The following is a 53519-nucleotide window of genomic DNA, read 5'->3' as shown; positions in this document are numbered from 1 at the left end:
GCAGTGCGACGAAGCGGCCGAAGAACACCGCCCACATGCCCCACTTCTGGAACGACCGCTCCGCCATACCGATCTGACTCTCGCCGAAGTGCTTGGGAAACTTCCCGCCGAGCCGGGCGAGCAGCGGCCGTCCGCCCTTGCGGCCGATGGCGTATCCGACCGAGTCGCCGATGACCGCGCCCGCCGAGGCGCAGGCCCCGAGGATCCAGGGGTTGATTCCATCGTGCCCGGCGGCCAACAGCGCCGCGCTGACCAGGACGATCTCGCCAGGCAGCGGAATTCCAAGGCTCTCCAGCCCGATGACGACGCCCACCAGGACGTAAACGCTGACCGCGGGGACGGTCTCCAGCCATTCCTGGATGTGCAACGCCGGTTCCTCCCGTACTGATGTCCCGTTGCCCGCCGGCCAACTCCTCGGCGCACGGCGGGAATGCTACCTGTCCCGCCAACTGCCCGAACAGCGCGAAAAGCCGCCACGCCCCCCCCATGGGGTGCGTGGCGGCCCTTCACGGAACCGTCCTGTATCAGGCGTTCGGACGCAGCGTCCAGATGACCGTCATCTCACCGGTCACCGCACCGTCCGCACGCTGGATCTCGATGATCACGGGGAACTCGGGCCGCTCGCCCTCGTCGAGCTCGGCGACGACATCGGCCACCGGGCGACCGAGGGTCGCCGTCGCGGTGACAACACCCATGGCCAGCTTCTTGTAACCGATCTCCGCCTTCACCGCCAGCGGCACGGCACGCGACAGCTGGTCGCCGAAGGCGGCGATGACGATCGCGCCGCTCGCCGATTCCGCGAGCGTGAACATCGCGCCGGCGTGGGGTCCGCCGATGTGGTTGTGGTAGTCGGCCTGGTCCGGCAGACGGACCACCGCACGCTCGGCTGTCGTCTCCAGGAACTCGAGTTTGAGGGTCCGGGCCATCGGAACCGTCGCGGCGAGCATCTCGCCGACGGTCATCTGTTCAGCGCTCATGACGAAATGTTACTCACGAGTAGATCGGTTTGGCCATCCCCGGATCCCCATGCTTCGTCCACTGGCCGCTTCCTTCACCGTCCGCTCACGGGGGCGGGCGTAGCAGACCGGCCACCGCCCCTCTATCGTTACTCGCCATGTGGCCAGGACAGCAGCCGCCCGGGGGCGAGCAAAACCCGCAGGACCAGAATCAGAACCCGTATCAGCAGCCGGGGTACCAACAGCCGAATCCCTATCAGCAGCCGGGATATCAGCAGCAGGGACAGCCCGGACAGCAGCCGGGGTATCAGCAGCAGGGCCAGCAGCCCGGCTACCCGCAGCCGAACCCGTACCAACAGCCGACCGTGTCGCAGTACGCGGTCCCCGGCCCGTCCGGAGGTCCGCAGCCCGACGGCAGCAAGACGAAGACCACCGCCATCGCGATCGTCGCGGCCACCGCCGTCGTCGTGGCTGCCGTGGTCACCGGTGTCGTCGTGATGAACAAGGACGGCAACAAGGGCAAGGACGTCGCCGACGACAAGAACTCGTCGGCGCCCGCCAAGCCGTCCGGTTCCGCGTCCTCACCCGAGGAGAACACGCGCGGCACCGACGGGGACGCCAAACCCCTGATCGCGGGCTGGAAGGTCGTCACCAATCCCAAGTGGGGCACACAGTTCGACGTGCCCGGCGACTGGGAGGTCGGCAGCCCGGGCCATGCCTCGTTCTTCAAGGACGAAAAGAAGGGTGACGGCTCGCCCCTCATCGGCTTCTCCGCGCCGTCGTTCTACCAGAAGAAGTGGTGCGTGAAAGAGCCCGACAAAAACGGCATCGCGGAAGACATAAGCCTCGCCAGTGCCGGTACCAGGGGCGCCCAGGGCGCCACCGACGCCGCCAAGAACGCCCACAGCGAGGCAGGCACCTGGGCGTGGGCCGCGTACGCGCAGCACATGCCGCAGAGCACCATCAAGTTCACGCCGGCCAAGCAGTACACCACCAAGTCGGGCCTGACCGGCCAAGTCGTCACGGCCACCGCTCCCAATGTCACGAAGCGGAAGAAGTGTGACAGCGACGGCAAGACGATCGCCTTCACCTTCAAGAACAAGAAGGGCGACTTCGCGTCCTGGGTCCTGTACGGAGCCGATTCCGTCAAGGACGAGCTGCCGGACACGACGATCCAGCAGATCCTGAGCACCGTGCGGCTGGTGGACGTCGCCCCGTCACCCTGACCGTCCTCACCGCCTCCGGGAAAGCATTTGGCAGGGCGGGGTCGCAGCGGCGATAGTCCCTTGGTGACTGCCGCTTCCGCCCCCGCACCCCTGATGAGCCGCCCCGGCCGCAATTACCGTCTGCTGACCGCCGCCGCGATCATCACGGGCCTGGGCACCCATGGCGCGCTGATCGCGGCGGCGTTCGCGGTTCTGGAGTCGGGCGGTGACGGCGGCGACGTCGGTCTGGTGGCCGCCGCCAGGACCGCACCACTGGTGCTCTTCCTGCTGATCGGCGGGGCGATCGCGGACCGGCTGCCGCGCCACCGGGTGATGGTCGCGGCGAACGCCCTCAACTGCGTCTCGCAGGCCGCCTTCGCCTGGCTGGTCCTGGCCGGCGATCCGAAGCTGTGGCAGATGATGCTGCTCACCGCGTTGTGCGGCACCGGGCAGGCGTTCTTCAACCCGGCGGCCGAGGGCATGCTGATGTCGAGCGTCAGCCGTGAGCAGGCGAGCCGCGCCTTCGCCCTCTTCCGAATGTCCATGCAGGGCGCGGCGATCGGCGGTGCGGCGCTCGGCGGCGCCATGATCGCGGCGATGGACCCGGGCTGGGTGCTGGCCATCGATGCCGCGTCCTTCGCGGTGGCGGGTGCGCTGCGCGCCTTCCTGGACGTCAGCCACATTCCGTCGCGCGCACCGGGCGGCGGCCTGTTCGCCGATCTGCGGGACGGCTGGCAGGAGTTCATCGGCCGCCCCTGGCTGTGGAGCATCGTGGCGCAGTTCTCGGTGGTGGTCGCCGCGGTGGGGGCCGCCGAGTCGGTGTACGGGCCGCTGGTCGCGCGGGACGAGCTCGGTGGCGCCCGCCCCTGGGGCTTCGCGCTCGCCGCGTTCGGGGTCGGCACGCTGGGCGGGGCGCTCTTGATGATGCGCTGGAGGCCCCGCCGGCTGCTGCTGGCCGGAACCCTCTGTGTCTTCCCGCTGGCCCTGCCGTCGGCGGGACTCGCGGTGCCGCTGCCGGTGGCCGGGCTCTGCGTGGTGATGTTCGTCAGCGGGGCCGCCATCGAGGTGTTCGGGGTCTCGTGGATGACGGCCATGCATCAGGAGATCCCGGAGGAGAAGCTGTCGCGCGTCTCGGCGTACGACTGGTTCGGCTCGGTGGCGATGATGCCGCTCGCCACCGCGCTCGCCGGTCCGGTGGAGGCCCTGGTCGGGCGCAGTGAGGCCCTGTGGGGCTGCGCGGGGCTGATCGTACTGGTCACCGGCGCCGTGCTGTTCGTACCCGAGGTACGCAATCTGACCCGTGCCACCGTCACCACCGAGGTGGTGACGGCCAAGGCGCAGGAACCGGCCTCAGCCGATGCTGAAGGCTCCGTCGGGCGGCTCGGGTGAGGCGACCGCCTCGCCGTCCCTGACCGGCCGGGCGGCTTTGACGAGCCGGTCCAGCGCGGGCCCGTGCTCGACCCTGGCGGGGAAGGCGTCGGCGGCACAGCGGCGGGTCAGCGTCGCCGTGTCGATAGGGCTTCGGGACGCGACAAGGACGACGTTGCCGAAGCGCCGGCCGCGCAGCACCGCCGGTTCGGCGATCAGTGCGAGCTCCTCGAAGACGGCCGCGAAGGTGGCCAGTTGGGAGCGGAGGAAGCCGAAGGGTGCGCCGTCCGCGAGGTTGGCGGCGTAGACTCCGCCGTCGCGCAGCGCCCGGCGGGCAGCCTGTGCGTACTCGACTGTGGTGAGGTGGGCGGGCACTCGCGAGCCGCCGAAGACATCCGCGATCAGGACATCGACGGAGCCGGGCGGGGTCTGTTCCAGCCGGCTGCGCGCGTCCGCGCCGTGCACGGTGATCCCGCTGCCGTCGGGGACCGGCAGATGCTCGGCGACCAGGGCGAGGAGCCCGAGGTCGGCCTCGGCGACGTCCTGGCGGGAGCCCGGCCTGGCCGCGGCGACATAGCGGGGCAGGGTGAGCGCACCACCGCCGAGATGGAGTACGTCCAGCGGTACGCCCGGTGCCGCGGCGCAGTCCACGACATGGGCGAGTCGTCGCGCGTACTCGAATTCGAGGTGGTCCGGCGCGTCGAGGTCGACGTACGACTGGGGTGCACCGTCGACGGTGAGCAGCCAGGCCCTGTCCCGGTCCACGTCGGGCAGGAGTCTGGCGGTGCCCTGGTCCACGTCCCGGATGACAGGTATTGACTCGTTCACTCCCCCATTGTGGGGTGCCCGATCAGCTGCTCACGACCGCGGCGACGGCTTCGGTGTGCGCCGCCGACTGGGCGAGCCCGGCACGGGCCGCCGCGGCTCGTCGGCCGGGGTCGAGGGGGTTGCGTCCGAATGCCTTCTTCGCCGCCGCGTCCGGGGTGATGACCTCCACGCGGGCGCCCTTCGCGGCCAGCTCGGCCGCCTGCGAGCGCGGCGAGACGATGACCTTGTTGCCACTGGCCGTCGGAGCGATGACGACGACGCGCCCGTAGCCTGCGGCGAGATGGGCGTTGGCCGGGGAGTGCACCCCGCCGTCGATCCAGGACCGTTCCTGGAAGGTGGCGACGGCCCATACGGCCGGGACGGCGGAGCTCGCGGTGATGGCGTCCACGAGGGGTACTCCGCTGTCCTTGTCGAACGTGTGGAGTTCACCGGTGGCCGCGTCGACCGCGGTGATGCGCAGGGAACACCCGGGCCAGTCGGGCGACAGGAGACGGCCGGCGATCTCCGCACGCCGTTCCTCCGCCGTGATGCCGAGGTGTGCATCCTTCGCGATCCGGGCCAGCTTCCGCCCGTATGCCTCGGGGGTACGTGCGGACAGCACGGCCCCCGCATAGCGCAGGAACGTCAGCGCGCCGAGCTTGCCGCCGGTCATGCCCTGCGGATCGGCGAGCTGGAGTTCGTACAGTTCCGGAAGGCCGAGCAGTCCGGAGGCCAGCTGCGCGCCGACCACCGCACCCGCCGAACTGCCGATGATCAGATCGGCGGTGGACAGGTCCACGTCCGCCTTCGCGAGCCCGTACAGAATTCCGGTCGTCCAGGCGCCGCCCGTGACGCCGCCGGCACCGAGCACCAGTGCTGTGTCTGTCATACCGTCAGTCTTGCTTACGGTACCGGGCCCGCCTCCCGTGGGGTACGGGAAGCGGGCCCCTGGTGCGACACGGCTCAGAGCAGTCCGGTGACGGTGCCCGCGCCGACGGTGCGGCCGCCCTCGCGGATCGCGAAGCCGAGTCCGGTCTCCAGCGGGACGTCGCGGCCCAGCTCGACGGTCAGGTCGACCGTGTCCCCGGGGCGCGCCACCGCCACCGCACCGAGGTCGACGTCGCCCACGACGTCCGCGGTGCGGATGTAGAACTGTGGCCGGTAGCCGGTGGTCACCGGGGTGGTCCGGCCGCCCTCCCGCGCCGACAGGACATACACCTGCGCGGTGAAACGGCGGCTCGGCGTCACACTGCCGGGCGCCGCGACCACATGGCCGCGACGCACTCGGTCACGCTCCACCCCGCGCAGCAGCAGGGCCACGTTGTCGCCGGCCTCCGCGGACTCCATCGGCTTCCCGAAGGTCTCCAGACCGATGACAACCGTCTCGATGTCCGGGCCCAGCACCGACACCCGGTCACCGACCCGCACGGTGCCGCGCTCGACGGCTCCGGTGACGACGGTGCCCCGGCCGGTGATGGTCAGGACGTTCTCCACCGACAGCAGGAACGGCGCGTCGGTGTAGCGGACCGGCATCGGCACATACGTGTCGACGGCGTCCAGCAGCGCCTCGACGGCCGCGGTCCACCGCGGGTCGCCCTCCAGGGCCTTCAGGCCCGACACCCGTACGACAGGGACACCGTCGCCACCGTAGCCGTGCGCGGAGAGCAGCTCGCGGACCTCCAGCTCGACCAGGTCGGTCAGCTCGGGGTCACCCGCGTCCGCCTTGTTGAGGGCGACGACGATGTGGTCGACACCCACCTGACGGGCGAGCAGGACGTGCTCGGCGGTCTGCGGCATGATCCCGTCGAGCGCGGAGACGACGAGGATCGCCCCGTCGAGCTGGGCGGCGCCGGTGACCATGTTCTTGATGTAGTCGGCGTGTCCCGGCATGTCGACATGCGCGTAGTGACGGGTGTCGGTCTCGTACTCGACGTGCGCGATGTTGATGGTGATGCCTCGCCGGGTCTCCTCCGGCGCACGGTCGATCCGGTCGAACGGGACGAACGTGCCGGTTCCGCGGTCACTGAGGACCTTGGTGATGGCGGCGGTCAGGGTGGTCTTGCCGTGGTCGACGTGGCCCATGGTGCCGATGTTGAGGTGCGGCTTGGTGCGCACGTATGCCGTCTTGGGCATGGCTCATTCCTTGGAATTCGAAGCTGAGAGAGAAGACCCCAGGGCCTCGCCGACCCTCCCCTTGCGGGGTCCGCCGGACTGTCGGGGGAGGGTCAGCTTCGTGCGCCGCCGATGGGCGCTGCGGCAGCGGAGAACGCTGCCGCTGCGACAAGTGCCGCTGCGGCGACGGGGTTCACGGCAGCCTTCGGCGCGTCCGCGACTGCGGACTGCGCTGCGAGGAAGGCGTACCGGAACATGGGTCCGATCATGGCCGACCGGCACGGCCACGTCGAATGGTTTTCCGGCGGACACCTCAAGCCGGACACGGGAGTTCGGGTTCCTCCCAGCCGTCGCAGATGCCTGGTCCGCGGGACACCGGCAGCACGCGGGAGCGATATCGGCCGCCTGGCTCGTACCGTGCGCATTACGGCGATCACACCCGGGCGTCGGTTAGTCTCCCCGCATGCTCGACCCCGTCCCCGCCGCCCGGCCCACAGGCGGCCTCGCCGTGCGCTGTACGAGGGCACTGCTCTCGCCCTGGTCCCGGTTCTCGCTGCTCGTCGCCGTGCTGCTGGCCGCCGCGGCGACGATGCTGTTCCTCGAACCCCAACGGTTGCTCGCCACCGGCTGGCCTGCCCAGCTGAGCGGTGGCGCCGCCGCGGTCGTGCTGTTCGGTGTCGCCTACGGCGTGTGCACCGTGGCCTTCGTACCGCGGCCACTGCTCAATCTCGCCGCCGGTGCGCTCTTCGGTTCGCAGGCGGGGCTGGCCGCTGCGCTGGCGGGTACCGTGCTCGGCGCGGGCATCTCGTTCGGGCTGGGCAGGGTGCTCGGGCAGGACGCGCTCCGTACGCTGCTGCGCGGGCGCTGGCTCAAGGCGGCGGACGGTCAGTTGAGCCGGCACGGTTTCCGCTCGATGCTGGCGCTGCGGCTGTTCCCCGGTGTGCCGTTCGCGGCGGCCAACTACTGCGCGGCCGTCTCGCGCATGGGGTATCCGCCGTTCCTGATGGCCACCGGGCTCGGCTCGGTCCCGAACACCGCCGCGTATGTCATCGCGGGCAGCGAGGCCTCGTCACCGACGTCGCCCGCGTTCCTGGCCGCGATGGGCTTCATCGTGCTGACGGGGCTCGGCGCGGCCGTCGTCGCCTGGCGCAAGCGCCACCGCCTCACCGCCGAGTGATCCGGTACGCGTGGGAGCGGACATCGGGGCGGTGGGTGGGGGCGGGGGTACGCGTATCGCTGTTCATCTGAGGGCGATACCCTGCCCGCGACCGACCGAAGATCTCCGGGCCCGGCACGGCCCTGCCCTCATTTGACCGCAATGCGCACGTTGCCGACGGCCTTACTGCCGTCGGTCGATGCACGATCACCTCCGGGATGGCCAAAGCCCCATGAGCTGGTTCGAATCGTTCGTCCTGGGCCTCGTTCAGGGACTGACCGAGTTCCTGCCGATCTCCTCCAGCGCACACCTGCGGCTCACCGCAGCGTTCGCCGGCTGGCACGACCCGGGTGCGGCGTTCACCGCCATCACCCAGATCGGCACGGAGGCGGCAGTCCTCATCTACTTCCGCAAGGACATCGTCCGGATCGTCTCGGCCTGGTTCCGCTCGCTGATGAACCGGTCGATGCGCGGCGACCACGACGCGCAGATGGGCTGGCTGGTCATCGTCGGCTCCATCCCCATCGGTGTGCTCGGCGTGACGTTCAAGGACCAGATCGAGGGGCCCTTCCGCGATCTGCGACTGATCGCCACCACCCTGATCGTCATGGGCATCGTCCTCGGCATCGCCGACCGTCTCGCCGCTCGCGACGAGGCAGGCGGCAGGCACCGGGCCGCCAAGGAACGCAAGACGCTGAAGGAGCTCGGCGTCAAGGACGGCCTGATCTTCGGCTTCTGCCAGGCGATGGCCCTGATCCCGGGTGTCTCCCGCTCCGGCGCCACCATCAGTGGCGGTCTGCTGATGGGGTACACCCGCGAGGCGGCGGCCCGTTACTCCTTCCTGCTCGCGATCCCGGCGGTGCTCGCCTCGGGTGTCTTCGAGCTCAAGGACGCGGGCGAGGGGCATGTGTCGTGGGGTCCGACGATCTTCGCGACGTTCATCGCATTCGGCGTGGGCTATGCCGTTATCGCCTGGTTCATGAAGTTCATCACGACCAAGAGCTTCATGCCGTTCGTCATCTACCGCGTGCTGCTCGGGCTGCTCCTGTTCGCGCTGGTGGCGGCAGGCGTGCTGAGCCCGCACGCGGGCGAGTCGGCGGGCTAGCCGGGGGGCCTGGGTCCTCTTTCGGCGCCCGAGCCACCGACGGAAGCGAGCAGCGCAAGGCCCTCGCCGAGCCGTACACGGAGGAGGGGTGGGTGCCGCGGGCATCCCGCCCGCCCCGACCGGTGCCGACCGGTGCCGACCGGTGCCGACCGCGCCGCATACCTCGCCGCGATCAAGAAGGTGGACCCGCGAATCGTCGAGGACGAAGAGAAGGCCATCGATGCCCGCCGCAACCAGCGCTCCTCGCTCGCGGGTGGAGACGACAAGGTGGATTGGCTTGCGGCGCAGCGATTCGGCAACGACGCCCGGCCGCTCACGGACGCACAGGGCAAGCAGTTGAATGCCGCGCTGCGGGGAACGCTGTGCCCTGCGTGACGTTGCTCCAAGCAAGCCAGGTGGCCCCGCCGACGGGGGACGCAGCGGGGCCACGGCCAGTGTGGCAGGGGTAAGCGAAGCTCGCGGCAGACTCCACAGGAACTAGAATCGAACTCACGTCCGATAATCCGTCGCGCCTGGTCATGCTGCGCTTCGCCCGCCGCATCGCCGTGCAGCAGGTCGAGCAGATCGACCGCTGAATCGCCGACGAGGAACGCCGCGAAGCCGAGTAGCAGCAGGGCGAAGCGCGCCAGCCGCCGCAGCCGGACTGGGTGATGGAACTCGGCATCGGCCTCCGCGCCCGCCCCATCGAGGTCCACGTTGGGCACTGCTACGCCATTGGGAAGCGGCACCGGGCCGTCAGCCGGGAGCAGGCCCTCGCCGCGCTCGCCGAGGGGATCCGGGCCTGCGCTCACCGCCGACCGGACACCGAGCTCGGGGTGCTGTGAGCAGCAGCCCGTCGCACCCTGGAGGGATGAGCGTTCCGATAGTCGTCCACGGCCTATCCCGCTCCGGCAGACGGAGGGTCACCGTCAACGGGCAGATCGTCGGGCTCGCCCACGATGACCGCTCTACCGATCACTTCCCAGTTGACCGGTTCACTCGTCAATAGTGAGATCCGGGTCGATGTGTTCGCTTTTACCGAACATGGAAAGCTCCAACGCCACCGAGGTGTGTGAGGAAGGGCGGCTCGGTAGCGCCGATCAGGACACGGCGACCTATCTCTACGGCAGGAGGACATTGATGTCGCAGGCCATTGCGGGTATCGACCCGACGGTACCGCCCAGCGGAACCGTCTGTGTGGAATGTGAAGCGGCGCAGGGCTGGTGGCTGCATCTGCGCCGCTGCGCCCAGTGCGGACACGTCGGTTGCTGTGACAGCTCCCCGGAGCAGCACGCCTCCCGACACTTCGCCGACACCGGGCATCCGATCATCCAGAGCTTCGAGCCGGGCGAGGACTGGTTCTGGAACTTCCGCACCAAGGAGATGTTCAGCGAGGGCCCGAACCTGGCACCGCCGCACCAGCACCCGCAGACGCAAACGGTGCCCGGCCCACACGAACGGGTGCCTCCCGACTGGCAGAGTCGCACCCACTGAGGCCGGGCCCCACCGGTACGAAGCGGGATGACGGGCGCCTGATCGCCGGACGTCAGCCCAGTTCCACGGGGGCGACCTGGGTGCCGACACCAGGCTCCCCCGCCTCGCGAGCGTAGGCCATGGCGTGGCCGGTGAGCTTGAGTTGCCGGGCCAGAGTGCGGACGCCGGCCACCATGGCACGGTCGTCAGCAGCCACGGTCGCGAGATCGAGGTCTTGCAGGGCTTGGTCGACGACCTGGATGGCCCCGGAGAAGGGGCCGTCGTCGAGGTACATGCGCTGGCTCTGCTGTAAACGTCCGGCGGCTCTGAGCGCCTGCCCGAACACGTCACGGATGCCCTGGTCACCGAGGAGGTCGGCGGTGCGGTCCGGGATGTTGAACATGACTGTTTCCAATCGGCCGGCCCCGCGCCGCCTACAGAGTCTCGCGGCTGCTCGAACGCGGCCACGTCGACATGGTGGAGCTGCAGGCCGGACGCGGGGAGTGGTTCTGCGCGCTGGCGTGGGCGCGGTTGCTGGGTGAGCAGGGCCGGCAGGCCGACGCGTTGGAGGTGCTCGCCCCGTACCTGGCAACCGGCTGGTGGACGGCCGTTGTAGCCGCGGCCGAGCTGCTGGAGGGCTGGGGCCGGGTCGACGAGGCGATCGAGATCACCCGGGTCCGCATGGAGGCCGGGCACCCGATGGCGCTGGAGTCCTACACGCGCCTACTCGCCCGGCACGGTCGCGGCGAGGAGGCGTTCACCTTGCTGCGACCGCACCTCGGCGAGCTATCCCTCTCCGTGGCGCTGGTCGACGTCGCGGCCGCCGCCGGACGCGACGAGGAAGCCGCCGCGCTGCTCGCCGCCCGGACCGAGCACCGGTGTTCCGACTTCCCGTGGTGCTGCCGAGGCCTCGATCGCGACACGGCGATCGGGCTGCTCGCCACGATCCACGAGCGCCAAGGCCGCATTGACGAGGCGATTGACCTGCTGCGCACCCGGGACGCCACCTCGGTCAACGGCCAAGACCAGCTGGCCGATCTGCTGGCCCGGCACGGCCGGACCGGGGAAATGCGCGCCTATGCGGCGACCGAGGAGCTGGGGTACGCCGGGCAGCGCCTCGCGGAACTGCTGGAGGAACGCGGTGACGTGGAGGGCGCGATCGCCGTGTACCGGCAGACCGGCGACTCATCCCTTCGCCGGGGCAACATGACGGTGCAGCTCGCGCGGCTCCTGGCCCGGCACGGCCGGGGGAACGAAGCGATCGACGTGATGCGCGTCCAGACCGACGCCCGCAACGGGGACGACTGGATCCTCCATACTCTGTCCGACCTGTGCCTCGACCAGAGCCGCCCCGAGGACGGCCTGGAGCACCTCGACGCGCTCGCCGCCGCCCGCAGGGGCGAGGAGGAGTGGGACCTGTACCGGATACGGCTGCCGCTGCTCGCCGCCCGCGACGGCGTCGACGAAGCGATCGCACAGGCCCGCTCCCATCCCGAGGGCGCCACCTCGTACGCGGCGCCGCACATCGCCGAGTTGCTCGCCGACGCCGGACGCACCGAGGAGGCCGTCGCCGTCCTCGAACAGCACGCCTCCACAAACAGCCATGACCTGGCCGGCTACCTCATCGACCTCGGCCTCGTCGAGAACGCCCTGGCCGTCCTCCAGCGGCGTACCCCCCGGCCGCCCGAGCTGTCGGACGGCCCCTGGCACGACGATCCCCCGTTCTGAGGCCCTGCCCGGTTTGGGCCTGCTGGGTGGCGGCCCGTCACCGCGCCTCGACCTGGGGCCGGCCGCCGCCGTGCCGCGCCCCCCGTACCTCGGCGGACACCGCCGACCGATCAAGCACGGAGATGCGACGGTCGACGTCTCTTCGAATCAGTCGGCAGCGTCGCATAGCCTGTGGTCGTAGCCGTCGCGATGGGTGAGGACCTCCTCCATGTGGCCCTCCGCCCATTCCTTGATTCCCCGCATGACTTCCTGGAGCGAGCGACCGAGATGGGTCAGCTCATAAGTGACGGTGACGGGCACCGTGGGGGTCACGGTCCTGGTCACCATCCCGTCGCGCTCGAGTGAGCGCAACGTCTGCGTCAGCATCTTCTGGCTCACGCCCGAGATCCGGCGTGACAGCTCGGAGAAGCGCATGGGCCGCGGTTCGTCGCCGGAGGCAGCCCCAGGACGCGGGCCGTCCCCGCCCAGGGCGGCGAGCACAAGGGCGACCCACTTGTCGGAGATTCGCTCCAGGAGTTGGCGGCTGGGACATGCCGCGAGGAATGCGTCGTACTCCGCTTTGGCTACGGCCCGCCGCTGGGACGCGGTGCTGGTCGGCATAACTCATCTCTTCCGTTCGGTGACTTACGCACCTCAAGGTGCCTACTTCCCATTGGGAAGCAGGCACCTTCATGGTGGTGCTGCACCACAGCGATGGCAAGACCACCTCACAAGGCCTCCACGAAGGAGCAGATGGCGATGAATCAGATGACGTCCCGGCGGGCCGTGGTCCGTGTGCCGTCCGGGCCCCAGTCGATCGAGACCGTCGACGTCCCGGTGGCTGAGCCGGGGCCGGCGGAGATCCGGGTCAAGATTGCCGCCGCAGCGATCAACCCGGTCGACCTGGGGGTGGCCGGGGGCGTCTTTCACCAGCTCGGATTGGTCCACCAGCCGGACTACACCGGTCTCGGCTGGGACTTCGCCGGCACTGTCGATGCGGCCGGACCCGGCGTCGAGTTGCAGGTCGGCACCCGTGTTGCCGGGTTCATCGACGGTTTCGACCGCGACCACGGATCCCATGCCGAGCACCTCCTCGTCTCCGCCGCGAATGTCGCCGTCGTTCCGGACGGCATGGACCTGGTCGAGGCGGCGGCGGTGCCGCTCAACGCCACCGCCGCAGCCCAGCTCGTCGACCTCCTCGGTGAGGCGTCGAGCGAGGCTCGGCGCTTGCTGGTGACCGGCGCGGCCGGTGCGGTGGGCGCGCACGTCGCCGTACTCGCCCAGGACCGCGGCTGGCAGGTGACCGGGATGGCTCGAGCGGCCGACGAGCCGTTCGTCCGGGGCCTCGGCGTCGACTTCGCCACCGATCTCGGGCGGGGCTGGGATGCCGTCGCCGACGCCGGAGCCCTGCAGGAGCACGCCCTACGGGCGGTGCGCGACGGTGGCCGTTTCGTCGGCGTGCAGCCGGCCTCGCGGCTTCCCGAGGAGCGCGGCATCGCCGTCGAGGTCGTGTTCGCCCATCCCGACGGTGCGCTTCTCGCCCGATTGCTCGCACGGGTGACGACGGGGGAACTGCCGGCTCGCGTCCACGCCGTCGCGCCGCTCGACGAAGCAGCCGGTGCCTACCAGGCGATGGCCAAGGGCGGCGTCCGCGGCCGGATCGTTCTCGTCCCGTGACAGCGCGGCGTCGTCTCGCGACTCGGGCCGTGACAGCGGGGGCCCCCGGAACCCGATCGATGTCCTTTGGGTCCGGCGGATCGACGATCGATGTGCTCGCCGGCCCTCGAGAGGAGTCCTTCGCCCGGATCGCCGCCGCGGACGAGCGGGACGCCGAGCACCTGCACGAGATCCACGACAACCACTTCGTCAAAAAAGATTCCCTCAACGGACAGGACAGCTGATGCTCACCACCAGTGCCACTGTTCTCGCCGGCCTGCTCGGCGCGGCCCTCATCTTCATGGGCGGGCGCGCCTTCACGACGCCGCAGGCCGCCGTCGGATTCGGCATTCCCGATACACCGGCCGACGACCCCGCCTTCCGGCCCTGGCTGCGCGTGAAGGGTTTGCGCGAGATCGCGTGCGGGGTCTTCGTCTTCGTTCTGATGCTCGTCGCGACGACGTCGCTGCTGGGTTGGTACGTGATGGCGCTCGCTGCGATACCCGCCGGAGATGCGGTGGTCGTGCTGCGCAGCGGTGGGCCGAAGGGCGCCGCCTACGGCATCCACGGCGCAACGGCGGTGGTGATGCTGGCGACCAGCATCGGCCTCCTGGTCTGACTCGCCATCGAGATCCGATCCTGACTACGAGGCTCCGTAGGGCATGTTCCGCCGAGGTTTCCCGCGGAAGGCTCGCCGATATTCTTTCCACCTCGACAACGACCCCGGTTGCGAACGCAACCTGGGTCGTTGAGTATTTCGGATCTACGCTCTGGCGAGAGAAGATCCCTTCTGGTGGATGGCGATCAAGGCGTGGAGCAGTGCAGGGCGGAGGTGGTCGCGAATTCGGGTGCGTGCGGCCGGAGTCATGCCGGCGACGATTCGGGCCGCGTCCTCTTCGGGCAGCTCCGGGAGGCGCGCGGTGAGGCGGACTGCCAGCTCCGCCCACTCCGGCGGCGGGGCTTTGCGGCGGGTCACAGGCCCTCCGGACGCCGAACGCGGACCCGCCTGGCCGGCGGGGCCACGCCCGGCCCGTCGACCTCTCCAGACGCCGTCGGCTTCGCGACCTGCCGACGAACCTCCCGCACCGTGATCAGGTCCGTCGGCGAGCAGTCCAGGATCCCGCACAACGCGGCCAGCGTGTCCATCGAAAGCCGCTGCGGAGGCTGCGTGACCAGCCGGAACACCTGCTCACGTGACAGGTACACCCCGTACTCGGCCAGGTGCGGCACCAGGTCCGTCGTCTGGTACATGTCCCGCTCGGCCATCAGCCGGCGCAGATTCCACTCGAACCCCATCCTCCTCATCACCGCACGCCCACCTCCCTTGCGCCCGTACGTTCCGTTCGGCGCCGCAACGACGCCTCCATCAGCCGGTTGCGGTACTCGTCCGACACCCACGTGTACAACGCCGTTGTCGACGCGTAAGCATGGCCGACCTGCTCCTGGACGAACCTCTCGGGATACCCGAACTCGATCAGGTGCGTGATGTAGGTGTGCCGCAGGCAGTGCAGCTCCAGCTCTTCCGGCAGCCCGGCGTGCGCACGAACGGCTGCGAACACCTCGTCCAAGCGCCGCACTCCGAGTCGTCCGCACCGCTCGGTCATCCACAGCGCCGGATGGCCGCCCGGCGAGAAGCCGGCCCGTACCTCGTCCACCCACGCTTCGGGAACGGGGACGATCCAGTCGACCTCCGGCGCTGTGAGTACCGTGCGTCGCTTGGGCGGGCTGCCGCGCGAGGCCTTGCCAAACCGCACCTCCGGCGCGCCGAACCGCCCGTAGTCCTTCGCCCGACGGTTGTGCCGCAGGTCCTGCAGGTCCAGCATCGATGTCTCACGCCGCCGGGTGCCGTACGCATAGACCTGCTTGAGCATCACCTCGTCCCGCCACGCGGCCAGGACACCCTTGCGGCGGCGCTTGCGCTTCTGCTCGACCAGGTCGTCGGCAGCGTCGAAGAGCGCCTGCAACTCGTCGTAGGTCAGCGCGCGCCGCCCCGGACGGCCCTCGAACTCGTCACGTGGTCGGCGGTGTTCCAGTCGTGGCAGACCTGTGCCGGGACCTGCCCGAACGCCTCCTCGCAGGCGGTGGCCCACCCGTACCGGCCATCGACGATGAAAGCGCAGAACATCTGGAGGTCGCCTTGCTGACCACGCACCGTTGAGTGCGCCAGCGGAGAGTCGCCCGACAACTGGCGTGAGAAGTACGCCTCGACGTCCTCCGGCGTCCACTCCCACGGATACGTCGCCGTGAACACCGCGAACCGGCGCACCAGGCTCAGCCGATCGTCTTCCTCGCCAACAGTCTGCTCTGCTACTGCTGCTTCTCCCACCCCCGCAACATCGCCTCGAACATCGTCGGCGCAGGGTCCAACGCCCGCACATTTCCCGGCACGACCAGCCGAAACGCCCCCGGCACATCCACAGTCCGCACGACCACCCCACGATTGCATCCGATGCAACATCGTGGCGTTGACTTGCCATCAGCCGAGGCCAGACCCCCGACGTCACACGAACGAGTGGCTACCTACGGCACTTCAGCCAGGTCACAACCGTGCCTAACCAGTGCGATATTGATTCAGGCAAGACAACTCCGCCTACTTGCTGTCACACGCCTCAGCTAGCGGGACCATGCGGTCAATATCCAGGCCACTCGGTGCGGTGACGGTGATGCCGTCGTAGTACGAGTACCACTCCCCCGCGGGCACCTTGCAGCCGGCCTCGACGGTCGCAGGGATGCGAGATTCCGAAATGAGCACGTCGGCCCTGGTGTTGCACGAGTCGTGATCGGCGTCCACCCAGTCTGCACGACTCACCGGTCACGGCCTAGCCGTCCCGCACCCACGGCCGCAGCTTCTCCGGATTGCGGACCGCCCAGATCCGGGTGACGCGGCCGTCGGCGACATCGAACGAGGCTACGGTCATGACGGCGCCGGCACGCTGGGCCACCAGGCCCGGCACACCGTTGACCGACCGCTCCAGGAGTTCGAGCCCGGGAGCCTTGTCGGCGATGGCGACCATGTACTGGGCAATGCGCGCACCGCCTTCGATCGGGCGTAGGACGGTACCGACCATGCCGCCACCGTCGGCGGTCATCACGGCGGCCGGGTCGAGGAGGTCGACGAGGGCCGCGATGTCCCTGGTCTCCCATGCCTCTTTGACATGCCGCACCACGTCGGCCTGCCCGGCCGCCGTCACCGGAGCCCGCGCGACGCGCACCCGCCGCCGGGCGGAGGCCGCGAGCTGCTTGCAGGCCGCAGGGGTCCGGCCGAGGATGTCGGCGATCTCGGCGAAGGGGTACCGGAAGACGTCGTGCAGGACGAACGCCACCCGCTCGGCGGGTGTCATCGACTCCAGGACGACGAGGAAGGCCATGGTCACCGATTCGTCCAGGACCATCTGGTCGGCGGGGTCGGTGCCATGACCGTGGTCCCACTCGGCGTGGTCGGGCAGCGGATCGGGCAACCACGCGCCGACATAGCGTTCACGCCGGGCCCGCGCCGAGCCGAGCACGTCCAGGCAGATGCGGCCGGTCACCGTCGTCAGCCAGGCGCCGGGGGATACGATCTCGTCCTGCCGGCCTCGCGGCAGCGCGTACCAACGCGCGTAGGCCTCCTGTACGGCATCCTCGGACTCGGCCAGTGAACCGAGCAACCGGTAGGCGACATTGATCAGTTGGCGCCGCTCACCGGCTATCTCATCGGCGCTCGTCCCAGCCGTCCCCATGCTCCCGACCGCCTCCTCGCCTTACCTTTCGCAGGCCCGCGTCGTCGGGCTGGTGAGACCTTATCGATCTACTGCCCCCGGGCGGAAAAGGGGACCGTGGCATGGCAACCCAGGCGACGACACAGCGCCGCTTCTCGTTTCTGCAGATCGCGATCACCCTGCAGACCCTGACCATCTTCCTTCAAGCGGTCTCCGCCGGACTGCTGCTGACCTCGTCCTACGGAGAGACGCTGCACAGTGCCGGAGCCCGCGTGATGTACGGGGCGTCGATGCTGTATGTGCTCGCGGCGGTGCTGGCGTGGAAGCCGGGCGGGGGCTCGCCCCGGCCCGTCTGGCACGCATCCGGCTTCCTTGTCCTCGCCTCGGTCCAGGTCGTGCTCGGCATCGCGCACATACCGTCGGTCCATCTCCCCCTGGGCGTCCTGATGTTCGGACTGAGCGTGCTGGCGCTGGCGCGGCGCTGAAATCCGATGCGGGCGCATACCGGGATCAGCTGGGGCCCGTCTGGCGGATCGGGCCGCGTCAGGGGACCCGCTCGCCTTTTGTGCTGGTGAGCGGGGGCCGGCGCGACGAGATGCATGCCGAGGAGGGCGACAACGCGGAGCGTAGGCAACCGACGACAACGCCGCAGAAAATGGGGGCTCCCCTGCTCGGGCTGACCCCGGAGTTGCTCAGCCTGGATCCCCAGGCGGACGCGCGCTGACCTCGGTCGGACACCACAAGGGTGGGGCTGCCCGATAGCCGGCCGTCGCGCCCCGAACACTGAACGAGCGGCGGCCCCGGCTCACCCCTGGCCCGCCGCTCGCCGAACTTGGTTCTGTCAGCAATCTCGTCAAGGGCACGGGCCACGCCACCGACTGGCGACCGTCAAGTCTCCCGGTGCCCGGGCGTGTCGACACCCCCGGTCGCTCTCGCAGGCTCGTCGCAGCGCACGCACAGACGGCTGCCGTCGCCCAACGCCTCTTGACAAACCCGCAGACCGGAGACAACGTCTCAGGCGCGGCGGACCCGCCAGAGCCATGCTGCCGTACCGGCCAGCAGGGCGAGCATCACCAGGTTGGCCAGGAGGGCCGGGGCGCCGCCCGCCGGGCCGCCGCTGGACAGGTTCCAGGTGGCGATGATGACACTCGGCAGGACGGCGGCAAGCAGTACGCCGGTGGTCTTCTGGACGGCGGCCCAGTGCACCGAGGTGCAGAGAAGTACCGCGCCAGTGACGCGGAACAGGACGCCGAACAGCGGCCCGGGGAGGTCGGGGAAGACCATCATGAAGGGCAGCGAGAGGGTGAGCATCAGGAGCGGGACCAGGGGGTGCACCTTGCCACGCCGGGCGGGTGCACCGACACCGCCCCGGGCCGGGGCCCCGGCGGCCCCGTTCCCCGCCTCGGCCAGCGCCGTCGCCGCGATCGTGCGGGGGTCCCCCAGCTCCGCCAGGACCTCGCCGATCGCGGCATCGGGGCGTTCGGCGCGCGTCACCTCGATGTGTTCGGCGAGGTCGGCGAGGAGTTCCCGGCGACGGTCGGCGGGGAGCGCGGAGGCCTCGCGCTCGACGGCGGAGAGGTAGTCGCGTACAAGGTCGGTGGCGGTCTTCATGCGAGGTCTCCGGTGGAGGGGCGCGGGGTGGTCAGGAAGGTGTCGACGGCGTTGCGGAAGCCGGGCCAGACGCGGGCGAACTCGTCGAGTGCGGCCCGGCCGCTGTCGGTGAGCGCGTAGTAGCGACGGGGTGGTCCGGAGGCGGACTCCTGCCAGGTGGTGGTGACCAGGTCGTCGCGGCGGAGCCGGGAGAGCAGCGGGTAGACCGTGCCCTGGCTGGTGGCCAGGGCGCCGGAGTCCTCCAAGGCGTGGAGGAGTTCCACGCCGTAGCGGGGCGGTCCCGCATCAGGGCGAGTACGCAGTACTCCAGGACCCCCTTGCGCAGCTGGGCGGCCGCCCGGGCCTGCCTGGCCGAATCACCTGGTTCCCTGCGATGCAAGATACCTGGTGGGGCAAGCAAGCGGGAAGGGGGGCGCGGATTGACCCATCTGTCTGGTGGCGCTGGTGCTTACGGCCTTCTGGGTCGTCACCAGGCTTTGATCAGGCGGGTGACTCCGACAAACCCGCAGATCGGAAACAACTTCTCACTCTGGCGGGACCGACTCGACGAAGGCCGATTGCCGCGGCCGCCGGGATTGGAATGCCCGTTTGATCTCGTTGCGGAGCAACGGCGAGTATCTGCGGGTCAGCAGGTTCCAGATCGCTCCCCAGCCCGGGTCCAGGTTGGACGGCGCGTGTGCGGCAAGGTCCTGGTACTGCCCTCGCAGTTCGGACAAGGGCAGCTTCAGCAGTCGTGTGGTCATGCTCAGCACCGCGGTTGTCGCTGGGGGCGAGTACCAGCCGGTCGTGAATGTCGCCCTCGCAGTACGCAGTGATCAACTGCTCAAGTCCGCAAGAGTTCCGAGCTGATCCTCGGCTTCGTCACTCCGCCCATGGACCAAGAGGAGCACTCACACATCCCCTGCATGGCCGGATAGCCACAGATGTTCGTAACTCAACGTCGAATGAGCACTTGCGCGGAGTACTCGCCAATTCCGGTGAACAACCACCAACAAGGATGAACAGTCACATACGCCCACCGATGGCACTCAAGCGCCCGACATGGACTCGAACACATGTACGACTCACCGTCCGACCTGCCCCGCCTCCGCACCCTGCGGACTTATCGCGACCGCGAGCGCCTCTCCCGCATTACCTGAGCCGTCGCGTCAACCACCCGGATGCGGTACGAAGTCCGGTGTGAACGAACAGAATCAGCCCGCGACCGTTCGCGTGTTCATCGCCCTCGCCCCGCCCGACCACGCGAAAGAAGAACTGGCCCGGGAGCTGCGCCCCGCCTATGACGCACACCCTCGCATGCGGTGGAACCGCATCGAGGACTGGCACATCACCCTGGCGTTCCTCGGGGAGCTACCGGCCGAGACCGTCCCGCTCCTGCGCCCGCCTCTCGCCAAGCTCGCAGCGGACCACCAACCACTCTGTTTGGCACTGCGCGGCAGCGGAAACTTCGACGACCGGGTGGTGTGGAGCGGAATCGACGGAGATCTCGATGACCTGCACATGCTCGCCGCCGATGTGCGTACCGCGGTCAAGAGCTGCGGTGTCGCCTTCGAGGATCGCCCCCTGCGCCCACATCTGACATTGGCCCGTTCCCGCCGAGGAGATCGATCCTCGGCAGCAGAAATCGCCGAAGGGTTCGCCGGATTCACCGGCCGCCGATGGCCTGCCGACCGTCTGCACCTGGTCGGCAGCAACGTCGGCCGTAGCCGCGGACCGATCCACTACCGCGACATCGAGGCTTGGGCACTCGGCAACGAGAACTCCACTGGATCTTGAACGAACCAACGGGCGACCCGGGGAAGCGTGATCACCCCGGGGGTCTCCCGCAGAACTCGCGCCTCAGGCGCTGGGCGATCACAGCACCGTGTTCAGCGGTTCTGCCGGTCGGCGGGGCCGTGGCTGCCCGTGGGCGAAGTGTTCTCGGTGGCGGCCCAGCTGGCGAGAAGCTGCAGGGCGTCGTGGTCGGGGGTGCCAGGCGCGGCGGTGTATGCGGTGAGGGTCATGCCGGGCTGCGCGGGCAGTTCCATGGCGTTGAAGTCCAGGGTGAGGACGCCGACGGCGGGGTGACGGAAGGACTTGCGGCCGGTGTGGTGGAGGCGCACGTTGTGCTTGGCCCAGGCGGTGCGGAATTCCTCGCTGCGGGTGACGAGTTCGCCGATCAGGCCGGTCAGGTCGCTGTCGTGAGGAGCGCGGCCGGCTTCGGTGCGCAGCAGGGAGACGGTGGTGTTCAGGGACTCGTCCCAGTCGGGGAAGAAGTCGCGGCCGTGCGGGTCGAGGAACTGGAAGCGGGCGATGTTGACGGGGTGGGGCGTGTTCTCGGTGAACAGGGGGGAGTAGAGGGCGCGGCCGAGGTAGTTGGTGGCGATGATGTCCAGGCGGCCGTTGCGGATGAAGGCCGGTGAGTCGGTCATGGACTCCAGGACGCGCAGGACGCTGTCAGGTAGTGGGCCGCGGGCGCGTTTGGTGCGACGGGTGGGGCGTTTGGCCGCGGCGCGGGCCAGGTCGTAGAGGTGGGCGCGTTCGGCGTCGTCCAGTTGGAGGGCGTCCGCGACGGCGTCGAGGACTTCCTCGGAGGCGCCGGCGAGGTGGCCGCGCTCCAGGCGGACGTAGTAGTCGATGCTGACGCCGGCCAGCAGGGCGACTTCTTCGCGGCGCAGTCCGGGCACGCGCCGGTTGCCGCCGTAGGCGGGCAGCCCGGCCTGCTGCGGGGTGATGTTGGCGCGGCGGGAGGCCAGGAAGGCGCGGATGTCGCTCTCGGTACTCACGCATTCCAGGCTAAGCCGGACGGTGCACGGGTGGGGGGTCCTGTCAGTACCTGTAACGGCAGACCCTTCTCCACCTCTTTGAACTGCGGTTTCCTCGATGTCAGCAGCGGCGGGAGCCCCTGGAACCGACTGGGGCCAGGGCTCCGGAGACTGCCGCAAGCCCGCTTCCGCCACACAGTGGTCCTGGCCGGCTCGCCCCGTTTTGATCAAGGAGTCATCGCATGCCGAAGCAGTCCGCCCCCCAGGAGCTCGCCGCAATCGCGCCCAAGCTCGTCGAGGTCACCAATGAGGTCCTGTTCGCCGACGTATGGGAGCGCCCCGGCTTGTCCCCGCGGGACCGCAGCCTGGTCACCGTGAGCGTGCTGGCCGCCCTCTACCGCAGCGAGCAGCTCGGCTACCACCTGGGCATTGCCCTGGACAACGGCCTGAGCGTGGAGGAGCTGTCCGAGGCCATCACCCACCTGGCCTTCTACGCGGGCTGGCCCAACGCCATGACCGCGATCAACCAGCTCAAGAAGATCGCCGACGACCGCAGCGCCGACTGACCCCTGCTTCGTTCTTCTGCCGTCATCCAAAGGAGCATCCCCTGATGAGCAAGGTCTTCTTCATCACCGGTGCCGGGCGCGGTCTCGGTGCGGACATCGCACGCCAGGCCCTCTCGGCGGGTCACCGGGTTGTGGCCACCGGCCGACGGCCCGAACGCGTCTTCGAAACGCTCGGTGGCAAGCAGGAAAACCTGCTGGCCACGGCCCTGGACATTAACGACCCGGCCGCGGTGCGAAGCGCGGCTCGGGCCGCCGTCGACCGATTCGGCCGCATCGACGTGCTGGTCAACAATGCCGCCAACTTCTACGCGGGCTATTTCGAGGAGATCTCCGACGCGCAGATGCGCCAGCAGATCGAGACGAACCTGTTCGGCCCGATGAATGTCACCCGCGCCGTGCTGCCCGTCATGCGCGCCCAGCGCGACGGCCACATCATCACCATCTCTTCCCTTGCCGGCGCCGTCGGCCTGGAGTTCTGCGTCGCCTACGCCGCCGCGAAATTCGGCGTCGAGGGCTTCATGGAGTCTCTGCGCTACGACGTTGAGCCGTTCAACATCCGCATGACGATCGTCGAGCCGGGCTTCTTCCGCACCGAGCTGCTGGTGGATGCCTCCACCACGTGGGCGGAGCTGTCCATCGACGACTACGCCGAGCGCACTGCGGCCACCAAAAAGGTGTGGGAGTCCATGAACGGGCAGCAGGCCGGCGACCCCGCCAAGCTCGCCGCCGCCCTGTTGACGATCGCTGGCCAGGAGCAGCCCCCGGCCCGCTTCGTCGCGGGCGCCGACGCCATCGAAGCCGTCACCGCCAAGGCCAAGGAACTGCTCGCCCAGGCCGAAGCCTCGCGTGAGCTGGGCGCCTGCCTCGCCCACGACGACGCTGCCTGAGCGCCGGCCCCACCTGCAGAGCGGCAGCCTCACCAGCATCTGCCCTCTCCCATCACGTAGTGACGATCGAGGAAAAGAGTCATGGAACACATCACCGACACCCCCACCCTCAAGGCCCCGGCCGAGCGCTTCACCGGCGACGTCTACCTCAACATGATCGAGGCCCCCACCGAGCCGGCCCGCCTGGCCGCCGCTCTGGTGCGCTTCACCCCCGGCGCCCGCACCAACTGGCACTCCCACGCCCTGGGCCAGGTCCTGTACATCGCTGACGGTGTCGGCCTGGTCGGCACCCGTGACGGCAATATCGTGCGGGTCAGCGCCGGCGAGACCGTCACGTGCCCGGTCGGCGAGGAACACTGGCACGGCGCCACCGACACCAACCTCATGGCGCACATCGCCCTCGTGGTCGGTGACGGAAACGGCGACGGCACCACCTGGCTGGAGCCCGTGACCGACGAGCAGTACGCGGATGCCCTCGCCGGCAGCCACTGACCAGCCGGCCCGCCCGCCCCTCTGCCACGCCTCCGGCTCTCCGACTCCTCGTCATCTTCGTCCCGGCCGGAAGCAGCCGGATCGCGCCGGGGTCGCAGGGCCCCGGCCGGCTCGGGGGCACGGAAGGCGTAGCGGCCCAGGACTTTGAGGCCGACGTGCCAGAGCAGACAGAGCTCGGCGACATCCTCGTCGAGCACTTCGTGGCCCTCCGGCGGGCTCTCCCGCAGGCGGGCCACAGCCGAGTCGTAGCGGGCCGGGGTGGTAGCCGTTGGCGATCCTGCCACCGCCTGGTTGCCCGAATACCGTGTCTGTCGAATACGAACGCTCCACCAGTGTTCCCGGCACAGCACCGAAGCCGTCACCGGCGCGGTCACCGGCACACTGTCCGCCCCGACCACGGCCCTGCTCGGACGCTTCGACACGAGCGGCCAATTGCGGTACGCCGACCGCACCACCGTTTTTTGACCGGGCCGCCCGCCAAGCCCTGGCAGTCGAAATCCCGCCCGGCCACGCCGGTCATCCGTGGACCGGATGGGCCTTCTCCGCCGGGTGGGGGTCGCGACAGCAGCTCCAACTCCGGCTGGTCGAACCGGTCATCGTCGCCGAGGTCGCTGTGGACGTGTCCTTGGATCCATCGGGACGGTGGAGGCACCCGGTCCGCCTCATCCGGGTACGCACCGACCGTGGCGCCCTCCGAGACCCCCTGGTTCGGCGAGGGCATCTAGCTGCGGCGCCGGTCCGCTACAGCCCGGCCGACGTCTCCTCGGCGACAGCGGCAGGAGTGTCGCGGATTCCCAGGCGCAGGTGTTCTACGTGGTAGAGGGCCTGGTCGAGGAGTTCGGCGACGTGGTTGTCGTAGAGGGCGTAGATGATCGAGCGGCCGTGGCGTTCGCCGGAGACCAGGCCGAGGTTGCGCAGCAGGCGGAGCTGGTGGGAGCAGGCGGAGGGTTCCATGTCGACGGCGGCGGCGAGGTCGCCGACCGAGCAGGGGCCTTCCTGGAGGCGGGCCAGGATGTGGAGCCGGGAGGGTGTGGCGAGGGCCTGGAGGGTGGCGGCGACGTCGGCGGTACCGACGGCATCAAGGCGCTCGCGGGTGGTGGCGGTGTTGGCGGTGTCGGTTCCGTGGCCCATGGAGCCATCATAGCGGCGACACATGAAGATCTGTTCAGATGTTCCTGTATGGTGAATGCGTTGCCCCGTCCGCCCGTGAAGGGTTGTTTTGTCATGTCTTCAGTCCTGGACCAGCGGCCCGCACCGGCCGCTGCCGGGCCGCGTCCGGCGGCGCCGAAGCGGCGTACGCGCATCCTGGCGCTACCGGAGTCCCGGTGGGCGCTGGTCGCGCTGGTGCTGTTCCTGATCGCCCTTCCGCTGAATCTCGTCGGCGCCCCGGCCTGGCTGTGGATCCCCCTGTATGCGGCCGTCTACGTCACCGGCGGCTGGGAGCCGGGCCGGGAGGGCCTGAAGGCCCTCAAGGACAAGACCTTGGACGTGGATCTGCTCATGGTCGTCGCGGCGCTCGGCGCCGCCGCCATCGGCCAGGTCCTCGACGGCGCACTGCTGATCGTCATCTTCGCCACCTCCGGAGCCCTGGAGGCCGTCGCGACCGCCCGCACCGCCGACTCGGTGCGCGGCCTGCTCGACCTCGCGCCGACCACCGCGGCCCGGCTCCTGCCCGGCGGCGGGGAGGAGAGCATCCCGGCCGACTCCCTCACGGTGGGCGACACCATCCTGGTGCGGCCTGGCGAGCGGGTCGGCGCCGACGGCCAGGTCCTCGACGGGACCAGCGACGTCGACCAGGCCACCATCACCGGCGAACCGCTCCCGGTGGCCAAGCAGGTGGGGGACGAGGTGTTCGCCGGCACCGTCAATGGCACCGGCGCCCTGCGGGTCCGCGTCGAGCGTGACCCGGCGGACTCGGTGATCGCCCGGATCGTGAAGATGGTCGAGGAAGCCTCCGAGACCAAGGCCCCCACACAGCTGTTCATCGAGAAGATCGAGCAGCGGTACTCGATCGGCATGGTCATCGCCACGCTGGCCGTCTTCGCGATCCCGCTCGCGTTCGGCTCCGCTCTTCAGCCCGCCCTTCTGCGCGCGATGACGTTCATGATCGTCGCTTCACCGTGCGCGGTGGTGCTGTCCACGATGCCGCCGCTGTTGTCCGCGATCGCGAACGGGGGCCGCCACGGCGTGCTGGCGAAGTCGGCGGTCGTGATGGAACGCCTGGGCCAGGTCGACGCGGTGGCGCTGGACAAGACCGGCACCCTGACCGAGGGCACCCCCCGTGTCACCAACATCCGTCCCCAGCCCGGTTCGGGCCTGGACGAGGAAGGGCTGCTGGCGCTGGCGGCGGCGGCCGAGCACCCCAGCGAGCACCCCCTGGCGCGCGCCGTCGTCCAGGCCGCCCGCGAGCGGAGCCTCCCCCTCGCCGAGGTAAGCGATTTCACCTCTGCCCCCGGCGCAGGCATCACCGCCACCATCGACGGACGCACCATCCAGGTCGGCTCCCCGACCCGCCTCGCCCCTGCAGGCGGCCTGGACATCAGCGCCGCGGTGCAGGCGCTCGAAGACGAGGGCCGCACCGCGGTCCTGGTCCTGCGCGACAGCAACCCGGTCGGGGTGCTGGGCATCGCCGACCGGCTCCGCCCGGACGCGAAGGCGACGGTGGTCACGCTTACCGAACTGACCGGCCGGGCCCCGGTCTTGCTGACCGGCGACAACGAACGCGCCGCACGTCATCTCGCCGCCGAGGTCGGCATCACCGATGTCCGCGCCGGGCTGCTCCCGCAAGACAAGGTGAGCGCTGTCCAAGCATGGGAAGCGGAGGGCCGACGGGTACTGATGATCGGCGACGGCGTCAACGACGCACCCGCGCTGGCCGCCGCACACACCGGCATCGCGATGGGCAAGGCAGGCTCCGACCTTGCGCTGGAGACCGCCGACGCCGTCGTGGTCCGCGACGAACTCGCCACCATCCCCGCGATCGTGTCCCTCTCGCGCAAGGCCCGCCGCCTCGTCGTGCAGAATCTGGTCATCGCCGGGATCTTCATCACCGCACTGGTGGCCTGGGACCTGATCGCCACCCTCCCGCTGCCGCTCGGCGTCGCCGGCCACGAAGGCTCCACCGTCATCGTCGGCCTCAACGGTCTGCGCCTCCTGCGCGAGCACGCTTGGACCGGCACCCTCCACAAGGACGTCCCTTGAGCAAACGCACCCGCCGCACCGCCGCCGCAACCAGGGCGACCGGTGCTCGCTGCACCGTCACCGTCTGCCGCGGATGCTGCTGCGGCACCCCGGCCAAGGTCCCCCACCTCGACCACGAAGCCCAACTCACCGACCTGCGAACCGCGCTGGCCACAGTGGCCATCGTCCGCCGCACCGACTGCCTCGACGCGTGCGAGCGCGCCAACGTCATCGTCATCCAGCCCTCCGCCGAAGGACGAAAGGCCGGAGGCCGCCCGGTCTGGCTCGGCCAGGTCAACGACCCCGGCGCCGCCACAGACATCACCACCTGGGTCAGCAACGGCGGCCCCGGCTTGGCCGAACCGCCAGACATCCTCGACCTCTACAGCTTCCAACCCTCACGCCGCGTTCGAGCCGAACTCCACGACGAATAGCAGCAACCCCGCAATGTCGAATGCCGGGGCCACCCGCATTTCAGGGTGTGTGGCAGGCTCGCCTCCAGGGCGCCCCGCGATGTAGCGGCGCTCCCTGGACTGCGGTCCCTGCCCCAGAACTCGGCCGATGCTCTCGCGCTGGGACTGCTGGTCTGTCAGGAGACGGTGCGGCCAAGGTAGGCGGCCAGACGGTCGAGAGCGCTCGCATCTTCGGGCACTGACTGTGGCGGAGCGAAGGATCCGGCGGTGGTTCGGGGCAGGTCACCGTAGATCTCCCGTACGACCGGAAGGGCCGACTCGGCAAGATCCGGGACGAAGTCGTGGGGGCCTCCGCAGGCGTTGAGCTCCCTGGGAATGCCCGACCTGCCTCACGCACGAGATGGCGGATGAGCGGCGGCAGGACACCGATAAGGGGCGAGTCCAGATGCCCCGCGACCTACGATGCGGCCATGACGATCACGTATGAGTGGCGCGGTGACTTCGACAACACAGACCTCAACGTACTTCATGCGGAGGCGTTCGGGCACGGCCAAACGCTCACCGACCGGCACGCACAAGTGCATCGTCACAGCCTCGGCTGGGTCTGCGCACGAAAGGCCGACAGGCTGGTGGGCTTTGTCAACGTCGCCTGGGATGGCGGCGCCCATGCCTTCATCCTCGACACGATGGTCGCTCAGGACCTGCGCAAGACCGGCGGCGGAACCGAACTCGTGGCCGCAGCAGCCCGAGGAGCCCGTTCGGCGAACTGCGAGTGGCTTCACGTTGATTTCGAAGAGCACTTGCGCCCCTTCTACTTCGACGCCTGCGGCTTCAGACCGACGGACGCAGGACTCATTGCTCTGCGCTGAACCACCTTCGTCCCCTACCACGGGCGCGGTCGGTGCGGAGAAGGGTGAAGGTCCGACATGCCGCAACCGAGGATGCCTTCGTCGTCGGCTTCACGGGACCACGCCGCAGACCCCAGCGCCTGGTTCCGGCGATCGAATCTGGCAGGCAAGTCCGTGAACGCGGCCCGCGGCGCCCTCGACTCGGGTACCTCGATCACAGTGGTACGCGACCGGAGACCGCATGGTGCTGATGGAGAGCAACTGGCAGGTCTGCACCCAGTCCCCGAGCCCAGGGTCGCGCTGCGCGGACAGCCGGTCGAATTCACCGCGGTCAAATTTGAGGAGACCTGTCCGTAATCAGCAATCAGCGCTGCTGCAGCCGCTGGTCTCAGACACGACGATGCCCCCGCCACCCAGAATGGGCAGCGGGGGCATCCGTGCTCAAGCGGCGTCCTCTGCGGCCGGCGGGATGTCGGGCTCGAGGAACAGCCCGGCGTACTGCGGCTTCGGCTGCTCCTCGACGATTCCGAGGTCGACGAGCGTCCCCATGTCGGCGGCGCTGTCGTCGAGGCGCCGCTGTGTCTGCCGCGGCGGAATTTCAGCCATCAAGTCTCCTGTACATGGCGTTAGCTGTGAGAGCCCCCAGGCCGAGCAGGTTGCGTGACTGGTCCGGGGACGGCGTCTCGGCACCAGTCCGGCGGCACACCAGGGCATCCGGATCATCCGGTGGGACCTGGAGAGAGTAACCGTCCGGACAGGTCTGCCCGTCGGCGCCGTCCTTACCGTTCTTGCCGCCCGCGCCTGGCGGGCCGGCAGGACCGCTGTCTCCCTTCGGGCCGATGACGGACCGGCCGTCCGCGCCTGGGGCACCCGTGGGGCCTGGAGAGCCGACGCCGGCAGCGCCGTCTTCACCGTCGGCACCAGGGCTGCCGCTCGGGTCCACGGATCCGTTCGGGCCGATCGAACCTGGCTCGCCCTGATCGCCCTGCGGCCCTGATGGGCCGACGACGGATGCCGTTCGTCATCTACCGCGTGCTTCTCGGGCTGCTCCTGTTCCCGCTGGTGACGGCAGGGGTGCTTAGCCCGCACGCGGGCGAGTCGGCGGGCCAGCGCTGTGTACGCGTTCCCACGAGGCCCGGGAGCCGGCTCCTCGTCCGCCGGCTCAGCGCTTCGCCCTGCGGTGGGCCAGCAGTCCGCCTGTCACCAGCCCGACCAGCAGCGTCACGGTCAGTACCGCCCAGAGCGGCAGGGTGACGGTGGGTACCCACAGCCGGATGCCGACCGATTCGGTGTTCGCGGCGATGAACCAGATCGCGAGACCGATCAGTACCACGATCCCGACGGTGCGTATCCGTACGTCCCGGCCCTTGACGGAGAGGGTCGGCGGGGCGTGCGGTCGAGACGTCTTCTGTGCCATGGTTCCAGTATCGAGCGATTCAGCCGATTAGTCCTGGCAGGTCTCATTCATCGCGCGCTGCGCAGCGGGCTCGGTGCCGGCCACCGCCACACCACCTCGACGAAGTGGCGTGGCGGTGAGGGTCAGGGTATGTCGCCCTGCCAGTCCCACCGGTCGAAGTCGCCGTCCCTGGGTCCGTACTCCGCTCGGCCGCCCGGGCCGAACCGCCCGATCTCCGTGTTCAGCGCCGCCCCCTCGCGCAGTGCCGTCTCCGTCCAGCCGGTCACATCGAGGAGCAGCCCGTCGAGCGGGCCGCCCACCAACTCCCGGTAGGAGTGACCTGGCTGGGGCCCCGGATCGGGATCGTCATGGTCGGCGCCGTACACGCGCCGCTGCCGCATCAGCTCGTCCATGGGGGCAGGATCGCATCCGGCACTGACAATCGCAGCGGGCCGGAAGCCTCACGGCCCGCACCGGTGCGTCGCCTCGAACGAGTCCTTCGGCGGCTGGACCAAGACCTTCACCGACCCCCGACTCTGCGCGGCCATCGTCGACCGCCTCACCTTCAACGGCACCATCATCGAAACCGGCACCGACTCCTACCGCCTCGCCAGCACCCGAGCCCGAACGGAAGAAGCAGCCAAGGCCGGTTGACTTGTCGTGAGCGTTGGGGTCGGCTGAGTCGTGTCACCGCTGCTCTCCGGCAGGCTTCTGCCCACCCATTCTGCCGGTCACGGCTCTTCTGGATCTTGCCTACCCGTGCCAGCCTGGGGCGGCCGGGGGGACTTGGTCGGCTCGCGGATGGGGGCAGCGTGGGGGACATTGCGGTGCAGGTGAACAGCGACTTCGACGGCCGGTTGAAGTGGCGCTGTCGCTATCTGATCCACAGAGCCCGCCGCCGAGGCCGGACCGGGCTGCTGTTCCAGGTTGACCTGCGCGACCCTCCCCGCAGCATGTCACCCAAGTGGTGCCTGGTGTCCGTCACCGAAAGTGGGCGTTACCTCTGCAGCGTGGGTCGAACCAGCATCAGGAAGGTTCGATTCATCCCTTTGCCCCCAGGTCCGCACTCGCTGCACCTTGAGGTCATGCGGTCCCGCAGACGCCGCTCCACACAAGTCCAGCGGAAGGTTGTGCTCGACCAGGGAGACATTCTGCTGGTGACGTGCGACCCGGTGCAGCCGAACGTCTTCTACCGCCGCAGTCCCGCGGTGGACACCTGGAGCGCGCAGATACTTCAGCAGCACCGAGCGGATTCGCATGCCTGCTGAGCTGGAGCTCGCCGTGGCGGCCCAAGAGGCGACGTCATTAGTCTGACAATCCGGCGCTGAATTTCACTTCTGCTGCTCGACGGCCAGCCGCCCGGACGGGCGGCTGGCCGTCCCACGCCCGCGGCCACTAGTGCCGTCATTTCTCCTCGACCTTCACGAGCCCGTTGATCGCCAACTGACTCCGAAACCCGTCGACAAACGCTGTCCTCAGAGATCAACGAAGCCACCGCGGGCGATCACGGCCACGCCCGACAGCAGCCCGACAAGGAGGATCGCCCAGCCCGACCGCAGAGCGAGAGCCATCCCGGCGGGCCCCTGTGGACGCCGCGCGAACGAGGCGACCGCCCCAGGTGACCGCGACGAGTGTCAGGCCGAAGGAGAGCCCGAAGGTGACCGGCTTGCGCCAGGACACCGGACCGCCTCAGGGACCGCCGTCGACTGCGAGGACGACCAGGTGAAGCAGCCCCGCGACGACGAGCTCCGCTCCTGTCGCGTAACAAAGCGCTTCGATCGGACGCAGGTTCCGCCACCTTGTGATGAGGAGCAGCGGGCCGGCGCCCACCGGCTCCGTCACGATCGTCGAGACTGCGGACCGGTTCTCCACGGCCCGATGCATCCCTCGGTCTGCGCCCGGCGGGCGTCGTACCCGCGGAGGCGGTCGCCCTACGCCCCCGGAGTACAGAATTCTCACCCTCTCCCGTACGCCGCCGCCGTCGGTGCCTCACACGTTCTCGCCGAGAAGTGACAACTGGGTCTCTCACACTTCCTTCAGCAGCGTCGCCGTCGGGCCGTACGCGGTCAGCCGGCCGCCCTCCAGCAGGTGCACCGCCTCGGTGTAGGAGGCGATCAGGTGGAGTTGGTGGCTGACCACTGCGATGGCCATATTGCGGGCGGTACGCAGGTGTTGCAGGAGCTCCATGATGCTGACGGCCGTCTCCGGGTCCAGGGCCGAGGTGATCTCGTCGCAGAGCAGGAAGTCGGGTTCGGTGGCCAACGCCCGGGCGATGGCGACACGCTGGCGCTGTCCGCCGGACAGTTCGGCGGGATAGCGGTCCGCGAAGTCGGCGGGAAGTCCGACCTGCGCCAGGAGGTCCGCCACCCGGGCCGGCACGTGGCCCTTGGCCACGGTGCGGTGGAGCCGTAGCGGGCGGGCGAGTGCGGCACCCACGGTGCGCGAGGGGTTGAGTGTGCCCAGGGGGTTCTGAGGCACGAGCTGGATGCGCCGGTGGTGTTCGCGCCGGCGACTGCGGGCCGTGACTCCGAGGGCTTGGCCGTGAAGGGCGAGGGCGCCGGCGTCGGGCCTGTGCAGGCCTGCCAGAACGCGCAGCAGGGTCGTCTTGCCGGACCCGGACGGCCCGACGATGCCGGTGGCGGACCCGGGCGGTGCGGTGAAGTCCACGGCCTCAAGCGCATGTCGGATACCGCCTCGGTGGCGGAAGGCGACGCTTACACCTCGCGCGGTGATCCCCTCCCCGGCGGGTCTCCGGTCGGACCGGGCCGGCCGCGGCGCGGGGACGCGGGCCTGCGCAGGGGTTTGCCCGGGTGCGCAGAGGTGGACGACATGGTCGGCGCAGGCTTCGACGAGTCCGGGATCGTGGCAGGCCATGACGATGGCCAGGTCTCGGCTGGTGGCGACGGAGCGCAACAGGGTGGCGATCTCGTCGCGCAGCGTCTTGTCGAGTCCGGCGGTGGGCTCGTCGAGAAGGAGGATCTCGGGGGACCGGGCCAGCGCGCGGGCGAGGGCGACGCGGCGTTGCTGACCGCCCGAGATGTCGGTAGGCCGGCGGTCGGGCAGTCCGCCGTCGATGGGCAGCAGGCATTCGCGCAACAGGGCGAGGACGGCCTGCTCACTGCTGTCGATGGCGGTCTCGGCAACGACGCGACGGATCCTCATGCGGGGGTTGAGTGCGGATCCGGGATCCTGTCCCACGTAAGCGATCCGGGTGCGTCGCAACTCGCGCAGGTCTGCCGCTGACAGGCTGGGTACGTGGTGACCGAGGACGTTCAGGGTTCCGGCGGTGATGGCGGCACCGGCCGGAACGTGGCCGAGGAGCGCACGTAGCAGCGTCGTCTTGCCCGACCCCGAGGCCCCTGTCAGGGCTGTGATCTGCCCGGCGCGGATGTTCAGGCCGGCGGACCGGAGCAGGACGGGGCCGTCGGGGACGCGTATTTCGAGGTCGGTGACGCTTGCCAGGGGCACGTCGGCTCCGGGCTGTGCCCGGTTCGGCTGCCCACCCGGAGCGTCCCGGGGGGCGGCCGCGTGAGGGGCTTGGCTCATGAGCTGGTGACCTCCTTGGGTACGGAGCGGGGGATGAGGAAAGCCGAGGCGAGGTTGGCGCTGATGGCGAGAGCGGCGATGGCCAGGCTGGGGGCGATCACTCCCCATGGGTTCAGGAGGATGCCCGGTGCGTTCTCGCGGATCATCAGGGCCCAGTCCGCGGCCGGGGGTTGCGGACCGATCTGGAGGAAGCCGGCCATGGAGATGACATAGACGGCTTCGACGAAGCGCAGGCCGAACAGGGCGAGGACGGTGGCGCGGAGGTTGGGCAGCAGCTCCCGTGCCGCGACGTACCAGAGCTTCTCTCCGCGGGCTGTTGCCGCTTCGATATACCCGGAGCCGGCGAGGGGCGCGGCAGCGCTGGCGACGATGCGTACGGCGTAGGGGGTGCCGAGGACGACGGCGGCGCTGATGACGGCCCATCGTCCGCCGCCGGGCCAGGCCAGGGCGATCAGCATGATGCCCAGCACGGGCGGGAGCAGGATGAATACGTCGGCCGTTCGCTCGACGGCGCGGCCCAGGGCGGGGCGAAGCGCGGCACAGCAGCCCAGCAGGGCGGCCAGCACGGTGACGACGACGGCGACCAGAAGGGCGCTGCCGATGAGGGCGCTACCGCCGTGGAGGAGACGGCTCAGGACATCACGCCCGAGTTGGTCCCCACCCAGGACCGCGTCGGCACCGGCCCGGGCGTAGGGGGCCGTTACGGGCTTGTCGATGGGGTGGGCGGCCAGGAAAGGTCCGGCCAGGGCCAGGATGACGAGCAGCAAGCCGGGTACGACGCGTGGCAGGGCGCGCCGACGGGTGCGGCCCGGACGCGAGGTCGCGGTGGTGACGGCGCTCATGGGCGTGCTCCGAGGATACGAGCGCGGATCAGGTCGGCGGCAAGCAGGACGAGAGTGATGGCGGTACCGGCGCAGACCACGACGCCGGCAATCAGCGGGGTGTCGCGGGCGGCCACGGCGTTGGCCAGCACGGTGCCGATCCCCGGGTAGTTGAAGAGCGTTTCCACGACAACGGTGCCGCCCAGGAGCATGCCGGTGGAGGTGGCGATGCCCGTGGCGATGACCGGTATCGCGCCGGGCAGCGCGTGGCGCAGCACGACCTGGCGTATCGGAAGGCCGTCGAAGTGGGCGGCCTCCACGTGCGGGGTGGCAGCCTGGTCGGCGAGCGCGCCGCGCACGATGCGGGTGTTCCAACCCGTTTGTGGGATGACGAGGGCCAGGACCGGCATGATCAGCATGGTCCAGGTGGCGGGGTCGCCATCGGCGCCGGTGAGCGTGACGGCGGGCAGCCACCCCGTCCACAGGGACAGGACGAGCAGCAGGCCCACGGAGATCACGAACTCGGGCACCGCGAACGCGGAGGTGGCCGCGTGTCCGATGATCCGGTCGACCGGGCGGCCCGGCCGGGCCGCCGCCCAGCAGCCCAGGGCGAGAGACGCCGCTACGGTGAGGAAGAACGCGCTCGCCGCCAGCAGCAGGGTGTTGGGAAACGGGTCGGCGAGCAGGCTGGTGACCTTCTCGCCGCGGGCGGAGGTTCCCAGGTCCCCGGTCGGCAGTGCCGTCATCCAGTCCCAGAAGCGTTCCCATACCGGCCGGTCCAAGCCCAGCAGATGGCGTCGCGACGCAACGTCGGCTGCGCTGTCGCCGCGTTCGGAGGTCGCGGTGGCGGCGTCGCCGGGCAGCAGCTCCACGGCGGCGAACACCGCGGCGAGGAGCACGGCGAGCATGAGCATCCGCCGCCCCACGACCGCTGCGATGCGGCCGAGGAGCAGGAGGGCGCGGCGTGGCATGGAGGCCGGCCCCGTGCCGGGGGTGCCGACCACCACGCTGTGTTCGGCCGTCCGGCTCAACTCAGCCACACGTTCTCGAGCTGGACGCGTCCGTAACCGGCGAGTTCGGGCAGGTCTCGGACCTTTGAAGCGGCGAGGTCGATGCCGTCGGCCATGCCCCACAGCAGGTAGCCGGACCGGTCGAACTCGATCTGCTGAAGCTCGCGCAGAACGGCTGCCCGCGCCTTCTCGTCCGCAGTGGCGATGACCTTGCGGTAGGAGGCGTCGAACTCCTTGTCGGCCCAGGCCGCTTCGTTCTGTCCGGCCTCGCTGACCAGCGTCTTGGAGGCGAAGAACACCACGGAGTCGTTGGTGCCCCAGTACGTGGTGTACAGGTCGCCCTTGAGCCAGGTCTTCTCGTAGAAGGCCCCGGACTCCTGCTTGACGACCTTGATCTTGATGCCCGCCTCCCTGGCCTGGGAGGCGAACAGTGTCGCGGATTCGGCGAGGCCGGAGATGTCCTCGGTGGTCACCAGGTCGTACGTCTTCGAGAAGTCGAACTCCGCCTCGGCCAGCAGCTGCTTGGCCTTGGCCAGGTCCCGCTTGCGCTGCGGAATGTCCTTGGCGTAGTTCGGGTCGCCGGTACCCATGATGTCGTTGGCGACGGTGCCGTAACCGGAGAGGACCTGCTTGACCATGGCCTCGCGGTCGACGACCAGCCGCAGCGCTTCGCGGACGCGTACGTCGGAGAACGGCCCGCTTCCGGCACGCATCACGATGGGCATCGACATGTCGTCGGGGCGGCGAACGACTTGGATGTCCTTGCGGGACTCCGCGGTCCGGGCGGCGACGGCGCCCACGTTGGAGGCCACGTCGATCTGCCCGGCGAGAAGGGCGTTGGCCATCGCCTGAGGCGTCTCGAACATCGTGACCTCGATGGCGTCGAGGTACACCGTGCCGCCGTACCACTTTTCGTTGCGCACGAGACGCGCATTGCCACCGCGGTACCAGTCGAGCTTGAACGGGCCGGTGCCCGGCGCCTTGTCCACCGCCTTGTCGGAGGTGTCCTTCTTCATGACGAATGTCGCAAGACGCGTCAGGAGCGGCAGTTCGGCGTTGGCGTAGTCGGAGACGAGTACGACGGTGTCGGTACCGTCGGCCGTGATGTTCTCCGCCTTGATGCCGGGCAGGCGAGCCGCACCGGACGGGGTGTTGCGCAGACGGCGCAATGACCAGACGACGTCATCGGCGGTGACCGGGGTGCCGTCGTGGAACGTGGCGCCCTCGGCCAGCTTGAAGCGCCAGGTCTTCAGGTCCTTCGACGGCTCCCACGAGGCGGCGAGCCGCGGCACGGTGTTGGTCTTGGCGCCCGGCATGGCCAGTGTGTCGTAGACCAGAGCGATGACCAGGTAGTCGCTTTCATTGCCCTGGGTACCGTGAGGGTCGCGGGTGATCGCACCGGCCCGGCCGAGGGCGCCGATACGAAGCGTGCCGCCCTTCTTGGGCTTGCCCCCGGCTGCCGCCGGCTTGGACGTGGTGGAGTCGCCGCCCCCCGAACACGCGGCCAACAGCGCCGCGGCGCCTATCGCCCCGCCGGCCCAGAGCACTTGGCGCCTGTTGAAGTTCACGTACGTCCTCGATCCATGTGAAGCAACGAAAGATTGGCTTAGGGTTGCCTACCCTAATAGCATTCTTTTCCGTGTCACGACCACCCCCCGCACAGGAGCACCGACCCGCATGACCGTCTCCGGCCCGGGTGCGGCTAGGGTCGCCCTCGTCGACGACGGAGGTACGCACCCGGCGGAGGCACTCGATGTCGAGCCGACTCAAGCCCGCGACCTCCGCTCCCCCGGAGCGGAACGGGACATCGACGAGACCTTCACCGAACTCCGCAGGAACCGATGACCTCCATGCCGACCACACTCCTCCGCGACAGCCGGGCCCTGGCCACCCTCGCCGTCCCGCTGATCCTCACTCAGCTCGCACAGGTCGCCCTGACCACCACCGACACGGTGATGATGGGCCTGCTCGGCACACGGGAACTGGCGGCCGGCGGTCTGGCCATCGTCATCTTCAATCAACTGCGCACCATGGGCGTCGGCCTGGTCACCTCCGTCGGCAACCGGGTTGCCGCCGCTGCAGCCCGCACCGAGAAGGCGGCAGCCACCGCGGGCAATGACCGTGAACTCGCGTCTCGGGAAGCGCGAGAGGAGGTCCGCGGAATCGTCCGCGCGAGCATGGCGGTGGCCACGCTCGCGGGCCTGGTCGGGGCCGTGCTGATGGTCCTCATCGGTCAGGCCCTGACCTGGCTCGGGCAGGACGCCGCGGTCGTCGACCGGGCCCGGACGATGTTGATGGCGCTCGCCCCCGGACTGCTGCCCTGCTTGTGGTTCCAGGCCATTCGGCAATTCACCGTCGGCATGCGGCGGCCGCAGGCGCTGCTGCAAATCACCGTAGCCTCCATCGCCGTCAACGCAGGCCTGAACTGGGTTCTGATCCACGGGAACTTCGGGCTGCCCCGCCTCGGCCTGACCGGCATCGGCGTCGCCACCTCCAGCATCTACTTCCTGTCCTTTCTCGCCCTGTACGCAGCGGCAAGGAGGGACAGCGAGCTGGGGCCGCTGCTCACCCTGAACTTCACCAAGTCCGATCCTGCCACCGTCAAGCGGCTCATCGGGCTCGGGATTCCGATCGCGGCCACCTACGGCTCAGAAGCCGGTTTCTTCTCCATCACCGCGCTGATGGCCGGGTCGTTCGGACCTGCCGCGCTCGCCGCGCACACCGCGGTCAACCAGCTCGTCTACATCGTCTTCCAGGTCGCCGTCGGCCTCTCCCACGCAGCCTCGATCAACGTCAGCCGCGAACTCGCCCTGGGCCGCCACGAGGACGCCCGCCGGATCAAGAACACCGCGCTCGCGTGCGCCGCAGCCGTGATGTCCGTCGTCGGCGTCGTCTACCTCACTCTGCCGCAGCTGGTCCTGGAGCCGTTCCTGGACTCCGGCTCCGCCGACTCCGACCGGGCGCTCACCATCGCCACGCAGCTGCTCACAGTCACTGCTTTCCTGCAGTTCTTCGACTGCGCGCAGAACATCGGCGTCGGACTCCTGCGGGGTCTCGACGACACCAGGAGCGGTTTCCGCATCACACTCATCGGCTACTGGGCCGTCGGCCTCCCCGCTTCCTGGCTCCTCGCCTACCCGCTCGGCCTCGAAACCCCGGGCATCTGGCTCGGCCTGCTCACCGGCCTGGCGACCACAGCCGTACTTCTGCTCCGCCGTTACTCGGGCGCCCTCTCCACCCACGCCGGACATCACGGGGCCGTGGCGGAGGTCTGAGTCCGTCCGCGTGGCCGCGGGCGGCCGTCCGAGCGATCGACGCCTGCGTTGAAGTACGTCAGGGCGCGCCATGTTACGCGTGGTGGCATCTGCCCGGATCTTCCCGGGCAGATGAGGCCGAAAGGCCCTGCCATAAGACGTGTGCGCGTACCAGCCTGGGACATGTACAGCCGGAACCCGGAGGGAAATCATGACCATCACCCAGCTTCCCGTGATCGCAGCCGTCGACGGCTCGTCACACAGCCGTGAGGCACTCGACTGGGCCGCCCGCGAGGCCGTCCACCGGGGGCTCCCGCTGGTGATCGTGCACGCCCGGACGCCGAACCGGCGCACCGGTCAGGAGACACAGCAGCGCGAGGCTGAGGAACTGCTCACGCAGTCCGTACGAAGGGTGTCCGAGATCGCTCCGGATCTGCACCCGTCGACGCTCGCACCGCTGGACTTCCCCTCGGCGGCACTCACCTCACTGAGCCGTGATGCGTCGCTGGTGGTCGTCGGCTCGCGCGGTCTGGGCGGTTTCCGGTCCCTGATGCTCGGCTCCAACAGTCTGGCGACCGCCTCAATGGCCCAGTGCCCCGTCGTCGTCATCCACAACGGGCCGTCGGACGAGGACGAAAGGGAGGCCGCCGAAGCGTTTCCCGACATTGTCGCGGGCGTGGCCGCCGACGAGAGCAGTGAAGCGGTGCTGGAATTCGGCTTCGCGACGGCCGCTTCCCGGCCCGGTGCGCGACTGCGGATCGTGCATGGCTGGACGATGTTCTCCTCAATGCTGTCAGGCGGCCCGGTCTTCGACCAGGACGCAGCGGCAGGTGCGGCCGAGCGGACCCTCGCCGAAATCACCGCCGGCTGGCGGGAGAAGTACCCGCAGGTCGAGGTCGTCAGGGAACCGGTCGGCGGCTCCGCCGCACGCACTCTGGTCACGGCCTCGGCGACCGCGGCGCTGACCGTGATCGGGCGGCGCAAGGGCGGTGAGTCCCTCGGGCTCGGGCTCTCCCCCGTCGCACAGACCACGCTCACGCATGCGCTCGGCCCGGTGGCCGTGGTGCCCTGCTGACGGTTGTGCCGGCCCGTCGTGCGTGCACACCCCTTGGCCTCGGACGCCGACGGGCAGAGACTGACCCGATGACGCAGCGCGTGGATCTCTCGACCGTGATGGACCAGCTTTCCATCGATGCAGTGATCACCGGCTATGCGATGGCGGTGGACGACGGCGAATGGGTGGACTACCGGGCTCTGTTCACCGCGGACGGCCGCGCCGACTACCGCAGCGCGGGCGGTATCGAAGGGCCTGCCGCCGAGGTCGCCCAGTGGCTCGCGGAGACCATGCGGCTCTTCCCCGTACGCCAGCATCTGATCGTCAACCGCCGGCTCGACATCCAGGACCTGGGCGGCTACCCGGGCGACCGGGCCGAAGTGCGGGCCGACTACCTCAACCCGATGCGGCTGGACAGCACGGCGGGCGGCCAAGGCAGCTCCGGGGCAGGGGCGACCGCGCCGAACTTCGTCTCAGGCGGGCGGTACGCCTTCACGCTGTCGCGTACGGGGAACGGCTGGCGGATCCGGACCGTGACCGTGCACGAGAAGTGGCGCGGCACAGCTGACTCGCTCACCCCCTCCTGAGCCCGCCCGCCGATGCTTCCGCCCTCCCGCACCGGGAAAGAACTGCGGAACGGGTGTCCAGGGAGGACACTGCTGATCAGCAGGACGAGGAGGCGCGGCATGCGGATTCCGGCCAGTCGGCGCGAGCAGTGGGAGCGGGTGCTGCGGTCCGGCCGGTGGCGCGGCTGCGTCGCACTGCTCGCCGGTGCGCTGCCCGCGCTCGCGTTCCCGGCACCTTCCCTGTGGTGGCTCGCCTATGTCGGTCTGGTGCCGTGGCTGCTGCTGATCCGGTCCGCCGGTACGGGGCGCCGGGCGGCGCTCGACGGCTGGCTCGGCGGGGTCGGCTACCTGCTGGCCGTGCATCACTGGCTGATGCCGAGTCTCCATGTTTTCATCGTGATCCTGGCGGCCCTGCTCGGTACGCTGTGGGCGCCGTGGGGTCTGCTGGTCTTCCGGGTACTGCGCGCGCCGGTTTCCGTCGCAGCAGCCATGGCCGCGGTCGTCGTCGTGCCGTGCGGCTGGCTGATGATCGAGCTGGTCCGCTCCTGGGAGGGCCTCGGCGGCCCCTGGGGGCTGCTCGGCGCGAGCCAGTGGGAGGTGGCTCCGGCACTCCGCGTGGCATCCGTCGGCGGGGTGTGGCTGGTGAGCCTTCTGATAGTCGCGGTGAACACCGCCGTCGCCCTGCTGTTCGTGGCCGCCGCCCGTACGGTCGCCGTCGCCGGCATCGTGGTGTGCGCCCTGGCCGTGGGGACGATGGCGCAGTGGGCACCGCAGCCCGAGCGGTCGGGCGTGGCCAGGATCGCCGTCGTGCAGCCGGGTGTGATCGCGGGTCCCCACAGCGTGGAGCGTCGGCTCGCCGTCAGTGAGCGGCTGACCGGCGAGCTGGTGGGACGCGATCTCGATCTGGTGGTGTGGGGCGAGAGCAGTGTCGGTGTGGATCTCTCCCGGCACCCGGACATCACCGCCCGGATCGCGGCCCTCTCGCGTCGGGTGGGCGCGGATGTGCTGGTCAACATGGACGCCCGGCAGACCGGCGGATCGGGTCGGACGGGGATCTTCAAATCCGCGGTGCTGGTGGGTCCGGACGGACTGACCGGGGATCGGTACGACAAGATGCGACTGGTGCCGTTCGGCGAGTACGTCCCGGCCCGTTCGGTGCTCGGGTGGGCCACGTCGCTCGGCAAGGCGGCGGGCGAGGACCGGCTGCGGGGCAGCCACCCGGTGACGATGTGGCTTCCCGGAGCCGTCGGAGGGAAGGGTCTGCGCATCGGGCCGCTGATCTGCTTCGAGTCCGCGTTCCCCGACATGAGCCGGCACCTGACTCGGGACGGTGCGCAGCTGCTGATCGACCAGTCGTCGACCTCGACGTTCCAGCACAGCTGGGCGCCCGAACAGCACGCCTCGCTCGGGGCGCTGCGGGCCGCCGAGAACGGCCGCCCGATGGTGCATGCGACTCTCACCGGCGTCAGTGCGGTGTACGGCCCGCAGGGCGAGCGCATCGGGGCCCCGCTCGGTACGGATACGAGCGGGGCTGCCGTGTTCGACGTACCGGTGGCATCCGGTACGACGCTCTACGTACGGCTGGGCGACTGGCCGGTGCACGGGGCATCGGCGGTGCTGGCCGTGTTCTGCGCCTTCGCAGGGGTGCGATCGCTCCGGAGGCGCCACCGGGACGGGCCGGCCGCCGCGAGGGGTACGGCGGCCCCGGTGGTTGCCTCACCCGCCGAATCCAACGAATCCACCGGTCGCTCCAGGCCCTGAGCCCGGAGACCGGCCGGACTATCCGGGACCGTTCACGGAGACGATGTGGCCCTGGGCGTCGACGGTGAGCGAGACCCTCTCGACCTTGTTGGTCACGGCCAGCACCAGCCACACGCCGCCCCAGAGAAAGCAGGTGAACACCATCAGGATGGCGTGCAGCACATGGTTCAGCGGTCGGCCCCGGACCATGACGACCTGCGTCTCGGAGCGTGATTCCACTCGCCAGCCGCTCGCGATCCGCTGATTGACCGCCCAGTCGAGGATCAGCCCGCGCTGCATCGCGTCGGGCGGCCGCCCGTCGGCCGAGTAGTAGCCGGGCGGCGGCTGGAGTGCCCCCCAGCCCTTTGGCTCGTCGTGGGGCCTCACGAGGTCACCTCCACGGGCCGGTGGTCCATCTCCCCAGCCTGCATCGGAGCGGGGCCCGACGCATCCCGAAGCCGAGCGACGCGGAGCCGAACAGAACACCTGGTACTCCAGTCTGACAGGACTTCCACGCTGGGCCGGCCGGGCGGCCAGGCTCGATGCCTCCCGGTCAGGCAGCACGTCGATGGGGCGGCGGGTTTCGACGTCCACGAGGACAGTGCCGTAGCGGCGGCCCTTACGGGTGGCGCACTCATCCACGCCGACCACCCACGGAGCAGACACCGCCGGCTCGGGAAGAGCGTCGACCAGACGCAGGACCGTGCTGCGACTGACGGGCAGCCCGAAGACGGGCGCCGGACGGGCGCCGGCCCGGCCCGGCCAAGCAAGACCGACTGCGGCCGACGTGGAGCCCAGCCGCTCCGTCCACTGACCACGCCTGCGGGCCAGGCCGGGTATCTGCTCGACGAAGGTACGTCGAGCGCACGCGGTGTTCTGGCGAATGAACCGACAGCCCCTCAGCCGGAGTGCCACGCTTCGTCCGCCACTGGGCACATCAGCAGGAAACCCCAGGTAGGAGCCATGAGTACGGCTGGACCATGCCCCGCATCCCGGGCATGCGTTCCCTACGCTTCCACCGGCCCCAAGGGGTCGGCGTAGTCGTTCGACGTCCGGTTTCGTGATGATCTGCCGGCTCGGCGGGGTTCCGTGAGACAGGCACGGGCTTCCAAGATCTTGGAGTTCTCGACGCCCCGTGATCCGAGTGGAGAGCGCGCCCGCCGAAGCATCATCACTGATCCCGCCCGCCGCTCAGCGGCGAACTTTCCACGCCACTTGCGGCCCGTCTTCACGCCGGCGTCAACAGCCTGCGCTGCACCCGCATTCAACATGCCATCAGCACACGCCAGGGCCCGCTCAGCCGTGCGCTGGTCCGGCGGCCCCGCCCGGCGCGCAAGTTCGACATGCTCGTCCTCGGAAAGAACGATCTCCACAGCAGCGGGGCCTCAATGCGCCATGAAAGAGTTAGCAACCAACCCTCAGGATTTTTGGCGCATCACACTAGGCACAGTCCAGGTCGCGCAGGATGCGCTCGCACAGCTCATGCGTCTGCAGGGCGTCCCCGGCGCTCAGCAGCCTTCCGGCCCGCACGGCGTCCAGGAAGGACAGCACGCTCTGCTCGATGCCGCGCTGGCGGGCCACCGGCACCCAGTCGCCGCGCCGTCGCACGCTCGGCTGCCCCTTGTGATCGATCACCTCGGCGAGGTTGACGACCTCGCGCTTGGAGTCCTGGCCGGAGACCTCCAGCCGTTCCTCGTTCGAGCCGCTGAGTCGGTTCATCGCGCCGATGGCGGTGAATCCGTCACCGGCCAGCTGCAGCACGACATGGTGCATCAGACCGTCGCGGATCCTGGCCTGTACGACGGTGTGCTCGATCGGCCCCGGCGCCAGGAAGCGCAGCGTGTCGACGACATGGATGAAGTCGTCGAGCACCATGGTGCGTGGATCCTCGGGCAGTCCCACCCGGTTCTTCTGCATGAGGATCAGCTCGCGCGGGTGCTCGGCACACTGCGCGTAGCCGGGCGCGACCCTGCGGTTGAAACCGACGGCAAGGCTCACCCCGCGCTCCTCGGCAAGGCTCACCAGCCTCTCGGAATCGGTGAGTTCATAGGCCAGTGGCTTGTCCACGTACGTGGCGACGCCCGCGTCCAGCAGCCGGCCCACGATCTGCGGGTGCACGGCCGTCGGCGCGTGGACGAACGCGGCTTCCAGGCCCTCGGCGAGCAGCGATTCGAGGTCGGTGTGGCGCTGCCCGAGCGGGATCCGGTGGCTCTCGGCGACCGCGGCCAGGGTGGCGGGGGTACGGGTCTGCAGATGCAGTTCGACCCCGGGCAGCGTCGTCAGAACCGGCAGATAGGCCTTCTGCGCGATGTCGCCGAGCCCGATGCAGCCGACCTTCACAGGGGTCTCCCTCTCACTGTTCAGCGCCGACCGGCGCGGTGTTCACCGGTCGAGGGTGCCCCGTCGAGCGCTTCGAGCCGATGTCTGCCGCAGTGACCTGTGCGCTTCCTTCGTCGGGGCAGCATACGTGTGCTGCGGCGGCTGCCAGTCCGCGGTGCCGTCGAAGATGCGTCGTCGGCAGCACGTTCTCCGGCGGGGGCGACGGCGGCCCCGTGGGCGTAGGGCCACACGCACCACCGGCACCTCCCGGGCCGATCTCATTTCCGATGCCGCCCTCGCGCTCCTCGCCGAACGCGGGATGCGCAGCCTGACCCACCGCGCGGTGGACGAGCGCGCCGGACTCCCCCAGGGTTCGAGCCCGAGCGGCACACCGTGTCCCTGGTGGCCTGGTGCGAGGGGCTGATGTTCTCGTGCGCCGCGGGGTCGTACCACCGCTCCGTACCGACCGAGAAGGAGCTGCTACCGGCTTCACCGAACTGCTGCGCGGGATGCTCGGATCGCAGGCGGCATTGCGCTGACCGGCGTCACTCGTGCGGGCCAATCTTGGCTTTCCGGCTCACTCAAAACCGGGTCCGCACAGCAGAGTTGATCAGGTGCAACGAACCCGAATCACCGTGAAGCTCCTGGTCGGCGTGGCGGTTACGACACTGTCCGGCTGTGTGTCCGTGGCGCCGCAGCCGGACGTTCCGTCCCGGCCCGGGACCAGCCGGCCCGCCCAGGACCTGGCGCCACAGATCGTGCGGCCGCCGGTCCACGACAGCCTGGGAGCCGTACCGGCCCCCGAGCCGTCCGCCTCCGCATCCGCCCCGGCGCCCGGCGCACCGCCGGACACCCGCCGCGCCGCGCCCGGCGCACCACAGCAACGGAAGTACCCCGGGGCGGCGCGGCCTCGGCCGCGTCAGGCCCCGCCCGCCGTGACCGCGCCCGTCCCGGCCATGCCGGACCCCGTCACCGGGAAGGACGCCTGCGCACTGGGACGGGGATACGGGCACTGGCCCGCGGGCAGCCCGCAGTCCCGGATCTGCGAGCACACCTACGGCCGCTGAACCCGGCCTGCGAGAGCCGAGCGGGTGGCCCGTCCGCCATGGCCGGGCCACCTCTCACAGCTCCCGCAGCCTCAGCTCCAGCCGCGCGATCGCCGCGCGGACCCCTCCCCCGTACCCGTCATCAGCCCCGTCGTCCGCGAGCACACCGGAGGCGGCGCGCGCCCGGTCCAGATGGATCCGGGCCGCCTCGGGACGGTGGAGCTTCACATAGTCCGCCGCGAGATTGAGATGGAGCGAGGGATAGAACGCCCGCACCGCGAGCGCATCGGAGTGCTGTGCCGCGCGCTCGTCGGTCAGGCCACCGGCCGCGGTCAACGCCCTCAGGTCCCAGGCCAGCTCATCCCCGGGGTCGTCCTGCGTGTCGGCCATGTAGTGGGCGAGGGTGCACCGGTGCAGGGCGTCCCCGTCCTCGCCGATCTCCGCCCAGAGCTCGCCGAAGCGATTGCGGGCCTCCTCCCGGTCGCCACCGTGCAGCAGCATGATCGCCTGGCCGATCCTGGTCATGACGGCATCCTTCGACGCCTCCCGCTGCTCCGTCACTGCGGCCTCCCTGTCCACGTCCACCCGTTTCCATTCGACGCTAGCCGCAGCTGCGGTCAATCCCGCTGAGGCTCGGGCGGGCGTCCCGGACCTGTCCACCGGGCGCCCACCCCCGGCCCGGACCTGTCCACCGGGCCCCCGCCGCCGGCCCGGGCCGAAACCGCAGCGTCAGCCCAGGTCGGGGATGCGCCAGTCGATGGCCTCGTGCCCCTGCGCCGCCACCGCCTCGTTGATCTGCGTGAACGGACGGGAGCCGAAGAACTTCTTGGCGGACAGTGGTGACGGGTGCGCACCCTTCACCACCACATGGCGCTCCTCGTCGATCAGCGGAAGCTTCTTCTGCGCGTAGTTGCCCCAGAGCACGAAGACCGCCGGATCGGGCCGCGAGGCGACGGCGCGGATCACCGCGTCGGTGAACTTCTCCCAGCCCTTGCCCTTGTGCGAGTTCGCCTCGCCCGCGCGCACCGTCAGCACGGCGTTGAGCAGGAGCACGCCCTGCTCGGCCCACGGCATCAGATACCCGTTGTCCGGGACCGGCAGGCCGAGCTCCTCCTTCATCTCCTTGTAGATGTTGCGCAGGGAGGGCGGCGTCTTCACGCCCGGCCGCACGGAGAAGCACAGCCCGTGTCCCTGCCCCTCCCCGTGATACGGGTCCTGACCAAGGACGAGGACCTTCACCTTGTCGTAGGGCGTGGCGTCCAGGGCTGCGAACACCTGGTCGCGCGGCGGATATACCGGCCCCTTGGCCCGCTCCTCCTCGACGAACTCGGTGAGCTCCTTGAAATAGGGCTTCTGCAGCTCTTCGCCGAGGACGCCGCGCCAGGATTCGGGCAGCAGGTCGGTGTCGGTCACGTCAACAACCTCCGTCAAGTAATCAGTTCTTCAACCGAGAACCTACCGGGGGCCACTGACAACGGACCCTGCGAGCCCTGCCGGGGCCTACCAGCTGGCCTTGCGGTACAGCTCCCACATCTGCATGACCGTCTGCGGGTCCAGGGCACGCTCGCCGCCCCCGATGTCCTCGCCCGCCGCGACGTACAGCTTGCCCTGCCACAGCGGCAGCAGCCGCACGTCGTCGACCAGGATCTGCTGCGCCCGTTCGAACTGCTTGCTGACCGCGCCCCGGTCGCTCTCCTTGCGGGTCTGCGGCAGCAGCTGCTCGCTGATCTCGCTCTTCATGTACGGCATCCCGGTGACGCTGTCCTTGCCCACGAAGGGGGCGATGAAGTTGTCCGGGTCCGGGAAGTCCGGGAACCAGCCGCGGCCGAAAACGGGGTACTGGCCCTTGGTGAAGCCTTCCTGGAACTCCTTCCAGGGCTTGCTCTTCAGTGTGATCCGGAACAGCCCGGAGGCTTCCAGCTGTCGCTTCAGCTCGTCGAACTCGGGGGCCGTGGAAGAGCCGTACCGGTCGGTCGTGAACCAGAACGTCATCGAGACGGGCTTGGTGATGCCCGCCTTGGCGAGGATCTGCTTCGCCTTGCCCTTGTCCGGATCACCGTATGCGTCGAAGAAGCTGGTGGTGTGTCCGGCGATGCCCTTGGGGACCATGGAGTACAGCGGCTCGGCCGTCCCCTGGTAGACCTTGGCCACCAGGGCGTCACGGTCGACGAGCTGGGCGATGGCCCGCCGTACGGCCGCATTCCCGGCGGCCGGATCCTTGGGGTTGAAGACCAGGAAGCGGATGTCCGCGCCGACCGTCTCGACAATCTGCAGATTGCTGTTCTTGTCCTTGTTGTCTTCCAGGCTGACGACCTCCTCGGCGGTGAGGCCGCGGTAGATCGCGTCGATCTCGTTCTTCTTCAGCGCCGCGACCACGGGGGCGGAATCCTTGAAGTACCGGATGGTCACAGCATCGTTCTTACGGTTGGCGAAACCCTTGTAGTCCGGATTCTTCACCAGTTCGGCCCGGTTCCCCGGCTTGTACGAATCCAGGAGATAGGGACCGGATCCGGTGACCTTTCCGTCGCTGCGGACCTTGTGCTTCGAATAGTCGCTGGGCGCCACCAGCGACATCGCGGGCGTGGCGAGGATGAACGGGAATGTGGCGTCCGGCTTGGAGAGATGGAAGACGACGATGTCGTCCCCCTTGGTCTCGACCCGGTCGAGCGAGCCGAGCATGCCGACAGGGCCGCCCTTGACCTTGATGGCCGTGATCCGGTCCATGGAGTACTTCACGGCCTCGGCGTCGAGTTTGTCGCCATTGGAGAATTTCAGGCCCTTGCGGAGTTTGCACCGGTAGGCCGTACTGGTCATGTCGGTGAACTTGCACCATTCCGCCGCATCGGGCTCGGGGCTCGTGCTTCCTGTGGGGAAACTCACCAGAGTCTGGAAGACATTTCGCATCATTTCCCAGGAGTTGTCCCACGCCGCCGCCGGATCGAGGGTGGAGGGCTCGCTGGTCGTACCGACGACTATCTTCTGCTCCGTTTTCGAGCCGCTGTCGGAGAGAAGTCCGCAGCCTGCCAGCAGAGAGAGGGAAGCAAGGACTGCAGCGGCCTGCAGACTGGCCCGGTAGAACACGTGAACGCTCCTCGATCAGCCATGGGTCGGCAGACCATACCGCAGCGCCCCGTCGGGTCAATCCGCAGGCCCGACGGGGCACTTGAGTCAATCAGGGCCAAAACCGCTCAGGCCGCTCTCAGCTCACGCCCGCATTCAGGAAGATCCCGCCGTCGACCACCAGGGTCTGTCCCGTGATCCAGTCGCTCTGGCTCGACGTGAGGAACGCGGCGGCGCCGCCGATGTCCTCGGGGACTCCCAGCCGGCCGAGTGGATAGGCCGCGGCAACCTCGGCCTCACGACCCTCGTACAGCGCCCGGGCGAACTTCGTCTTCACCACCGCGGGGGCGATCGCGTTGACCCGGACGACCGGCGCGAACTCGTGCGCCAGCTGGAGGGTCAAATTGACCATGGCGGCCTTGCTCATGCCGTACGCGCCGACGAACGGCGAGGCGGAGATTCCGGCGACCGAGGCGATGTTGACGATCGCCCCGCCGTTCTCCTTCTGCCAGGCCTTCCAGGTCTGCTGGGCGAAGCCGAGCGCCGAGATCACATTCGTCTCGAAAACCTTGCGGGCGACGTTGAGGTCGAGCTCCGCGATCGGGCCGAAGACCGGATTCGTACCGGCGTTGTTGATCAGGAAGTCGACACGGCCGAACACCTCCATGGTGCGCTCGACCGCCGCCACCTGGTGCGCCTCGTCGTGCGCCTTGCCCGCCACGCCGATGGCACGGTCGGAGCCGAGCTGCTCGACGGCCTCCTTGAGAGCGTCCTCGCCTCGTCCGGTGATGCACACCCGGTCGCCGCGCGCCACGAGCGCCTCGGCGATGCCGTAGCCGATGCCCCGGCTCGCGCCCGTGATGAGCGCGACCTTCCCACTGTCCTGCACAGTCATGATGTCCGAAACCCTTCGGGTCAGTTGAGCGGTCCGCCGGCGACGTACATGACCTGACCGGAGACGAAGCCGGCCTCGTCGCCCGTAAAGAAGGCGATGGCGTTGGCGATGTCCTCGGGGCGGCCGACGCGCTGCACCGGGATCTGGGTGGCGGCAGCGGCCTGGAACTCCTCGAAGCCCATGCCGACCCGGGCCGCGGTCTGCGCGGTCATCTCGGTGACGATGAAGCCGGGTGCGACGGCGTTGGCGGTGATGCCGAACTTGCCGAGCTCCTTGGCGAGGGTCTTGGTGAAGCCCTGCAGACCGGCCTTGACAGCTGAGTAGTTGGCCTGGCCGCGGTTGCCGAGCGCCGAGGAGGAGGAGAGCGAGACGATACGGCCGAACTTGGCGTCCACCATGTGCTTCTGGACGGCCTTCGCCATCAGGAACGCGCCCTTGAGGTGCACGTTCATCACGGTGTCCCAGTCGGACTCGCTCATCTTGAAGAGCAGGTTGTCGCGGAGCACGCCCGCGTTGTTGACGAGAATCGTCGGGGCGCCGAGCTCGGCGGCGACCCGCACAACCGCGGCTTCCACCTGGGCGCTGTCCGACACATCGCAGCCGACGGCAAGGGCGGCGCCCCCGGCGGCGGTGATCTTCTCGACGGTGTCCTTGCAGGCCGCCTCGTCGAGGTCGAGTACGGCGACGGCGCGGCCCTCGGCCGCCAGACGTACCGCGGTGGCGGCGCCAATGCCCCGCGCCGCTCCGGTCACGATGGCGACGCGCTGCTCGGTGGTGGACATGCTTGGTTCTCCTCGCCCTTGGATCGCGGCTCAGCGGACGTCGGGGCACCCCCGGCACGGAACCTTCGCGTGCGCGGAGCCTTCCCGATAACTGAGCAACCGCTTAGTACCTTCAGCAGACGAGACGCTAGAAGCCCTGGCACTCGGTGTCAACGGCCCACGGCCGCAGGGGTGCATGTCACACCCGGCGGCACCGCTGCCGCCGTGGCTGCGGACGGCGCCGCAGGGCGGCGGATCAGCGCACCAGCAGGTCGAGCAGCCGTTCGACCTCGGCCTCCGGGTCGGTCGTGAGACCGCTGTGCACGGGGCTCGGCTGGACAACGGTGGAACGCGGGGCGATCAGCCAGCGGAAGCGACGGCCTGCGTCGTCGCGGGCCGCCTGGCCCGCGTCCGCACCGCCGCGGCACACGCCCTCTACGGCATGCAGGGCGGCCCGTACACCGACCACATCGGCGGTCGGGTCCAGTGCCTGCAGCTTGGTCTCGTCGAGATGGATACGGGCTGCGACGAAACCCTGCGCGTGGCAGTAGACGACCACCCCCGCGTTGAAGAACTCGCCGCGCTGCACTCGCGGCACCACGCGCAACAGCGCGTACTCGAAAACATCGCGCTTGGTCACCGCTGGCCGTCCTTGTCGTTCTTCTTCTTGGTGGGGTGCGGCCAGGGGGTGAGGTGCTCGGTGAGCCAGCCCGGGGCCTGTGACGGCTTGGGCTCGGTGGGGCCCTCCATCGTGATCCGCTCATGAATGGTGGCGGCGCGTGGCAGCAGCGCTTCCACATAGGCACGGCGCAGCTCGTCGGTGGAGTCGAAGCCGGGCTCGTCCACCAGCCACTCGTCGGGGACATCGGCCGCGACCTCGGTGAGCAGTTCCTCGGTGACCAACGGGGCGAGCTCGGCGGCGGCCACCGCGATATCGGGGGCGAACGGGGCCAGCGCATGGTCCGAGGCGTTGTACGGCTTGGCGGCGGAGACCTGGGCACCGGGCCAGTTGTGGTGCCAGATCATGGTGGCGCCGTGGTCGATGAGCCACAGGTCGCCGTGCCAGATCAGCATGTTCGGGTTGCGCCAGGACCGGTCGACGTTGTTGATCAGCGCATCGAACCAGACGACACGTCCGGCTTCCCGGGAGTCCACCTGGTAGGCGAGCGAGTCGAAGCCGATCGAGCCGGGCAGAAAGTCCATCCCGAGATTGAGCCCGCCGCTGGCCTTCAGGAGTTCCTGCACCTCCTGGTCGGGCTCGGCGAGCCCGATGACCGGGTCGAGCTGGATCTGTACAAGGTCGGGGACACGAAGGCCGAGTCTGCGGCCGAGCTGTCCGCAGATGACCTCCGCGACCAGAGTCTTGCGGCCCTGTCCGGCGCCGGTGAATTTCATGACATAGGTGCCGAGGTCGTCGGCTTCGACGATTCCGGGCAGCGATCCGCCCTCCCGCAAGGGCGTGACGTAGCGGGTCGCGGTGACTTCGGTGAGCATTTTCCCAGGCTATACGGCTCAGATCCCTGGAGATCCACGGACCGAGGTCAGGGCCGTACAGCCTGGGGAATCACCCCGATCAGCCCTGGGGAGAATCTGGGGAGTTTTGGCAAGCGACCCGCTTTCCGAGGAAACCGTCGATCACAGCCCGGCCCCGGTTCCCGGCCTGCGGCATGAAGTGCGCGTAGTAACCGAGCGTAATCGTCGGCGATGAGCGCCCCAACCGCTGGGCCAGGGTGACGACAGACTCGCCTGCCTCCAACATGATCGAGGCGTAGGTATGTCGCAGCATGTGGAAACCGTCCTTTGGAGCCGCAGCCCACTGCCAGGGCTTGGCTCCCTCGGGCCGCTGGGGGATGACCTCAGCCTTGGCCAAAGCAGGCTTCCACGTATAGGTGTTCCATGTATTGACCGCGATGGCGTTGCCAAATCGCGTGGTGAGCAGCAGCGAGAACTTTTCCGTCGGCCTGTCCTCCCCTGGCCGCCCCCAGGGAAGCTCAACCGCTACGGGCGGGAAATCCCTCACATGCCTTTCAGCTCTTCAGCCACGGACGGCGGCATGTCGACGGCACGGGCCTTCCGAGACTTCGGGAGCGCGTAGTACAACTTCCCGTCGATCGTCTGAGTCTGCCGACGAACGTGGAGGACACCACGTGCGTAGTCAATATCATCAGGACTCAGCCCGAAGACCTCCCCTTGCCGGAGACCACACCCCAGGCCAAGGACAACGGCGATCCTGTTCCGCTCATTGATGACATCACGTACTCGGAGCACAGTCTCCAACGACCACGCCTCCCTGCGCCCCTTCGATGCCTTCGGCCACTGCACCGACTTCGCGCGCATCGGATTTCGAGCGATCCGCTTGTCATCAACAGCTGTCTCCAGGATCCCTGACAGCTCACCCAAGGTGCCACGCACATAGTCGACCGACCTCACGGAGCTGCCAAGCTTCGCTATATATACACGCAGTTCCGCCGGCGTTACCTGCTTCAGCTGGAGCTGTCCCAGATGCGGAACGATGTGGAGACGCACCCGACGCTCGTGCCCCTGCTGAGTTTTCGGGGCGCCCGCCTTCCCAGGTGCCCAGTATTTCGCGATGTAATCGGCTAGCGTGATGGTTCCGTCACGAGGGTCCACGAACTCGCCGCGCTCTTCATCCGTCGCCGACCGGCAGAGCCACGCCTTGGCGTCCTCGACTGTAGCGAATGATCTGTCACGGATCCCTGGGATGCCAGCGACCTTGTATCGCGCCCCTTTCCCATACCGGGCAGTACGCTCTCTCTTGCCCGTTACTGGGTCCTTCTTCTTCTTGATCCAACGGTCTTCTATGTAGCCGGCCAAGCCGCACTCTCCAATGTGGGTCGATTACAGATCAGCGGCGAACCATCAAGCGCTAGTTGCAGAGCGGACGCGTCGCTGCGCACCTACTTCGATTGGGCGCAATTCCAGGTTGGAGCGGGAATCCGATTGCTCCTGCATGCGCACCCAGGCGTCAAGCGTCACCAGCCTGTACATGACCCGGCCACGGACTCCCATCCGAAAGCTTGGCGGCCCCTGGCGACGGTGCCGCCAGACGTACAGGGTGTGAGGGGACATCCCGAGGTAGTCGGCCGCTTCCCGCACATTTAGGAAAGCTCTGATACTCGCTCCGGATGCGGCTGCCACTGGATCGGGCCCCATGCAGGGAGGATGGCATCTTGGTACCTCGGGATCGCGAAGACGGTCGAAGGACACATTGATTCCGCGCATTGCGGGATAGGTGAGAACTCGCCCACCTGGCTCCGCTACCAAGCGCAGCCCAATGCGAACTCAATGGTCGCGACGATCGCCGGTTTGGCTAACCGGCGATCATGGCCTATGTTGCGCGCCGCATCAGATGAATCCGGCAGCTTCTCGGGCTGGCCGCGTTCAGGCAGCCAGCCGGTATGAGCGCAGGGCTGGGGTCGCGCCGTCCGTAACGAGCACCAGCAGACCGTCCTCAGTGCGGCGGTCAAGATTCCGCACCACGACACGCTCGGGGGCCTCAATGGCAGCGGCCACCTGCCGAGTTGAAGCTCCGGGGTGCGCCGCAATGTGCGCGAGGACGGCCCTGTCACGGCGGTAGCCGCGTTGCAGCAGGTCCTCGCCGAACAGGCCGGCCGGCAGACGCACAGCCTGGTGGACACGGCGCCGTAGTCCCCCCGCCGCCTGGCCGGACCAAGCGTTCAGTGCGCCGAGCCCAAAGAGGGCGGGTGAAGCGAAGCGGGCGGATCCAATAGCGGAATCCGACAGACGAGCCTCCTAAATTGGGACCTTGCCAGCAAGGCTGCCTGGTGTGGTGCGGGGTTGCGAATCAGTCGCAGCCCTGACCACACCGGAGTAACTGCGTCGTCTGGCCTGGTGTTTTCCTGGACGTTGTACGTTGACATGGTCCCGGCGGAGGTTTCCAGTCTTTTGGAGTTCTTTTCTGTCTGCCGTGGGCGAATGCCCTCCGACGGCCCTGCGTCGCGGACCTATTGAGACGAAAGGAATGCGCCGGCGCCTACACCGCGAAGTCGTTGCACAATCTCGTCGGCAAGGCCCTGGTCATTCCCGACAGGATGAACACACTCGGC

63 protein-coding genes and 6 pseudogenes (1 of these 69 cut by a window edge) are annotated in these 53519 nt (G+C 69.1%); 30 read left to right on the top strand and 39 right to left on the bottom strand.

What is annotated here, in order from left to right; all coding sequences use genetic code 11:
• Nucleotides 1–367 carry the 5' portion of a DedA family protein gene (locus OG609_RS35170; protein ID WP_327276521.1) on the bottom strand. Its footprint begins 293 nt before the window's first position, so only the first 367 of its 660 coding nucleotides appear in the window; the start codon lies at nt 365–367; its stop codon lies beyond the left edge, outside the window.
• 157 nt (nt 368–524) lie between these two features.
• The gene (locus OG609_RS35165; protein ID WP_327278290.1) at nt 525–962 is read right to left on the bottom strand and encodes a DUF4442 domain-containing protein; all 438 of its coding nucleotides are present in this window, start codon (nt 960–962) and stop codon (nt 525–527) included.
• A gap of 152 nt (nt 963–1114) precedes the next feature.
• On the opposite strand from OG609_RS35165, the gene OG609_RS35160 reads away from it, so the two are divergent.
• Both OG609_RS35160 and OG609_RS35155 read left to right on the top strand, forming a co-directional pair.
• On the top strand, nt 1115–2182 hold the full coding sequence (locus tag OG609_RS35160; RefSeq protein ID WP_327276520.1) for a hypothetical protein: 1068 nt from the start codon (nt 1115–1117) through the stop codon (nt 2180–2182).
• 93 nt (nt 2183–2275) lie between these two features.
• Complete coding sequence (locus OG609_RS35155) at nt 2276–3550, top strand: MFS transporter (RefSeq protein WP_385651893.1); 1275 nt, start codon at nt 2276–2278, stop codon at nt 3548–3550.
• On the opposite strand, the gene OG609_RS35150 is transcribed toward OG609_RS35155, so the two are convergent.
• From OG609_RS35150 to OG609_RS35135, 4 genes are all read right to left on the bottom strand, one after another.
• Complete coding sequence (locus OG609_RS35150) at nt 3512–4357, bottom strand: spermidine synthase (protein ID WP_327276518.1); 846 nt, start codon at nt 4355–4357, stop codon at nt 3512–3514. The genes OG609_RS35155 and OG609_RS35150 overlap by 39 nt on opposite strands.
• 22 nt (nt 4358–4379) lie before the next feature.
• Nucleotides 4380–5225 carry a patatin-like phospholipase family protein gene (locus OG609_RS35145; RefSeq protein ID WP_327276517.1) on the bottom strand — a complete coding sequence of 282 codons (846 nt, stop codon included), beginning with the start codon at nt 5223–5225 and terminating at the stop codon, nt 4380–4382.
• Between the two features lie 74 nt (nt 5226–5299).
• On the bottom strand, nt 5300–6469 hold the full coding sequence (tuf, locus tag OG609_RS35140; protein WP_327276516.1) for an elongation factor Tu: 1170 nt from the start codon (nt 6467–6469) through the stop codon (nt 5300–5302).
• Between the two features lie 92 nt (nt 6470–6561).
• The gene (locus OG609_RS35135) at nt 6562–6705 is read right to left on the bottom strand and encodes a hypothetical protein (RefSeq protein WP_327276515.1); all 144 of its coding nucleotides are present in this window, start codon (nt 6703–6705) and stop codon (nt 6562–6564) included.
• 206 nt (nt 6706–6911) lie between these two features.
• Between OG609_RS35135 and OG609_RS35130 the strand changes: the two genes are divergently transcribed.
• The 5 genes from OG609_RS35130 to OG609_RS35110 all read left to right on the top strand — a co-directional run bounded on the left by OG609_RS35130 (nt 6912) and on the right by OG609_RS35110 (nt 10182).
• The gene (locus tag OG609_RS35130) at nt 6912–7625 is read left to right on the top strand and encodes a TVP38/TMEM64 family protein (protein ID WP_327276514.1); all 714 of its coding nucleotides are present in this window, start codon (nt 6912–6914) and stop codon (nt 7623–7625) included.
• 211 nt (nt 7626–7836) lie between these two features.
• On the top strand, nt 7837–8709 hold the full coding sequence (locus tag OG609_RS35125) for an undecaprenyl-diphosphate phosphatase (protein ID WP_327276513.1): 873 nt from the start codon (nt 7837–7839) through the stop codon (nt 8707–8709).
• A 132-nt stretch (nt 8710–8841) separates the two neighbouring features.
• The gene (locus OG609_RS35120) at nt 8842–9084 is read left to right on the top strand and encodes a hypothetical protein (RefSeq protein WP_327276512.1); all 243 of its coding nucleotides are present in this window, start codon (nt 8842–8844) and stop codon (nt 9082–9084) included.
• Nucleotides 9085–9359: 275 nt separating this feature from the next.
• Nucleotides 9360–9533 (top strand): DUF6233 domain-containing protein, encoded by a 174-nt coding sequence (locus tag OG609_RS35115; RefSeq protein ID WP_327276511.1) that lies wholly within the window; start codon nt 9360–9362, stop codon nt 9531–9533.
• Nucleotides 9534–9828: 295 nt separating this feature from the next.
• Nucleotides 9829–10182 (top strand): UBP-type zinc finger domain-containing protein, encoded by a 354-nt coding sequence (locus tag OG609_RS35110; protein ID WP_327278289.1) that lies wholly within the window; start codon nt 9829–9831, stop codon nt 10180–10182.
• A 52-nt stretch (nt 10183–10234) separates the two neighbouring features.
• Here OG609_RS35110 and OG609_RS35105 read toward each other — a convergent pair whose 3' ends face one another.
• Complete coding sequence (locus tag OG609_RS35105; protein ID WP_327276510.1) at nt 10235–10564, bottom strand: hypothetical protein; 330 nt, start codon at nt 10562–10564, stop codon at nt 10235–10237.
• A gap of 71 nt (nt 10565–10635) precedes the next feature.
• Between OG609_RS35105 and OG609_RS35100 the strand changes: the two genes are divergently transcribed.
• Nucleotides 10636–11889 (top strand): tetratricopeptide repeat protein, encoded by a 1254-nt coding sequence (locus OG609_RS35100; RefSeq protein ID WP_327276509.1) that lies wholly within the window; start codon nt 10636–10638, stop codon nt 11887–11889.
• A gap of 147 nt (nt 11890–12036) precedes the next feature.
• Here the strand turns inward: OG609_RS35100 and OG609_RS35095 are convergent, their stop codons facing one another.
• Nucleotides 12037–12489, bottom strand: a complete 453-nt coding sequence (locus tag OG609_RS35095) for a winged helix-turn-helix transcriptional regulator (RefSeq protein WP_327276508.1) — start codon at nt 12487–12489, stop codon at nt 12037–12039.
• Between the two features lie 138 nt (nt 12490–12627).
• Between OG609_RS35095 and OG609_RS35090 the strand changes: the two genes are divergently transcribed.
• From OG609_RS35090 to OG609_RS35080, 3 genes are read left to right on the top strand one after another with little or no spacing between them, the layout of a single operon-like run.
• The gene (locus OG609_RS35090) at nt 12628–13545 is read left to right on the top strand and encodes an NADP-dependent oxidoreductase (RefSeq protein WP_327276507.1); all 918 of its coding nucleotides are present in this window, start codon (nt 12628–12630) and stop codon (nt 13543–13545) included.
• A gap of 59 nt (nt 13546–13604) precedes the next feature.
• Entirely contained in the window at nt 13605–13769 is a 165-nt protein-coding gene (locus OG609_RS35085) for a hypothetical protein (protein ID WP_327276506.1), read from the top strand.
• Nucleotides 13769–14143: a DUF4267 domain-containing protein gene (locus OG609_RS35080; protein ID WP_327276505.1), complete on the top strand. Its 375-nt coding sequence runs from the start codon at nt 13769–13771 to the stop codon at nt 14141–14143. The genes OG609_RS35085 and OG609_RS35080 overlap by 1 nt, the downstream gene beginning before the upstream one ends.
• A gap of 144 nt (nt 14144–14287) precedes the next feature.
• On the opposite strand, the gene OG609_RS35075 is transcribed toward OG609_RS35080, so the two are convergent.
• The 6 genes from OG609_RS35075 to sigJ form a co-directional block, all read right to left on the bottom strand.
• A complete protein-coding gene (locus tag OG609_RS35075) occupies nt 14288–14500 on the bottom strand; it encodes a hypothetical protein (RefSeq protein WP_327276504.1) in 213 nt (70 codons plus the stop codon).
• On the bottom strand, nt 14497–14832 hold the full coding sequence (locus OG609_RS35070; RefSeq protein ID WP_327276503.1) for a helix-turn-helix domain-containing protein: 336 nt from the start codon (nt 14830–14832) through the stop codon (nt 14497–14499). Before OG609_RS35070 ends, OG609_RS35075 begins: the two co-directional genes overlap by 4 nt.
• Nucleotides 14829–15488, bottom strand: a complete 660-nt coding sequence (locus OG609_RS35065) for a tyrosine-type recombinase/integrase (RefSeq protein ID WP_327276502.1) — start codon at nt 15486–15488, stop codon at nt 14829–14831. The genes OG609_RS35070 and OG609_RS35065 overlap by 4 nt, the downstream gene beginning before the upstream one ends.
• Nucleotides 15489–15499: 11 nt before the next feature.
• Complete coding sequence (locus tag OG609_RS35060; protein WP_327276501.1) at nt 15500–15850, bottom strand: hypothetical protein; 351 nt, start codon at nt 15848–15850, stop codon at nt 15500–15502.
• Nucleotides 15851–16114: 264 nt separating this feature from the next.
• Nucleotides 16115–16333 (bottom strand): hypothetical protein, encoded by a 219-nt coding sequence (locus OG609_RS35055; RefSeq protein WP_390097448.1) that lies wholly within the window; start codon nt 16331–16333, stop codon nt 16115–16117.
• Nucleotides 16334–16343: 10 nt separating this feature from the next.
• Nucleotides 16344–17243: an RNA polymerase sigma factor SigJ gene (gene sigJ, locus OG609_RS35050; protein WP_327276500.1), complete on the bottom strand. Its 900-nt coding sequence runs from the start codon at nt 17241–17243 to the stop codon at nt 16344–16346.
• A 101-nt stretch (nt 17244–17344) separates the two neighbouring features.
• On the opposite strand from sigJ, the gene OG609_RS35045 reads away from it, so the two are divergent.
• Nucleotides 17345–17707 carry a hypothetical protein gene (locus OG609_RS35045; RefSeq protein WP_327276499.1) on the top strand — a complete coding sequence of 121 codons (363 nt, stop codon included), beginning with the start codon at nt 17345–17347 and terminating at the stop codon, nt 17705–17707.
• A 529-nt stretch (nt 17708–18236) separates the two neighbouring features.
• Here the strand turns inward: OG609_RS35045 and OG609_RS35040 are convergent.
• From OG609_RS35040 to OG609_RS35030, 3 genes and pseudogenes are all read right to left on the bottom strand, one after another.
• Complete coding sequence (locus OG609_RS35040) at nt 18237–18833, bottom strand: HAAS signaling domain-containing protein (protein ID WP_327276498.1); 597 nt, start codon at nt 18831–18833, stop codon at nt 18237–18239.
• Nucleotides 18830–19119: pseudogene (locus OG609_RS35035) on the bottom strand (PadR family transcriptional regulator). The gene OG609_RS35040 and the pseudogene OG609_RS35035 overlap by 4 nt, the downstream one beginning before the upstream one ends.
• 238 nt (nt 19120–19357) lie before the next feature.
• Complete coding sequence (locus tag OG609_RS35030) at nt 19358–19576, bottom strand: hypothetical protein (RefSeq protein WP_327276497.1); 219 nt, start codon at nt 19574–19576, stop codon at nt 19358–19360.
• Between the two features lie 436 nt (nt 19577–20012).
• Between OG609_RS35030 and thpR the strand changes: the two genes are divergently transcribed.
• On the top strand, nt 20013–20609 hold the full coding sequence (gene thpR / locus OG609_RS35025) for an RNA 2',3'-cyclic phosphodiesterase (RefSeq protein WP_327276496.1): 597 nt from the start codon (nt 20013–20015) through the stop codon (nt 20607–20609).
• A gap of 92 nt (nt 20610–20701) precedes the next feature.
• On the opposite strand, the gene OG609_RS35020 is transcribed toward thpR, so the two are convergent.
• Complete coding sequence (locus tag OG609_RS35020) at nt 20702–21598, bottom strand: helix-turn-helix transcriptional regulator (protein WP_327276495.1); 897 nt, start codon at nt 21596–21598, stop codon at nt 20702–20704.
• A gap of 221 nt (nt 21599–21819) precedes the next feature.
• Here OG609_RS35020 and OG609_RS35015 point away from each other — a divergent pair, with 221 nt between their 5' ends.
• The 3 genes from OG609_RS35015 to OG609_RS35005 all read left to right on the top strand — a co-directional run bounded on the left by OG609_RS35015 (nt 21820) and on the right by OG609_RS35005 (nt 23522).
• Nucleotides 21820–22143, top strand: a complete 324-nt coding sequence (locus tag OG609_RS35015) for a carboxymuconolactone decarboxylase family protein (RefSeq protein ID WP_327276494.1) — start codon at nt 21820–21822, stop codon at nt 22141–22143.
• Nucleotides 22144–22187: 44 nt separating this feature from the next.
• Nucleotides 22188–23030, top strand: a complete 843-nt coding sequence (locus OG609_RS35010) for an SDR family NAD(P)-dependent oxidoreductase (RefSeq protein WP_327276493.1) — start codon at nt 22188–22190, stop codon at nt 23028–23030.
• Between the two features lie 81 nt (nt 23031–23111).
• On the top strand, nt 23112–23522 hold the full coding sequence (locus tag OG609_RS35005) for a (R)-mandelonitrile lyase (RefSeq protein WP_327276492.1): 411 nt from the start codon (nt 23112–23114) through the stop codon (nt 23520–23522).
• Between the two features lie 741 nt (nt 23523–24263).
• On the opposite strand, the gene OG609_RS35000 is transcribed toward OG609_RS35005, so the two are convergent.
• The gene (locus OG609_RS35000; RefSeq protein ID WP_327276491.1) at nt 24264–24653 is read right to left on the bottom strand and encodes an ArsR/SmtB family transcription factor; all 390 of its coding nucleotides are present in this window, start codon (nt 24651–24653) and stop codon (nt 24264–24266) included.
• A gap of 93 nt (nt 24654–24746) precedes the next feature.
• Here OG609_RS35000 and OG609_RS34995 point away from each other — a divergent pair, with 93 nt between their 5' ends.
• The 4 genes and pseudogenes from OG609_RS34995 to OG609_RS34980 all read left to right on the top strand — a co-directional run.
• The gene (locus OG609_RS34995; protein WP_327276490.1) at nt 24747–26723 is read left to right on the top strand and encodes a heavy metal translocating P-type ATPase; all 1977 of its coding nucleotides are present in this window, start codon (nt 24747–24749) and stop codon (nt 26721–26723) included.
• Nucleotides 26720–27136 carry a (2Fe-2S) ferredoxin domain-containing protein gene (locus OG609_RS34990; protein WP_327276489.1) on the top strand — a complete coding sequence of 139 codons (417 nt, stop codon included), beginning with the start codon at nt 26720–26722 and terminating at the stop codon, nt 27134–27136. Before OG609_RS34995 ends, OG609_RS34990 begins: the two co-directional genes overlap by 4 nt.
• A gap of 449 nt (nt 27137–27585) precedes the next feature.
• Nucleotides 27586–27984, top strand: coding sequence for a GNAT family N-acetyltransferase (locus OG609_RS34985; RefSeq protein ID WP_327276488.1), 399 nt, complete (start codon nt 27586–27588; stop codon nt 27982–27984).
• A 138-nt stretch (nt 27985–28122) separates the two neighbouring features.
• Nucleotides 28123–28320: pseudogene (locus OG609_RS34980) on the top strand (hypothetical protein); the annotation flags it as partial.
• 84 nt (nt 28321–28404) lie between these two features.
• Here the strand turns inward: OG609_RS34980 and OG609_RS34975 are convergent.
• On the bottom strand, nt 28405–28569 hold the full coding sequence (locus OG609_RS34975; protein ID WP_327276487.1) for a hypothetical protein: 165 nt from the start codon (nt 28567–28569) through the stop codon (nt 28405–28407).
• A 405-nt stretch (nt 28570–28974) separates the two neighbouring features.
• Between OG609_RS34975 and OG609_RS34970 the strand changes: the two are divergent.
• Nucleotides 28975–29070 (top strand): annotated as a pseudogene (locus OG609_RS34970) (undecaprenyl-diphosphatase); the annotation flags it as partial.
• A 55-nt stretch (nt 29071–29125) separates the two neighbouring features.
• Here the strand turns inward: OG609_RS34970 and OG609_RS34965 are convergent.
• Nucleotides 29126–29380 carry a LapA family protein gene (locus tag OG609_RS34965; RefSeq protein WP_327276486.1) on the bottom strand — a complete coding sequence of 85 codons (255 nt, stop codon included), beginning with the start codon at nt 29378–29380 and terminating at the stop codon, nt 29126–29128.
• A 122-nt stretch (nt 29381–29502) separates the two neighbouring features.
• Nucleotides 29503–29772 carry a hypothetical protein gene (locus OG609_RS34960; RefSeq protein ID WP_114248874.1) on the bottom strand — a complete coding sequence of 90 codons (270 nt, stop codon included), beginning with the start codon at nt 29770–29772 and terminating at the stop codon, nt 29503–29505.
• Between the two features lie 67 nt (nt 29773–29839).
• Between OG609_RS34960 and OG609_RS34955 the strand changes: the two are divergent.
• Together OG609_RS34955 and OG609_RS34950 are read left to right on the top strand one after the other, a co-directional pair.
• Nucleotides 29840–30013, top strand: a pseudogene (locus OG609_RS34955) (ATP-binding protein); the annotation flags it as partial.
• Between the two features lie 431 nt (nt 30014–30444).
• Nucleotides 30445–30627, top strand: coding sequence for a hypothetical protein (locus tag OG609_RS34950; RefSeq protein WP_327276485.1), 183 nt, complete (start codon nt 30445–30447; stop codon nt 30625–30627).
• Between the two features lie 225 nt (nt 30628–30852).
• Here the strand turns inward: OG609_RS34950 and OG609_RS34945 are convergent.
• From OG609_RS34945 to OG609_RS34925, 5 genes and pseudogenes are all read right to left on the bottom strand, one after another.
• Nucleotides 30853–31243 (bottom strand): annotated as a pseudogene (locus tag OG609_RS34945) (hypothetical protein); the annotation flags it as partial.
• 141 nt (nt 31244–31384) lie between these two features.
• A complete protein-coding gene (locus OG609_RS34940; RefSeq protein ID WP_327276484.1) occupies nt 31385–32905 on the bottom strand; it encodes an ABC transporter ATP-binding protein in 1521 nt (506 codons plus the stop codon).
• Complete coding sequence (locus OG609_RS34935) at nt 32902–33747, bottom strand: ABC transporter permease (protein ID WP_327276483.1); 846 nt, start codon at nt 33745–33747, stop codon at nt 32902–32904. The genes OG609_RS34940 and OG609_RS34935 overlap by 4 nt, the downstream gene beginning before the upstream one ends.
• Complete coding sequence (locus OG609_RS34930) at nt 33744–34634, bottom strand: ABC transporter permease (protein ID WP_382902299.1); 891 nt, start codon at nt 34632–34634, stop codon at nt 33744–33746. Before OG609_RS34930 ends, OG609_RS34935 begins: the two co-directional genes overlap by 4 nt.
• Before the next feature lie 119 nt (nt 34635–34753).
• Nucleotides 34754–36304 carry an ABC transporter substrate-binding protein gene (locus OG609_RS34925; protein WP_327276481.1) on the bottom strand — a complete coding sequence of 517 codons (1551 nt, stop codon included), beginning with the start codon at nt 36302–36304 and terminating at the stop codon, nt 34754–34756.
• 109 nt (nt 36305–36413) lie between these two features.
• Here OG609_RS34925 and OG609_RS34920 point away from each other — a divergent pair, with 109 nt between their 5' ends.
• The 5 genes from OG609_RS34920 (at nt 36414) to lnt (ending at nt 41371) form a co-directional block, all read left to right on the top strand.
• Complete coding sequence (locus tag OG609_RS34920) at nt 36414–36581, top strand: hypothetical protein (protein ID WP_327276480.1); 168 nt, start codon at nt 36414–36416, stop codon at nt 36579–36581.
• 5 nt (nt 36582–36586) lie between these two features.
• A complete protein-coding gene (locus OG609_RS34915; RefSeq protein ID WP_327276479.1) occupies nt 36587–38011 on the top strand; it encodes an MATE family efflux transporter in 1425 nt (474 codons plus the stop codon).
• Between the two features lie 190 nt (nt 38012–38201).
• Entirely contained in the window at nt 38202–39065 is an 864-nt protein-coding gene (locus OG609_RS34910) for a universal stress protein (protein ID WP_327276478.1), read from the top strand.
• A 68-nt stretch (nt 39066–39133) separates the two neighbouring features.
• The gene (locus OG609_RS34905; protein ID WP_327276477.1) at nt 39134–39631 is read left to right on the top strand and encodes a nuclear transport factor 2 family protein; all 498 of its coding nucleotides are present in this window, start codon (nt 39134–39136) and stop codon (nt 39629–39631) included.
• A gap of 99 nt (nt 39632–39730) precedes the next feature.
• Nucleotides 39731–41371 (top strand): apolipoprotein N-acyltransferase, encoded by a 1641-nt coding sequence (gene lnt / locus OG609_RS34900; protein ID WP_327276476.1) that lies wholly within the window; start codon nt 39731–39733, stop codon nt 41369–41371.
• 18 nt (nt 41372–41389) lie between these two features.
• On the opposite strand, the gene OG609_RS34895 is transcribed toward lnt, so the two are convergent.
• A complete protein-coding gene (locus OG609_RS34895) occupies nt 41390–41737 on the bottom strand; it encodes a hypothetical protein (RefSeq protein WP_327276475.1) in 348 nt (115 codons plus the stop codon).
• Nucleotides 41738–42790: 1053 nt separating this feature from the next.
• A complete protein-coding gene (locus OG609_RS34890) occupies nt 42791–43690 on the bottom strand; it encodes a Gfo/Idh/MocA family protein (protein WP_327276474.1) in 900 nt (299 codons plus the stop codon).
• A 166-nt stretch (nt 43691–43856) separates the two neighbouring features.
• Between OG609_RS34890 and OG609_RS34885 the strand changes: the two are divergent.
• Both OG609_RS34885 and OG609_RS34880 read left to right on the top strand, forming a co-directional pair.
• Nucleotides 43857–44208: pseudogene (locus OG609_RS34885) on the top strand (hypothetical protein).
• Between the two features lie 75 nt (nt 44209–44283).
• Nucleotides 44284–44736, top strand: a complete 453-nt coding sequence (locus tag OG609_RS34880) for a hypothetical protein (RefSeq protein WP_327276473.1) — start codon at nt 44284–44286, stop codon at nt 44734–44736.
• Nucleotides 44737–44790: 54 nt separating this feature from the next.
• Here the strand turns inward: OG609_RS34880 and OG609_RS34875 are convergent, their stop codons facing one another.
• The 10 genes from OG609_RS34875 to OG609_RS34825 form a co-directional block, all read right to left on the bottom strand.
• Nucleotides 44791–45276, bottom strand: coding sequence for a hypothetical protein (locus OG609_RS34875; protein ID WP_327276472.1), 486 nt, complete (start codon nt 45274–45276; stop codon nt 44791–44793).
• A 168-nt stretch (nt 45277–45444) separates the two neighbouring features.
• Nucleotides 45445–46128, bottom strand: a complete 684-nt coding sequence (locus tag OG609_RS34870; RefSeq protein ID WP_327276471.1) for a uracil-DNA glycosylase — start codon at nt 46126–46128, stop codon at nt 45445–45447.
• Between the two features lie 87 nt (nt 46129–46215).
• Nucleotides 46216–47796, bottom strand: a complete 1581-nt coding sequence (locus OG609_RS34865; RefSeq protein ID WP_327276470.1) for an ABC transporter substrate-binding protein — start codon at nt 47794–47796, stop codon at nt 46216–46218.
• Nucleotides 47797–47914: 118 nt separating this feature from the next.
• Nucleotides 47915–48670: an SDR family oxidoreductase gene (locus OG609_RS34860; RefSeq protein WP_327276469.1), complete on the bottom strand. Its 756-nt coding sequence runs from the start codon at nt 48668–48670 to the stop codon at nt 47915–47917.
• A 20-nt stretch (nt 48671–48690) separates the two neighbouring features.
• Entirely contained in the window at nt 48691–49452 is a 762-nt protein-coding gene (gene fabG, locus OG609_RS34855; RefSeq protein ID WP_327276468.1) for a 3-oxoacyl-ACP reductase FabG, read from the bottom strand.
• Nucleotides 49453–49687: 235 nt separating this feature from the next.
• Nucleotides 49688–50071, bottom strand: coding sequence for a DUF3037 domain-containing protein (locus tag OG609_RS34850; protein WP_327276467.1), 384 nt, complete (start codon nt 50069–50071; stop codon nt 49688–49690).
• A complete protein-coding gene (locus tag OG609_RS34845) occupies nt 50068–50925 on the bottom strand; it encodes a HipA family kinase (protein WP_327276466.1) in 858 nt (285 codons plus the stop codon). The genes OG609_RS34850 and OG609_RS34845 overlap by 4 nt, the downstream gene beginning before the upstream one ends.
• 522 nt (nt 50926–51447) lie before the next feature.
• A complete protein-coding gene (locus OG609_RS34835) occupies nt 51448–52266 on the bottom strand; it encodes a site-specific integrase (RefSeq protein ID WP_327276465.1) in 819 nt (272 codons plus the stop codon).
• A 45-nt stretch (nt 52267–52311) separates the two neighbouring features.
• Nucleotides 52312–52605 (bottom strand): helix-turn-helix transcriptional regulator, encoded by a 294-nt coding sequence (locus OG609_RS34830; protein WP_327276464.1) that lies wholly within the window; start codon nt 52603–52605, stop codon nt 52312–52314.
• Between the two features lie 228 nt (nt 52606–52833).
• The gene (locus OG609_RS34825; protein WP_327276463.1) at nt 52834–52965 is read right to left on the bottom strand and encodes a hypothetical protein; all 132 of its coding nucleotides are present in this window, start codon (nt 52963–52965) and stop codon (nt 52834–52836) included.
• Nucleotides 52966–53519: the final 554 nt, after the last annotated feature.

Origin of the sequence: Streptomyces sp. NBC_01224 (genome assembly GCF_036002945.1) — a bacterium.
Taxonomy (GTDB): Bacteria; Actinomycetota; Actinomycetes; order Streptomycetales; family Streptomycetaceae; genus Streptomyces.
Note: the sequence above shows the minus strand (reverse complement) of the source record. Positions and strands in the feature narration are given on the sequence as shown.

Excerpts from the sequence above, each read along its gene's own strand:
- OG609_RS35165 (WP_327278290.1), bottom strand. The coding sequence starts at position 962 with ATGACCGTCGGCGAGATGCTCGCCGCGACGGTTCCGATGGCCCGGACC.
- OG609_RS35160 (WP_327276520.1), top strand. The coding sequence starts at position 1,115 with ATGTGGCCAGGACAGCAGCCGCCCGGGGGCGAGCAAAACCCGCAGGAC.
- OG609_RS35155 (WP_385651893.1), top strand. The coding sequence starts at position 2,276 with ATGAGCCGCCCCGGCCGCAATTACCGTCTGCTGACCGCCGCCGCGATC.
- OG609_RS35145 (WP_327276517.1), bottom strand. The coding sequence starts at position 5,225 with ATGACAGACACAGCACTGGTGCTCGGTGCCGGCGGCGTCACGGGCGGC.
- tuf (WP_327276516.1), bottom strand. The coding sequence starts at position 6,469 with ATGCCCAAGACGGCATACGTGCGCACCAAGCCGCACCTCAACATCGGC.
- OG609_RS35135 (WP_327276515.1), bottom strand. The coding sequence starts at position 6,705 with ATGTTCCGGTACGCCTTCCTCGCAGCGCAGTCCGCAGTCGCGGACGCG.
- OG609_RS35130 (WP_327276514.1), top strand. The coding sequence starts at position 6,912 with ATGCTCGACCCCGTCCCCGCCGCCCGGCCCACAGGCGGCCTCGCCGTG.
- OG609_RS35125 (WP_327276513.1), top strand. The coding sequence starts at position 7,837 with ATGAGCTGGTTCGAATCGTTCGTCCTGGGCCTCGTTCAGGGACTGACC.
- OG609_RS35115 (WP_327276511.1), top strand. The coding sequence starts at position 9,360 with ATGGAACTCGGCATCGGCCTCCGCGCCCGCCCCATCGAGGTCCACGTT.
- OG609_RS35110 (WP_327278289.1), top strand. The coding sequence starts at position 9,829 with ATGTCGCAGGCCATTGCGGGTATCGACCCGACGGTACCGCCCAGCGGA.
- OG609_RS35105 (WP_327276510.1), bottom strand. The coding sequence starts at position 10,564 with ATGTTCAACATCCCGGACCGCACCGCCGACCTCCTCGGTGACCAGGGC.
- OG609_RS35100 (WP_327276509.1), top strand. The coding sequence starts at position 10,636 with ATGGTGGAGCTGCAGGCCGGACGCGGGGAGTGGTTCTGCGCGCTGGCG.
- OG609_RS35095 (WP_327276508.1), bottom strand. The coding sequence starts at position 12,489 with ATGCCGACCAGCACCGCGTCCCAGCGGCGGGCCGTAGCCAAAGCGGAG.
- OG609_RS35090 (WP_327276507.1), top strand. The coding sequence starts at position 12,628 with ATGAATCAGATGACGTCCCGGCGGGCCGTGGTCCGTGTGCCGTCCGGG.
- OG609_RS35085 (WP_327276506.1), top strand. The coding sequence starts at position 13,605 with ATGTCCTTTGGGTCCGGCGGATCGACGATCGATGTGCTCGCCGGCCCT.
- OG609_RS35080 (WP_327276505.1), top strand. The coding sequence starts at position 13,769 with ATGCTCACCACCAGTGCCACTGTTCTCGCCGGCCTGCTCGGCGCGGCC.
- sigJ (WP_327276500.1), bottom strand. The coding sequence starts at position 17,243 with ATGGGGACGGCTGGGACGAGCGCCGATGAGATAGCCGGTGAGCGGCGC.
- OG609_RS35045 (WP_327276499.1), top strand. The coding sequence starts at position 17,345 with ATGGCAACCCAGGCGACGACACAGCGCCGCTTCTCGTTTCTGCAGATC.
- OG609_RS35040 (WP_327276498.1), bottom strand. The coding sequence starts at position 18,833 with ATGAAGACCGCCACCGACCTTGTACGCGACTACCTCTCCGCCGTCGAG.
- OG609_RS35030 (WP_327276497.1), bottom strand. The coding sequence starts at position 19,576 with ATGACCACACGACTGCTGAAGCTGCCCTTGTCCGAACTGCGAGGGCAG.
- OG609_RS35015 (WP_327276494.1), top strand. The coding sequence starts at position 21,820 with ATGCCGAAGCAGTCCGCCCCCCAGGAGCTCGCCGCAATCGCGCCCAAG.
- OG609_RS35010 (WP_327276493.1), top strand. The coding sequence starts at position 22,188 with ATGAGCAAGGTCTTCTTCATCACCGGTGCCGGGCGCGGTCTCGGTGCG.
- OG609_RS35005 (WP_327276492.1), top strand. The coding sequence starts at position 23,112 with ATGGAACACATCACCGACACCCCCACCCTCAAGGCCCCGGCCGAGCGC.
- OG609_RS35000 (WP_327276491.1), bottom strand. The coding sequence starts at position 24,653 with ATGGGCCACGGAACCGACACCGCCAACACCGCCACCACCCGCGAGCGC.
- OG609_RS34995 (WP_327276490.1), top strand. The coding sequence starts at position 24,747 with ATGTCTTCAGTCCTGGACCAGCGGCCCGCACCGGCCGCTGCCGGGCCG.
- OG609_RS34985 (WP_327276488.1), top strand. The coding sequence starts at position 27,586 with ATGACGATCACGTATGAGTGGCGCGGTGACTTCGACAACACAGACCTC.
- OG609_RS34975 (WP_327276487.1), bottom strand. The coding sequence starts at position 28,569 with ATGGCTGAAATTCCGCCGCGGCAGACACAGCGGCGCCTCGACGACAGC.
- OG609_RS34965 (WP_327276486.1), bottom strand. The coding sequence starts at position 29,380 with ATGGCACAGAAGACGTCTCGACCGCACGCCCCGCCGACCCTCTCCGTC.
- OG609_RS34960 (WP_114248874.1), bottom strand. The coding sequence starts at position 29,772 with ATGGACGAGCTGATGCGGCAGCGGCGCGTGTACGGCGCCGACCATGAC.
- OG609_RS34950 (WP_327276485.1), top strand. The coding sequence starts at position 30,445 with ATGCGGTCCCGCAGACGCCGCTCCACACAAGTCCAGCGGAAGGTTGTG.
- OG609_RS34940 (WP_327276484.1), bottom strand. The coding sequence starts at position 32,905 with ATGAGCCAAGCCCCTCACGCGGCCGCCCCCCGGGACGCTCCGGGTGGG.
- OG609_RS34935 (WP_327276483.1), bottom strand. The coding sequence starts at position 33,747 with ATGAGCGCCGTCACCACCGCGACCTCGCGTCCGGGCCGCACCCGTCGG.
- OG609_RS34930 (WP_382902299.1), bottom strand. The coding sequence starts at position 34,634 with ATGCTCGCCGTGCTCCTCGCCGCGGTGTTCGCCGCCGTGGAGCTGCTG.
- OG609_RS34920 (WP_327276480.1), top strand. The coding sequence starts at position 36,414 with ATGACCGTCTCCGGCCCGGGTGCGGCTAGGGTCGCCCTCGTCGACGAC.
- OG609_RS34915 (WP_327276479.1), top strand. The coding sequence starts at position 36,587 with ATGCCGACCACACTCCTCCGCGACAGCCGGGCCCTGGCCACCCTCGCC.
- OG609_RS34910 (WP_327276478.1), top strand. The coding sequence starts at position 38,202 with ATGACCATCACCCAGCTTCCCGTGATCGCAGCCGTCGACGGCTCGTCA.
- OG609_RS34905 (WP_327276477.1), top strand. The coding sequence starts at position 39,134 with ATGACGCAGCGCGTGGATCTCTCGACCGTGATGGACCAGCTTTCCATC.
- lnt (WP_327276476.1), top strand. The coding sequence starts at position 39,731 with ATGCGGATTCCGGCCAGTCGGCGCGAGCAGTGGGAGCGGGTGCTGCGG.
- OG609_RS34860 (WP_327276469.1), bottom strand. The coding sequence starts at position 48,670 with ATGACTGTGCAGGACAGTGGGAAGGTCGCGCTCATCACGGGCGCGAGC.
- fabG (WP_327276468.1), bottom strand. The coding sequence starts at position 49,452 with ATGTCCACCACCGAGCAGCGCGTCGCCATCGTGACCGGAGCGGCGCGG.
- OG609_RS34845 (WP_327276466.1), bottom strand. The coding sequence starts at position 50,925 with ATGCTCACCGAAGTCACCGCGACCCGCTACGTCACGCCCTTGCGGGAG.
- OG609_RS34830 (WP_327276464.1), bottom strand. The coding sequence starts at position 52,605 with ATGGGGCCCGATCCAGTGGCAGCCGCATCCGGAGCGAGTATCAGAGCT.